This window comes from Modestobacter sp. SYSU DS0904 (assembly GCF_054051115.1).
The window spans coordinates 1-49,216 of the sequence record NZ_JBJHAQ010000031.1 but is presented as its reverse complement, the minus strand read 5'-3'; the positions used below and the strand labels follow the sequence as shown (position 1 = coordinate 49,216).

General features: G+C 75.0%; 41 protein-coding genes, 1 tRNA gene and 2 pseudogenes. 24 read left to right on the top strand and 20 right to left on the bottom strand.

What is annotated here, in order from left to right:
• Positions 1-255: 255 nt before the first annotated feature.
• A complete protein-coding gene (locus tag ACI79U_RS17055; RefSeq protein ID WP_457070140.1) occupies positions 256-1,287 on the top strand; it encodes an ABC transporter ATP-binding protein in 1,032 nt (343 codons plus the stop codon).
• 4 nt (positions 1,288-1,291) lie between these two features.
• Here the strand turns inward: ACI79U_RS17055 and ACI79U_RS17050 are convergent, their stop codons facing one another.
• Complete coding sequence (locus ACI79U_RS17050) at positions 1,292-2,905, bottom strand: phospholipase D family protein (RefSeq protein WP_457070138.1); 1,614 nt, start codon at positions 2,903-2,905, stop codon at positions 1,292-1,294.
• Positions 2,906-3,136: 231 nt separating this feature from the next.
• On the opposite strand from ACI79U_RS17050, the gene ACI79U_RS17045 reads away from it, so the two are divergent.
• Complete coding sequence (locus ACI79U_RS17045; RefSeq protein WP_457070136.1) at positions 3,137-4,528, top strand: hemolysin family protein; 1,392 nt, start codon at positions 3,137-3,139, stop codon at positions 4,526-4,528.
• Positions 4,525-5,580: a hemolysin family protein gene (locus tag ACI79U_RS17040; RefSeq protein ID WP_457070134.1), complete on the top strand. Its 1,056-nt coding sequence runs from the start codon at positions 4,525-4,527 to the stop codon at positions 5,578-5,580. Before ACI79U_RS17045 ends, ACI79U_RS17040 begins: the two co-directional genes overlap by 4 nt.
• A 75-nt stretch (positions 5,581-5,655) precedes the next feature.
• Here the strand turns inward: ACI79U_RS17040 and ACI79U_RS17035 are convergent, their stop codons facing one another.
• On the bottom strand, positions 5,656-7,326 hold the full coding sequence (locus tag ACI79U_RS17035; protein WP_457070132.1) for a helicase-related protein: 1,671 nt from the start codon (positions 7,324-7,326) through the stop codon (positions 5,656-5,658).
• 906 nt (positions 7,327-8,232) lie between these two features.
• On the opposite strand from ACI79U_RS17035, the gene ACI79U_RS17030 reads away from it, so the two are divergent.
• From ACI79U_RS17030 to ACI79U_RS16995, 8 genes are all read left to right on the top strand, one after another.
• Positions 8,233-8,586 carry a TraR/DksA family transcriptional regulator gene (locus tag ACI79U_RS17030; protein WP_457070130.1) on the top strand — a complete coding sequence of 118 codons (354 nt, stop codon included), beginning with the start codon at positions 8,233-8,235 and terminating at the stop codon, positions 8,584-8,586.
• A 33-nt stretch (positions 8,587-8,619) separates the two neighbouring features.
• Positions 8,620-9,060 carry an STAS domain-containing protein gene (locus ACI79U_RS17025; protein ID WP_457070128.1) on the top strand — a complete coding sequence of 147 codons (441 nt, stop codon included), beginning with the start codon at positions 8,620-8,622 and terminating at the stop codon, positions 9,058-9,060.
• A 98-nt stretch (positions 9,061-9,158) separates the two neighbouring features.
• Positions 9,159-10,382 (top strand): PucR family transcriptional regulator, encoded by a 1,224-nt coding sequence (locus ACI79U_RS17020; RefSeq protein WP_457070126.1) that lies wholly within the window; start codon positions 9,159-9,161, stop codon positions 10,380-10,382.
• Between the two features lie 123 nt (positions 10,383-10,505).
• A tRNA-Ser gene (locus tag ACI79U_RS17015) sits at positions 10,506-10,593 on the top strand.
• A gap of 536 nt (positions 10,594-11,129) precedes the next feature.
• Complete coding sequence (locus tag ACI79U_RS17010) at positions 11,130-11,999, top strand: hypothetical protein (RefSeq protein ID WP_457070124.1); 870 nt, start codon at positions 11,130-11,132, stop codon at positions 11,997-11,999.
• 65 nt (positions 12,000-12,064) lie between these two features.
• Positions 12,065-13,486, top strand: coding sequence for a TrkH family potassium uptake protein (locus ACI79U_RS17005; RefSeq protein ID WP_457070122.1), 1,422 nt, complete (start codon positions 12,065-12,067; stop codon positions 13,484-13,486).
• Positions 13,479-14,174 (top strand): potassium channel family protein, encoded by a 696-nt coding sequence (locus ACI79U_RS17000; protein ID WP_457070120.1) that lies wholly within the window; start codon positions 13,479-13,481, stop codon positions 14,172-14,174. The genes ACI79U_RS17005 and ACI79U_RS17000 overlap by 8 nt, the downstream gene beginning before the upstream one ends.
• Before the next feature lie 124 nt (positions 14,175-14,298).
• Entirely contained in the window at positions 14,299-15,282 is a 984-nt protein-coding gene (locus ACI79U_RS16995) for a GGDEF domain-containing protein (RefSeq protein WP_457070118.1), read from the top strand.
• Between the two features lie 10 nt (positions 15,283-15,292).
• On the opposite strand, the gene ACI79U_RS16990 is transcribed toward ACI79U_RS16995, so the two are convergent.
• Both ACI79U_RS16990 and ACI79U_RS16985 read right to left on the bottom strand, forming a co-directional pair.
• Positions 15,293-16,426 carry an NAD(P)/FAD-dependent oxidoreductase gene (locus ACI79U_RS16990; protein WP_457070116.1) on the bottom strand — a complete coding sequence of 378 codons (1,134 nt, stop codon included), beginning with the start codon at positions 16,424-16,426 and terminating at the stop codon, positions 15,293-15,295.
• A 12-nt stretch (positions 16,427-16,438) separates the two neighbouring features.
• Positions 16,439-17,011, bottom strand: coding sequence for an LOG family protein (locus tag ACI79U_RS16985; RefSeq protein ID WP_457070114.1), 573 nt, complete (start codon positions 17,009-17,011; stop codon positions 16,439-16,441).
• A gap of 203 nt (positions 17,012-17,214) precedes the next feature.
• Here ACI79U_RS16985 and ACI79U_RS16980 point away from each other — a divergent pair.
• The 3 genes and pseudogenes from ACI79U_RS16980 to ACI79U_RS16970 all read left to right on the top strand — a co-directional run.
• Positions 17,215-18,117, top strand: a pseudogene (locus ACI79U_RS16980) (PDR/VanB family oxidoreductase); the annotation flags it as partial.
• A 242-nt stretch (positions 18,118-18,359) separates the two neighbouring features.
• Entirely contained in the window at positions 18,360-19,988 is a 1,629-nt protein-coding gene (locus ACI79U_RS16975; protein ID WP_457070112.1) for a hypothetical protein, read from the top strand.
• Positions 19,988-20,575, top strand: coding sequence for a hypothetical protein (locus tag ACI79U_RS16970; RefSeq protein ID WP_457070110.1), 588 nt, complete (start codon positions 19,988-19,990; stop codon positions 20,573-20,575). Before ACI79U_RS16975 ends, ACI79U_RS16970 begins: the two co-directional genes overlap by 1 nt.
• Before the next feature lie 75 nt (positions 20,576-20,650).
• On the opposite strand, the gene ACI79U_RS16965 is transcribed toward ACI79U_RS16970, so the two are convergent.
• Both ACI79U_RS16965 and ACI79U_RS16960 read right to left on the bottom strand, forming a co-directional pair.
• Positions 20,651-20,947 carry a hypothetical protein gene (locus ACI79U_RS16965; RefSeq protein WP_457070108.1) on the bottom strand — a complete coding sequence of 99 codons (297 nt, stop codon included), beginning with the start codon at positions 20,945-20,947 and terminating at the stop codon, positions 20,651-20,653.
• A gap of 71 nt (positions 20,948-21,018) precedes the next feature.
• Positions 21,019-21,372, bottom strand: coding sequence for a VOC family protein (locus tag ACI79U_RS16960; RefSeq protein WP_457070106.1), 354 nt, complete (start codon positions 21,370-21,372; stop codon positions 21,019-21,021).
• Positions 21,373-21,487: 115 nt separating this feature from the next.
• On the opposite strand from ACI79U_RS16960, the gene ACI79U_RS16955 reads away from it, so the two are divergent.
• Entirely contained in the window at positions 21,488-21,952 is a 465-nt protein-coding gene (locus tag ACI79U_RS16955; RefSeq protein WP_457070104.1) for an NUDIX domain-containing protein, read from the top strand.
• A 44-nt stretch (positions 21,953-21,996) separates the two neighbouring features.
• Positions 21,997-22,680: a Pr6Pr family membrane protein gene (locus tag ACI79U_RS16950; RefSeq protein ID WP_457070102.1), complete on the top strand. Its 684-nt coding sequence runs from the start codon at positions 21,997-21,999 to the stop codon at positions 22,678-22,680.
• Here the strand turns inward: ACI79U_RS16950 and ACI79U_RS16945 are convergent.
• Positions 22,667-23,452 carry an endonuclease/exonuclease/phosphatase family protein gene (locus ACI79U_RS16945; RefSeq protein WP_457070100.1) on the bottom strand — a complete coding sequence of 262 codons (786 nt, stop codon included), beginning with the start codon at positions 23,450-23,452 and terminating at the stop codon, positions 22,667-22,669. The two genes, ACI79U_RS16950 and ACI79U_RS16945, sit on opposite strands and share 14 nt — an antisense overlap.
• A gap of 78 nt (positions 23,453-23,530) precedes the next feature.
• Here ACI79U_RS16945 and ACI79U_RS16940 point away from each other — a divergent pair, with 78 nt between their 5' ends.
• The 3 genes from ACI79U_RS16940 (at position 23,531) to ACI79U_RS16930 (ending at position 25,663) form a co-directional block, all read left to right on the top strand.
• A complete protein-coding gene (locus ACI79U_RS16940) occupies positions 23,531-24,421 on the top strand; it encodes a 1,4-dihydroxy-2-naphthoyl-CoA synthase (protein ID WP_457070098.1) in 891 nt (296 codons plus the stop codon).
• Positions 24,422-24,523: 102 nt separating this feature from the next.
• Complete coding sequence (locus tag ACI79U_RS16935) at positions 24,524-24,853, top strand: hypothetical protein (RefSeq protein ID WP_457070096.1); 330 nt, start codon at positions 24,524-24,526, stop codon at positions 24,851-24,853.
• Positions 24,854-25,039: 186 nt separating this feature from the next.
• The gene (locus ACI79U_RS16930) at positions 25,040-25,663 is read left to right on the top strand and encodes a TetR-like C-terminal domain-containing protein (RefSeq protein ID WP_457070094.1); all 624 of its coding nucleotides are present in this window, start codon (positions 25,040-25,042) and stop codon (positions 25,661-25,663) included.
• Positions 25,664-25,669: 6 nt separating this feature from the next.
• Here the strand turns inward: ACI79U_RS16930 and ACI79U_RS16925 are convergent, their stop codons facing one another.
• Entirely contained in the window at positions 25,670-26,353 is a 684-nt protein-coding gene (locus tag ACI79U_RS16925; protein WP_457070092.1) for a TetR/AcrR family transcriptional regulator, read from the bottom strand.
• Positions 26,354-26,398: 45 nt separating this feature from the next.
• Positions 26,399-26,923 carry a DUF5946 family protein gene (locus ACI79U_RS16920; protein ID WP_457070090.1) on the bottom strand — a complete coding sequence of 175 codons (525 nt, stop codon included), beginning with the start codon at positions 26,921-26,923 and terminating at the stop codon, positions 26,399-26,401.
• 78 nt (positions 26,924-27,001) lie between these two features.
• Here ACI79U_RS16920 and ACI79U_RS16915 point away from each other — a divergent pair, with 78 nt between their 5' ends.
• Positions 27,002-27,667 (top strand): HAD family hydrolase, encoded by a 666-nt coding sequence (locus ACI79U_RS16915; RefSeq protein WP_457070088.1) that lies wholly within the window; start codon positions 27,002-27,004, stop codon positions 27,665-27,667.
• Positions 27,668-27,734: 67 nt separating this feature from the next.
• Here the strand turns inward: ACI79U_RS16915 and ACI79U_RS16910 are convergent, their stop codons facing one another.
• The 3 genes from ACI79U_RS16910 to ACI79U_RS16900 form a co-directional block, all read right to left on the bottom strand.
• Complete coding sequence (locus ACI79U_RS16910; RefSeq protein ID WP_457070086.1) at positions 27,735-28,712, bottom strand: glucosyl-3-phosphoglycerate synthase; 978 nt, start codon at positions 28,710-28,712, stop codon at positions 27,735-27,737.
• Positions 28,713-28,936: 224 nt separating this feature from the next.
• Entirely contained in the window at positions 28,937-31,564 is a 2,628-nt protein-coding gene (locus tag ACI79U_RS16905) for a diguanylate cyclase domain-containing protein (protein WP_457070084.1), read from the bottom strand.
• Positions 31,561-34,176, bottom strand: a complete 2,616-nt coding sequence (locus ACI79U_RS16900; RefSeq protein ID WP_457070082.1) for a putative bifunctional diguanylate cyclase/phosphodiesterase — start codon at positions 34,174-34,176, stop codon at positions 31,561-31,563. The genes ACI79U_RS16905 and ACI79U_RS16900 overlap by 4 nt, the downstream gene beginning before the upstream one ends.
• A 93-nt stretch (positions 34,177-34,269) precedes the next feature.
• Here ACI79U_RS16900 and ACI79U_RS16895 point away from each other — a divergent pair, with 93 nt between their 5' ends.
• The 4 genes and pseudogenes from ACI79U_RS16895 to nrfD all read left to right on the top strand — a co-directional run bounded on the left by ACI79U_RS16895 (position 34,270) and on the right by nrfD (position 40,537).
• Positions 34,270-34,704, top strand: a complete 435-nt coding sequence (locus ACI79U_RS16895) for a DUF5313 family protein (RefSeq protein ID WP_457070080.1) — start codon at positions 34,270-34,272, stop codon at positions 34,702-34,704.
• A 235-nt stretch (positions 34,705-34,939) separates the two neighbouring features.
• Positions 34,940-38,266, top strand: a pseudogene (fdh, locus tag ACI79U_RS16890) (formate dehydrogenase).
• A 31-nt stretch (positions 38,267-38,297) separates the two neighbouring features.
• On the top strand, positions 38,298-39,434 hold the full coding sequence (locus ACI79U_RS16885) for a 4Fe-4S dicluster domain-containing protein (protein ID WP_457070078.1): 1,137 nt from the start codon (positions 38,298-38,300) through the stop codon (positions 39,432-39,434).
• Entirely contained in the window at positions 39,431-40,537 is a 1,107-nt protein-coding gene (gene nrfD / locus ACI79U_RS16880; RefSeq protein ID WP_457070076.1) for an NrfD/PsrC family molybdoenzyme membrane anchor subunit, read from the top strand. The genes ACI79U_RS16885 and nrfD overlap by 4 nt, the downstream gene beginning before the upstream one ends.
• Positions 40,538-40,674: 137 nt before the next feature.
• Here nrfD and ACI79U_RS16875 read toward each other — a convergent pair whose 3' ends face one another.
• From ACI79U_RS16875 to ACI79U_RS16840, 8 genes are all read right to left on the bottom strand, one after another.
• Positions 40,675-41,562, bottom strand: a complete 888-nt coding sequence (locus tag ACI79U_RS16875; protein ID WP_457070074.1) for a hypothetical protein — start codon at positions 41,560-41,562, stop codon at positions 40,675-40,677.
• A 1,032-nt stretch (positions 41,563-42,594) separates the two neighbouring features.
• A complete protein-coding gene (locus tag ACI79U_RS16870) occupies positions 42,595-43,443 on the bottom strand; it encodes a polysaccharide deacetylase family protein (protein ID WP_457070072.1) in 849 nt (282 codons plus the stop codon).
• Positions 43,440-44,969, bottom strand: coding sequence for a hypothetical protein (locus ACI79U_RS16865; RefSeq protein ID WP_457070070.1), 1,530 nt, complete (start codon positions 44,967-44,969; stop codon positions 43,440-43,442). Before ACI79U_RS16865 ends, ACI79U_RS16870 begins: the two co-directional genes overlap by 4 nt.
• Positions 44,966-45,154 (bottom strand): hypothetical protein, encoded by a 189-nt coding sequence (locus ACI79U_RS16860; RefSeq protein ID WP_457072814.1) that lies wholly within the window; start codon positions 45,152-45,154, stop codon positions 44,966-44,968. Before ACI79U_RS16860 ends, ACI79U_RS16865 begins: the two co-directional genes overlap by 4 nt.
• Positions 45,142-46,320 carry a glycosyltransferase gene (locus ACI79U_RS16855; protein WP_457070066.1) on the bottom strand — a complete coding sequence of 393 codons (1,179 nt, stop codon included), beginning with the start codon at positions 46,318-46,320 and terminating at the stop codon, positions 45,142-45,144. Before ACI79U_RS16855 ends, ACI79U_RS16860 begins: the two co-directional genes overlap by 13 nt.
• Before the next feature lie 331 nt (positions 46,321-46,651).
• Positions 46,652-47,644: a glycosyl hydrolase family 18 protein gene (locus tag ACI79U_RS16850; RefSeq protein ID WP_457070064.1), complete on the bottom strand. Its 993-nt coding sequence runs from the start codon at positions 47,642-47,644 to the stop codon at positions 46,652-46,654.
• 265 nt (positions 47,645-47,909) lie between these two features.
• Positions 47,910-48,413: a hypothetical protein gene (locus ACI79U_RS16845; RefSeq protein WP_457070062.1), complete on the bottom strand. Its 504-nt coding sequence runs from the start codon at positions 48,411-48,413 to the stop codon at positions 47,910-47,912.
• A gap of 337 nt (positions 48,414-48,750) precedes the next feature.
• On the bottom strand, positions 48,751-49,216 hold a 466-nt coding region (locus tag ACI79U_RS16840; protein ID WP_457072813.1), incomplete at its 5' end, for a hypothetical protein.

Below are 49,216 nucleotides of genomic sequence, written 5' to 3'. Positions count from 1 at the left end.
CGGCCGCTAGTCGTGCGTCACCGCCCCGCCCCCCCCCCCCCCCCCCCCCCGCCCCCCCCCCCCCCCCCCCCCCCCCCCCCCCCCCCCCCCCCCCCCCCCCCCCCCCCCCCCCCCCCCGGGAGACCCGAGCCAGCTTCGCCAAAGTGGCCACTTTGGTGCGGGAGACCCGGGCCAGCTTCGCCAAAGTGGCCACTTCGGCGAAGAGGAGCGGCTGCCGCACCGGGCGGCGACCTGGTGCACCGAGGGCGAGGCGCGATGAGCGACGACGACGTGCTGGTCTCCGCCCGCGACCTGCAGGTGCACTTCCCGATCCGCTCCGGGGTGCTGCGCCGGACCACCGGGGCGGTGCGCGCGGTCGACGGCATCGACCTGGAGATCCGCCGCGGCGAGACGCTGGGCCTGGTGGGGGAGTCCGGCTGCGGGAAGTCGACGCTGGGCAACGCGCTGCTGCGGCTGGTCGAGCCGACCGGCGGCACCGTCACCTTCGACGGCACCGACGTCACCGCGCTGAACGCCCGGGACCTGCGCCGGCTGCGGCGGCGGGCCGGAATGGTGTTCCAGGACCCCTTCGCCTCCCTCGACCCGCGGCGCACCGTGGCGCAGACGGTCGCCGAGCCGCTGGAGGTGCACGGCCTGCACGCCGGACGGCGGGAGCGCGCGGCCCGGGTGGGCGAGCTGCTGGAGCTGGTCGGGCTGGACCCGGCGGTGGCCGGCCGGTACCCGCACGAGTTCTCCGGCGGTCAGCGGCAGCGGGTGGGGATCGCCCGGGCGCTGGCCGGAGAGCCGGACTTCCTGGTCTGCGACGAGGCGATCGCCTCCCTCGACGTGAGCGTGCAGGCCCAGGTGCTCAACCTGCTGCGCGGGCTGCAGCGCCGGCTGGGCCTCACGCTGCTGTTCATCTCGCACGACCTGTCCGCCGTCCGGCACATCTCGGACCGGATCGCGGTCATGTACCTGGGGCGGATCGTGGAGGTCGGGCCGGCCGCGGCGGTGGGCAGCGAGCCGCAGATGCCGTACACGCAGGCGCTGCTGTCCGCGGTCCCGGTGCCGCACCCGTCGGTGGAGCGCACCCGGGAGCGGATCGTGCTGCACGGCGACGTCCCGTCCCCGGCGGCGGTGCCCAGCGGCTGCCGGTTCCGCACCCGCTGCCCGTACGTCTTCGAGCCCTGCGACGACGTCGACCCGGCCCTGCAGCCGGCCGGCGTGCCCGGTCAGCTCGCCGCCTGCCACCTGCACGGGGTCGTCGGCACCCCGGTGACCGAGGAGGCGGGCGCCGCGACGTCGTGACCCCTCACATGCTGCGGCGCAGCTTCAGCCGGGGCGGGCGGCCGTCGGGGTCGATGGCGTAGCGGTAGATGGGGGCGGCCAGCAGCCGCTTCCACAGGGCTGGGCGCTCGACGACGTGCGCGCGCAGCCGGCCGGGCGGGCGGGGCCCGCGGCGCCCGCCGGCGTGCCAGGCCTCCAGGGCGGCGGCGCTGCGGCGGACCACCGCGACGGCCTCGTCCGGGTCGAGCAGGTCGCCGTCGTCGCCGTCGGCCCGGTCCAGGTGCTCGCGCATCAGCCGCAGCCTGAGCTCACGGGCGAAGCGGCGGGCGCCGTCGCCGTGCCCGCCCGGGTCGGTCGGTTCGCGGGGGTCGCGGTCGGCGTCGAGGACCGCGGCGGTCAGCTCCGAGTCGTGCGTCCAGGACCGGCGGTTGAAGTTGTCGCTGCCGACGGTGGCCCACACGTCGTCGACGACGCAGACCTTGGCGTGCACGTACACCGGCATGCCCCGCGGGTTCTCCACGTCGAGGACCTGCACCCGGTCCCCACCGGCGGCCCGCACCATGTCCAGGGCCCGGGTGTGCCCGAGGGTCGCCGGCAGGATGCTGAGCGGGCTGTCCTTGTCCGGGTGCCGGGGGACGACGACGACCAGGTGCAGTCGCGGCCGCGCGCGCAGCGCCTCGGCGAACACCCGGGCGACGTCGGTCGACCACAGGTACTGGTCCTCCACGTAGACCAGGCGCTCGGCCCGGGACAGCGCCTTGGCGTAGCCGCGGGCGGTGCTGCGCTCGCCGTCCGGGGCGAACGGGTACCCGGGCCAGCGGTTGGGGTAGGTGCGCAGCAGCTGCACCGCGCACGACCCCTCGCCCGGCGCGGCCGGCCGGGCCTCGGGCAGCGAGGACGGCGCCCGGTCCTGCCCGCGGAGCAGGTCGGGCAGCACGTGCCAGGGCATCCGGGACAGCTCGGCGGGGTCCTGCCAGCGCTCCCGGAACACCGCCTCGACCTCCCGGACCACCGGCCCCCGGAGCTCGACCTGGACGTCGTGCCACGCCGGGGTGTCGCCGTAGGCCTCGGCGAAGGGCCGGCGCTGCGGGTCGCCCTCGTGCGCCCCGCCGTCCCGCCGGCTGTGCGCCACGTCGATGCCGCCGGCGAAGGCGACGTCCTCGGCCGGGCGGTCGCGGTGCCGCACGACGACGAACTTCTGGTGGTGGCTGCCCAGCGGCCGGACCCGCTGGTCGAGCAGCACCTCCCCGCCGGTCTCGTTGACGTCGCGGGACAGGTCCCGGTTCTGCTCGGCGGAGAACGCCATCGCCTCCAGGTGCGACCGCCAGATCAGCCCCTTGACCAGGGCGCCACGACGGACCGCGTCCGAGAGCGCCTTGCCCACCGTCGGGCCGTCGTCGGTGAGCAGCTCGTCGGTGTCCCCCCGCCAGCCGACCAGGTACACCAGGTCACCGCGACCCGCGCCCGCCAGCGCCTCGGCGAGGGCGGCGAGGTAGCTGCGGCCGTCGACGAGCGGCCGCACCACGTTGCCCTCGGTCCACGGCAGCAGGCGGGTGGCGTCGTTGCCGCGCTCGGCGGCGGTGAGGAACCAGGCGGCCGGCCCGGGTGGGGCCGGCTCGGGGGGCGTCTGTCGGGTCATCCAGGCGGCTCCGTAGGTCGGCGGTGCGTCCCCCGTCGGCAGTGCACCGCGGCGTGTGGAGGGCGGGTGCCCTCCGTCCTACCGTGGAACCAGCCGGTCCGCTCGGGCGTTGGGCCCGGGAGCAGTGCAGCCTGTGCATGTGCGCACCCGGACGACCGTCGATGGACAGGGGAACACAGTGGACACGCGCTGCCAGGCGGACTGGCGCGACGTACCCGGGGGCCATCGCCGGTGATCGAGTGGTTGCTGCTCCTGGCGGCCGTCCTGCTCGTCGCCGCGAACGCGGTCTTCGTCGCGGCCGAGTTCTCGCTCATCGCAGCCGACCGGGCCACGCTGGAGCGGGAGGCGGCGGCCGGCGACGGCCGGGCGGCCGGCGTCGTGAAGGCGATGCGGTCGCTGTCCACCCAGCTCTCCGGCGCGCAGCTGGGCATCACCGTGACCAGTCTCGTCGTCGGCTTCATCGCCGAGCCGTCCCTGGCCACGCTGCTGCGTGGCCCGCTGGGGCTCACCGGCCTCGGCGACGGCGCGGTCACGGCGATCTCCGTCGGCCTCGCGCTCGCGGTGGCGACCGGCGTGCAGATGGTCTTCGGCGAGCTGGTGCCGAAGAACTGGGCGATCGCCGAGCCCACCCGGGTCGGGAAGTTCGTGGCCGGGCCGCAGCGCGCCTTCACCGCGGCGGCCCGCCCGCTGATCGCCTTCCTCAACGGGTCGGCCAACCGGCTGCTGCACCTGATGGGCATCACCCCCACCGAGGAGCTCGCCTCGGCGCGCGCGCCGCAGGAGCTGGCCTCGCTGGTCGACCGGTCGCGGGCGGCCGGCACGCTGGACGCCGGCACGGCCGAGTTGATCGCCCGGTCCATCGAGTTCGGCGACCGGACCGCCGCCGACGTGATGACCCCGCGCCCCCGCGTCCGGTTCCTCCGCGCCGACCAGCCGGTCGCCGACCTGCTGGCGCTGGCCGCGGAGACCGGACACGCGCGGTTCCCCGTGGAGGGGGAGAGCGTCGACGACGTCATCGGGGTCGTGCACTTCAAGCACGCGATGGGCGTGCCGCCGGCGCAGCGGGCGACCCGCACGGTCGGTGAGGTGATGGTGCAGGTCCGCGCCGTGCCGGAGACGGTGGAACTCGACCCGCTGCTGGAGACGCTGCGGGGACCCGGGCTGCAGCTGGCGGTGGTGGTCGACGAGTACGGCGGCACCGCCGGCATCGTGACCCTGGAGGACCTGATCGAGGAGATCGTCGGCGAGATCGACGACGAGCAGGACGCGCCCGTGCACCGGCAGCGCCAGGCGCCGGACGGGTCGTGGGTGCTCTCCGGCCTGCTCCGCCCCGACGAGGCCGGGGACGCCGTGGGGCTGGAGCTGCCCGACGGGGAGGGGACCGAGACCCTCGGCGGCCTGCTCACCGAGCGGCTGGGCAAGCTGCCGCAGGTGGGGGACCGCATCGTCCTGCCGGCCCGGGACGTCACCCGCCCGGACGCCGACGGCGTCCCGGTCCCCACCGAGGTGGAGGTGTCGGTGACCCGGTTGGACGGGCACCGCGTCGACCGGGTCCGGCTCCGGCGCACCGGGGGCGCGACCGCGGCCTCGGCACAGCAGCCCGCGGAAGGGGCCGACCGATGAGCGACACCGTGGCCATCCTGCTGGCGGTGGCGCTGCTGGCCGGCAACGCCTTCTTCGTCGGCGCCGAGTTCGCGCTGGTCTCCGCCCGCCGCACCCAGATCGAGCCGCGGGTGGCCGAGGGGGCGCGCGGCGCCCGGACCACGCTGCGGGCCATCGAGAACGTCTCGCTGATGATGGCCGGGGCGCAGCTGGGCATCACGGTCTGCTCGCTGGGGCTGGGCGCCGTGGGCGAGCCCGCGGTGGCGCACCTGCTGGAGGGGCCGTTCGCCGCCGCCGGCGTGCCGGAGGCGCTGGTGCACCCGATCGCGTTCGCCCTCGCGCTGGCCGTCGTCGTCTTCCTGCACATGGTGCTGGGCGAGATGGTGCCGAAGAACATCTCCCTCGCCGGGCCGGAGCGGGCGGCGCTGCTGCTCGGCCCGCCGCTCTACTGGGTCGTCCGTGCGCTGCACCCGCTGATCTGGCTGCTCAACAAGGTGGCCAACCTGGTGCTGCGCGCGCTGAAGGTGACCCCGCAGGACGAGGTCAGCTCCACGTTCACGCGGGACCAGGTGACCGGCCTGATCGGGGAGTCGCACCGGGAGGGGCTGCTCGACGAGCGGGAGCACCAGCTGCTCACCGGGGCGCTGCAGTTCGACGAGCAGCGCACCGCCGACGTCGCCATCCCGACGGCGGACCTGGTCACGGTGCCGCCGGGGATCACCGTCGGCGAGCTCGAGCAGGTCTGCGCGACCACCGGCTACTCACGCTTCCCGGTGGTGGGCGACGACGGCGACCTGGTGGGCTACCTGCACCTGAAGGACTTCCTCGCCACCCCGGCCGCGGAGCGGGACGCCCCGGTCGACCCGGCGCGCATCCGGCGGCTGGCGGTCGCGACCACCGGGCAGGGCCTGCGCGAGGTGCTGGCGACGATGCAGCGTGAGGGCGCGCACCTCGCGGTGGTGCGCGACGGCGGCGGCCGGGCGGCCGGGGTCGTGGCGCTGGAGGACGTGCTGGAGGAGCTCGTCGGCGAGGTGCGCGACGCGGCCCAGACCGTGGCCGCCGGCCGCCGGTAGGCACCGGGCCCGTCGTCCGGCCCGCTGCCCAGGCCCTTCCTGCGGTGGCGCGGGAGGGCGTGGGCAGCGGGCGGGTCAGCCCCGGCCGGAGCGGGTGGGCCGGCGGCCCTGCCGGGAGCCCGAGCGCGAGCCGGGACGGCGGCCGTCGCGGCCCCCGTCGCGGGCGCGGCCACCGTCGGGTCCGCGGCCCGCGGGCCGCGAGCTGCACGGCCGGCAGGTGCTGAACCACGGGGCGATCGCCGTGCCGCACTCCGCGCACTTCCCGGAGCGGCCGATGGAGATGGCGTCGGGCAGCAGCTCGCTGATGCTCTCCGCGCACTCCTCCTCGACCCAGGCGGCGTCCTCGCTGCTCAGCCCGGCGACGTCGGGGAACTGGCGGAGCAGCGTCTGCGCGTCCCGGGCCGCGGCGGCGGCCTGCTCGAAGTCCTCCACCGACCCGCCGCGCGGCACGTCGGGCAGCACCGTCTCGGCGGCCACCGGCAGCCCGACGGACTGCCGCAGCGCCGCCCGGGCCAGGGTGAGCCAGCGGATCCGCCGGGGCGGGTTGTAGTCGATGGCCAGGTTGACCAGCCGCCACACCGTCTGCAGGTCGCCGGCGGCACCGAGCGGGCCGCGCAGCAGCGGCAGCAGGGCGTGCACCCGCAGGATGAGCGGGGTGACGTCGTCGGCGGTCATGCCGGTGTCGCGGGTGGCGCGGCGGGCCCAGGACATCCAGCGAGTGAGCGCCTCGGGCAGGTCGACGGCCTCGAAGGCGCCGAGGTCCTCCAGCTCCGGCCGCAGCCGGGGCGCCCGCTTGGGCAGGTCGCTCATCTCGTCGCCGCGGGCGACGGAGGCGCCCTTGGCGACCAGCGCGGGCACCGGCTTGAGCCCGGCGATCCCGGTGAGGACGCCGACGCTGCCGTGCCCGGTGAGCCCGTAGCGGCCCGCGCGGCCGGCGATCTGCGCGGCCTCCCAGCTGCGCAGCGGGCGCACCTCGATGCCGTCGTACTTGCTGGTCTCGGCGAACAGCACGGTCGTCGCCGGCACGTTGATGCCGTGGCCGATGACGTCGGTGGTGACCAGCACGTCGAACTCGCCGTCGGTGAACTTCTCGATCACCTCGCGGCGGGTGGCCGGGGGCAGCGCGCCGTAGAGGACGCCGACCTTGCCCGGCCGGTGCTGGTCGAGCTCGGCGGCGACGGCGTAGACCGTCTTGCGGGAGAAGGCGACCACCAGCGTCTGCGGGCGCACGGTGGCCGGCTTGACCGGGGCGTGCAGCACGTCGAGCCGGGACAGCCGCTTGTGGTTGACGACCTCGATCGACTGCGCGTCGGCGACGAGGGGCTTGAGCAGCAGGTAGGCCTCGGCGGCGGAGATCAGGTGCATCTCGCGGAACTCACCGGTCAGCAGCAGCCGGGCCCAGTGGTGGCCGCGGTCGGGGTCGGCGACCCAGTGCGACTCGTCGAGCACCAGCAGCTGGCCGCGCATCGGGGCCTTCTCGACGGTGCAGCAGACGATCGGCGCGAAGGGGTCGATCTCCTCCTCGCCGGTGGAGAGCCCGACGGTGCCCGCGGGCAGCTGGGCGGAGAGCTTGGCGTAGGCCTCGTGCGCCAGCTGGCGCAGCGGGGCGGCGTAGACGCCGGAGCCGTTGGCGGCCAGCGCCTGCAGCGACTCGTAGGTCTTGCCGGAGTTGGTGGGGCCCAGGTGGAACACGACCGACTCGGGTCGCACGGTGCGGCTGGGCAGCTCGGGGGCGGCGCCGTCCACCCAGATCTGCTGGGCGGTCTTCTCGTCGCGGGCGGCCTTGCGGTCGGCCTCGCGCGCGGCGGCCTCACGGCCGGAGGAGCGCTCGCGTCGGCGGGCGGGGGACTGCTCGGGGGCGGTGGCAGACAGGGGGTTGTCCTTCGGTGGGGGACGAGAGCCAGGGGGAGGTCGACGCGGTGTCGCGGACCTCAGCCTGGACAACAACGCGCGCCCTCCGGACATGCCCGGCGCAGGTCCGGGCCCTCCCTCCCGGCACTGCGCTCCGCGACGTGCCAGCGGAACAGCGAGGTGGGCACGGCGGCGGCGCCGCGTACCCGGCCGGGTCGAGGTGGAGGTGATCACCGACATGGTAGGCCGGAAGGGGTCGCTGCGGGGCCGACGGGCCGCGCGTCACCCGATCGGAGTGCCGGATGGCGGCGCGCGGGGCGCTGTCGCGGAGCCGCTCGTCGACCGTCCGGCGGCCCCGTGCCCGGGACGTGCTCGCGGCCGGGATGGCCTGCTCACACCGGCTCGCGCCCGGGTCGATTGCCGGTGGTCGGCAAGGTGGCGCTGTCCGGGTTGACCGGGCGCAGCCCTGTCGGGCGGCGGGATCGTCGGGCATGGTCGGGGCCAGGTCGACGTCGTGTCGGGGATCGGGGTGGACGGGGTGGACGTACGGGTCCTGCTCGCGTCCGACCTCGTCGCCGGGGCGGCCGCCGGTTCCCGCAGCACGTCGTCCGGGCTCTCGCCGGTGGGCGCCGGCGCGGCGCCCGTCCCGGGTGCCGGTCGCCTGCGGGGCGTCCACCTCGGGCGACCGGACCGAGACCGGGCGCCGCCAGGCGTGCGCTGACCTCACGGTCGTCCAGCTCACGTCCCCAGGCGCGTCCCCCTCTCGGTGGGCGCGCCTTCTGCTCGTCGGAGGAGATCACCATGTCCGTCCCCACCAAGACCACGTCCACCAACACCGAGTCCACCAGCACCGCTGCAGGCCCCGGGTCGAGCTGGGAGCCCTTCCGGGTGCTGCTCGAGGAGCAGCGCGCCGACGCGGTGCGGCAGCGCGAGCTGGTCCTGTCCGACATCGCCACCTCGGTGCCGGATCCGGTCGCCCTCGGCCGCGCCACCAGCCTGCTGGAGACCATCGAGGAGATCGACGCCGCACTGGCGCGGATCGAGGGGGGCACCTACGGCCGTTGCGCGCACTGCGGTACCGGGATCCCCGCCGAGCGCCTGGAGCTCCGGCCGTTCGCTGCCGCCTGCGTGGACTGCCAGTCGGCGGCGCGCTGACCGGTGCGGTCCCCCTCCGCCCCGGAGCCCCTCGTGCTGTCCACCCCAGCCGCCCCCGATCAGCTGCTGTCGGTCACGGCCGTCCCCGACGCCCGGCCCGGCCGGGTGGTGGTGGAGGTCGTGGGCGAGGTCGACGCCAGCACCGCCCCCGTGCTGGACGCCTGCCTGGCGTCGCAGGCCGGACGCCCCGGCGTCGCTGAGCTCGTCGTCGACCTGGGGCAGGTGACCTTCCTCGGCGCCGCCGGGGTGGCGGCGCTGGCCCGGGCGCACCGGGGCTGCCGCGCTCGGGGCGCGCGAATGGTCATCCGCACCGGCGGGCGCCGGTGCGTGCTGCGTCTGCTGGAGCTGACCGGGCTCGCCGCCCGGGTCGACGTCGCCCCGGCCCGGGTGGGCGCCCCGTCACGAGGCGCCGCCGGGGCCGGTGGCCGCACGATGCGGCGCCGGTACCCGGCCCGCCGGCGGGTGCGTCGCTGAGCCGACCGCCAGCGCCGGGGCACCCGCCGGGGGCGCCGGTGCCCGCCTCGGGCACCCTCGTCCTTGCCGATCGGCGGCAACGACGACCAGGAGGGCCCATGAGCCGCAGCCCGCACCCCACCGGGCGATCCGCCGGGAGCGCGGCCGCCGACGACTGGCTGACCGCGATCGGCGTCTCGGCCGCAGCCGAGGCGCACGCGCCGGCGGAACTGCTCGGGGAGTACCTGCCCCTGCTCGCCGACGCCGCCATCCACGGCCGGCGTCCCGGCCCCCGGGAGCTGGGCGCCGTCCGCGAGCTGGGCCGGCGGGCCGCGGCGCAGGGGGTCGGGGCGCGCCCCGCCGTCGACCTGTACCTGTCCGCGGCCTGGCGGCTGTGGCGTCAGCTGCCCCTCGTGGTGCGCTCCGCGGATGCGGAGGTGGTGCGCGGCGCTGCCGAGGCGGTGCTGCGCGCGCTCGCCGAGGCCACCGGGGTGCTGGTCGACGGGCACCAGTCCGAGCGGCGGGACATGATCCGCCGGGAGGAGACGCTGCGTGCGGAGTTCGTCGACGACCTGCTGCGCGGTGATGCCGACGTCTCGACCCTGGTGGAACGCGCCGCGCTGTTCGGCATCGACCTCGGCAAGCCGCACCACGTGGCGCTGATCGCCCCGCGGGGCACCGACGGCGACGTCGCCCGCGCCGCCACCGTGCTGGAGCGTGCCGTGGTCGACCGGTTCGGCGACCGCGAGGTGCTGGTCGCCGCCAAGGACGGCCGGGTGGTCGCGCTGGTGCCCGGTTCCCGGGCGTCCGCCGGCGCCGCGGCGCGCGGGCGGGACATCGGCGGGCTGCTGTGGGACGACCTGCAGCGGCTGCGGATCCCCGGACGCTGGCGGGTGGCCGCCGGCCGCGCCTTCCCCGGGGCCTACGGGGTGGCCCGGTCCTACGAGGAGTGCCGGGAGAGCCTGACCGTCGCCGACCGGCTCGAGTTGGACGACGACGTCGTCCACGCCGGTGACCTGCTGGTGTACCGGGTGCTCGGCCGGGACCAGGCCGCGATCGCCGACCTGGTCCGCGACGTGCTGGGTCCGCTGACGCAGGTCCGCGGCGGGCCGGCGGCGCTGCTGGAGACGCTGCGCGCCTACTTCGCCGCCGGCGAGGTCGCCACCGAGGCGGCCCGCCGGCTGCACGTCTCGGTCCGCACGGTCACCTACCGGCTGACCCGGGTGGCCCAGCTGACCGGGCACCACGTCAACCGCCCCGACCAGCGCTTCTCGCTGCAGGCGGCGGTGCTCGGCGCCCGCCTGCTGGAGTGGCCGGCGCGGCCGCTGCCGGCCGAGCCGTGACCCGCCCGCGACGGCGCAGGGCGCGGCCGGCGGTCGGGTCCGCGGCCACGGTGGCCCGCGTTGCTACCGTCGACACCGCCGACCCCCTGGCCCGTGAGCTCCACCGCGGACCGGGGTCTCGGAGGAGGGCTCGCCTAGTGGCCGATGGCGGCGGTCTTGAAAACCGCTAAGAGGTAACCCCTCTTCGTGGGTTCGAATCCCACGCCCTCCGCTCAGCCGCCCGTTCGCCGGGTCCGTCCACCCTGCCGGTCGCCCCGTCCGGCCCAGGTACGGAGGGCCCTGCGCCGGCCCGGTCACCCGGAGCGCCGTCCTCACTCGCGGAGCCGGACCGCGAGCCCCGAGTTCCTCGCGCCCTCCCGGCCGGCGCCCTCGTCCGCCACGCCGATCCGCCCGGGGGTGCCGGAGGTCATCGACCGCGCTGGGCGCTCACCGACCGGATTCCGGGCAAAAGCCCAGGTCGCCGGGGTCGTCGAGTCGACAGGTGGTCACCCGGCAGGACGGTCACCGGCCGCCGGGAGGGCTCAGGCAACGATCGGGTGACGGCGGTGGCGGGGGTCCGTCCTGGAGGTCCGCATCACACCCGGGAGGGACCTACGTTTCCGGCTGTCCGCGGTACTTCCCGCCGCGACGGACACCCGAGGAGAGTCGCGTGCCCATGCCCGCGTCATCACGTACCCGCCCCGCCACGGACGACGGCCAGCTGGCGTGCCCCGAGCTGCTCGCGCCCGTTCGGACGGGTGACGCGTGATGCTCTTCTGGCCGACCGTCTCGGGGCTCGGGTTCCTCCTCCTCGCCGGCCTGGTGATCGCCCTCGGTGTGCGCTCCACGGCGCGGTACGAGTTCGAGCGCAACCGGGTGCAGGGCGCCCGGCAGCAGGCGGCCGTCACGAGCACGGCCGTTCCGGGCACGACCGGTCCGGTCCCGGTGGCTCCCCACCGGGCAGGTCCCGGTGGGGTGGCCACCGAGCACGCCCGGGAGGGTGCCTCCGGCAGCGTCGCGACCATGCCGCAGTCCCGCCCGGCCGGCCGGTCCGCCGCCGGTGGGTCGGCGCCGGCCTGGTGGCTGGTGGCCCCGGACGACCACCGGGTGGTCGCCGGTCCCTTCTCCGACCGGGTCGACGCGGACTGGGCCGGCCTCACCGGGGCGGTGGATGCCTCGGCGCAGGCGGTGCACGGCGTCCGGCGCCCGGACGGCGGGGTGACGCAGCGGCAGACCCCGGACGAGCAGGCCTGGCTGACCGAGCTGGGTGATCAGCTCGACCGGCTGCCCGAGCACTGGGACGCGTGGCTCGACGACGACGACCCGACGGTCACGCTGGTGGTCGAGGTGGCCGCGGCGCTCGTCGAGGCCGGTCTCCCGGTGCACGACTGCGCGGGCAGCGGCACGGCCGGTGGGGTGTGCCTCACCCCGGAGCCCGCGTGCGCCGGCGTCCTGGTCAGCTGGCACCAGCACGACCGGATGAGCCGGGACCAGGTGCGCGGCGCCGGCCCGGTCACCGCGGTGCAGCAGACGATGAACGCCGCGGTCGCCGAGTGCCTGGAGCGGCTGGGCTTCCTGGTGGCGCCGATCGGCTCGTCGGGCTGCTCCGTGGTGACCGACGCCCGGACCTCCTGGTGAGGCGGGGCGGGGAGGCGCCCGCCGGCCGGGGCATCGCCCAGCTCGCCGTCGCCTAGGGTCTCGCCGTGCCCGCGTCGACGAGCCGCCCGACGCGGCGCCCCGGCCGTGCTGCCCGCCGTCGGCGGGCCGAGGGCGAACTGCCCACCCGCTGGCGCCGCTGGCCGCACCTGCGGCACCCCGCCCAGGTCGTCGTCGCCGCGTTCGCGCTGGCGGTCTCGGTCGGCACGCTGCTGCTCTGGCTGCCGATCGCCAGCGTGCCCGAGGGCAGCCCGTCGCTGCTGACGGCGCTGTTCACCGCCACCTCCTCGGTCTGCGTGACCGGGCTGGTCGTCGTCGACACCCCCACCTACTGGACCGGCTTCGGCGAGGCGGTGATCCTCGCGCTGATCCAGGTCGGCGGGTTCGGGATCATGACCCTCGCCTCGGTGCTCGGCCTGGTGCTCGCCCGCCGGCTCGGGCTCCGCGCCCGGCTCAACGCCGCGGCGGAGACCAAGAGCGTCGACGTCGGCGACATCCGCCGGGTGGTCGTCGGGGTGGCCACGATCAGCCTGCGGTTCGAGGCCGTCATCGCCCTGCTGCTGACGGCGCGGTTCGCCCTCGGCTACGACCAGAGCCTCCCCGAGGCGCTGTGGAACGGCGTCTTCCACGCGGTCTCGGCCTTCAACAACGCCGGCTTCGCGCTGTTCACCGCCAACCTCATCCCGTTCGCCACCGACCCGTGGATCTGCCTGCCGATCAACGTCGCGGTCATCGCCGGCGGGCTCGGCTTCCCGGTGCTCATGCAGCTGCGGCGGGACCTGCTGGTGCCGCGGAAGTGGGTGATGAACACCCGGCTGGTGCTGCTGGGCACCGGGGTGCTGCTCGCCGTCGGCACCGTCCTGCTCACCGCGCTGGAGTGGCGCAACCCGGCGACGCTCGGCCTGCTGTCGGTGCCCGGCAAGCTGCTGGCCGGGTTCACCACCGCGGTCATGCCGCGCACCGCGGGGTTCAACGTCGTCGACGTCGCCGCCATGGAGCCGGCCAGCTGGCTGGTCACCGACGTGCTGATGTTCATCGGCGGTGGGCCCGCCGGTACCGCCGGCGGGATCAAGGTGACCACGTTCTTCGTGCTGGTCTTCATCGTGCTCACCGAGATCCGCGGCGAGGGGGCGGTGAACGTGCTGGGCAAGCGGCTGCCCCGCTCGGTGCAGCGGCAGGCGATCACCGTGGTGCTGTTGTCGGTCATGGCGGTGGGGCTGCCGGTGCTGGCGCTGCTGGTCGCCACCCCCTTCACCCTCGACCGGGTGCTGTTCGAGGTGGTCTCGGCGTTCTCCACCGTGGGACTGTCCACCGGCATCACCGCCGACCTGCCCGGGTTCGGCCAGCTGCTGCTGGTGGCGCTGATGTTCATCGGCCGGCTCGGTCCGATCACCCTGGCCTCGGCGCTGGCGTTGCGGCAGCGCACCCAGGCCTACGAACTACCGAAGGAGCGACCCGTCATTGGCTGACTGGCTGCACCCCCGCCGCTCCGGCGGCCGGCGGTCCCCGTCCAACGCGGTCGTCGTCATCGGGCTGGGGCGGTTCGGCTCGGCCCTGGCGCTCGAGCTGATGGAGGCCGGCACCGAGGTGCTCGGCATCGACGCCGACCCCGACATCGTGCAGGAGCTCAACGGCCGGCTCACCCAGGTGGTGCGGGCCGACTCCACCAAGGAGGAGGCGCTGCGGCAGTTGTCCGTGCCCGACTTCGACCTGGCCGTCGTCGGCATCGGCACCGACGTCGAGGCGAGCATCCTCACCACCTCGCTGCTGCTCAGCTTCGGCATCGAGGACCTGTGGGCCAAGGCGCTCAGTGAGCCGCACGGCCGGATCCTCCGCCAGCTCGGCGTCCCGCACGTGGTCTACCCCGAGCACGACATGGGCCGCCGGGTCGCGCACCTGGTCCGCGGCATGGTGCTGGACTACATCCAGTTCGAGGACGACTTCGCCATGGTCAAGACCCGGCCGCCGGCGGACACCCTCGGCAAGCGGCTGGGGGACACCGGCGTGCGCACCCGGCACCAGGTCACGGTGGTGGCGGTCAAGCGCCCGGGCGAGGGCTTCACCTACGCCACCGCCGACACCGTGCTGGAGCCCGACGACGTGATCATCGTGGCCGGCCGGACGAAGCTCGCCGAGAAGTTCAGCCAGCGCGCCTGAGACCTCACCCCTTGGGGGCGGGCGGGGTGCGATCGGGACAGTCGATCTTCCTGGCTGTCGTTGACCAGGTGTGCACCCGCCGACGTCGATGAGAGCCCGTGACCCGCGGGCCGCAGCACGCACGGTGCTGCCGATCATCGCCGTCTGCGCCGTCGTCATGTCCGCCTTCACCACCTTCGGCCCCAACTCGGTCAGCGCCACCACCCGCGCCGCCTCCTGGGGCACGGTCGCGCTGCTGGTCGCCGTCGGGGTGGTGGTGCTGCTGGTGCCCGCCGAGTGGCTGGACCGCCACGGGGTCTTCGCCGGGCTCGGGCTGGTCGGCGTGGTGCTGGTGTGCGCGATGAACGTGATCACCCGCGACCCGTCGGCGGCCGGCCAGGCGTTCCTCTCCTTCCCGGTGCTCTGGGTCGCCGCGCACCTGCGCCGGGGCGCGGTCGCGGTGGTCACCGCCGCCGCCGTGCTGCTGGACGCCGCCGTCCTGCTGCTGCTCGTGCCGGCCGAGCCGGCGCTGACCGACCTGATCTTCTTCGGCAGCGTGCTGGTGACCATCTCGCTGATGCTGGTGCGCGCCGGCGACGTCCAGGAGCGCCTGGTCGCCGCGCTGCACCGGCAGGCGAGCACCGACTCGCTCACCGGTCTGGTGAACCGCCGGGTGCTCGACGCGGCGCTGGCCAGCGCCCTGGCCGCCCCGCTGCACCCGCACGGCACTGCCCTGGTGCTGGTCGACGTCGACTCGTTCAAGGCGATCAACGACCAGCACGGTCACCCGGTCGGCGACGACGCGCTGGTGCACGTGGCCGGGGTGCTGCGCGGCGTGGTCCGCGCCGGGGACGCCGTGCTCAGCCGGATGGGCGGGGACGAGCTGGCGGTGCTGCTGCCCGACTGCCCGCCCGACGTCGCCGCCCGCCGGGCCACCGAGGTGCTCGACGCCGTCCGCGCCTCCCCGGTGCGGCTGCCCGACGGCTCGCTGCTGGCGCTGTCGGTGAGCCTGGGCGTCGCGCACGCGCCGCTGCACGCGACCGGGCTGGAGGAGCTCTACGCGGCCGCCGACGCCGCGCTGTACGCCGCCAAGCGCGCCGGTCGTGGCCGGGTCGCCCTCGCCGTCTGACCCCCGGTGGTCACCGCCGCAGCGAGCGGGCGGTGGCGGCGAGGGTACGGGCGGTGAGCCGCCCGTCGGCCAGCCCGAGCGCGACGACGTCGTCGAACACCGCCCCGTCCGCGGCGGCGGCCCGGACGACGCCGTCCATCAGCCGGGGCCAGCGGGACAGCTGCGAGGCCACCCGGACCGAGCGCAGGTGCCCGCCCAGCCGCCGGGCCAGCATCGCCCGGTGCACCGCCCCGGCCCGGTCGCCGTGCGCGGCGGCGAGCCCGGCGAGCGCGCCGGAGAGCACCGCGTAGAAGATCCCCTCGCCGGTCAGCGGGTTGATCAGCGAGCGCGCGTCGCCGGCCAGCAGCACCCGGCCGTCGGGCGTGCGCGGGTGCCCGGTGGACAGCGGCAGCCGGTGCGCGCGCAGCTGCTCGGGCTCCACGCCCGGCAGCAGCCGGTGCAGCCCGGCGACCAGCTCGGTGCGGGTGACCCCGCCCGAGACGAGCTCCCCGTACCCGACGTTGGCCCGGCCGTCGCCGATCGGGAACGACCAGGCGTAGGCCGGCCAGCGCTGGTCGGTCGTGGTCACCACCTGCACGCCGGCCTGGCCGGGCGGCTCGGGGGCGTACCCGCGGATCGCCACCGCCAGCCGGTCGGCCCGGTTCGGCGGCACGCCCACCGCCCGCCGGACGACGGACTCCGCCCCGTCGGCGCCGACCACCACGGAGGCGCGGAAGCGCCCGTCGACGTCCACGTGCCCGCCCCGGTCGGTCACCGAGCGCACCGTGTGCCGGGCGAACCGCACCCCGCCGCCGAGCACCCCGCCGTCGAGTACCTGGGCCAGCAGCCGGCCGTCGAGCACCGCGCGCGGCACCACCACGGACGGGCGGCGGGTGGCCCGCTCCACGACGTCCCCGCCGGGCCCGGTGAGCCGCAGCCGCGGCACCCCGGGGAAGCCGTCGGTGAGCGCGGCGACGTCCAGGCCGAGGGTGGCGAGGACGTCCAGTACCTCCGGTGCCACCCCGTCGCCGCAGACCTTGTCCCGGGGAAAGTCGGCCCGGTCGACCACGAGCACGTCGGCGTCCGGCGCTGCCCGGCGGGCCGCCGCGGCGCAGGCGGCCCCGGCCGGCCCGCCGCCGACGACGAGGACGTCGACGTGCTCCACGTCAGGCACCGTTCAGGCGGCCGGGGTGGGCGTCCACTTGCGGGCCGGGTGCTCGTACTCGTCGACGAAGGCCAGCAGGCCGGCCGCGTCCTGCACGACCCCGAGCGCCTCGAGCCGGTTGGCCGCCAGGTAGCCGTCGTCGACCATCCGCCGCAGCTGGGCCAGTTGCGGCTGCCAGAACCCGTCGACGTCGAGGAACGCGGTCGGCTTGGCGTGCAGGCCGAGCATCCCCCAGGTCCAGGCCTCGAACAGCTCCTCGAGGGTCCCGGCGGCGCCGGGCAGCGCCACGAAGGCGTCGGCGAGGTCGGCCATCGCGGCCTTGCGCTCGTGCATGGTCTGCACGACCTCCAGCCGCGGCAGCCCCGGGTGGGCCAGCTCGTCGTCCACCAGGTGCTGGGGGATCACCCCGACCACCTCGCCGCCGGCGGCCAGCGCGGCGTCGGCGACGACCCCCATCAGCCCGACGTGCCCGCCGCCGTAGACGATGCCGACCCCCGCCTCGGCGAGGTCGGTGGCGAACGTCGCGGCGGCGCGCTGGTGGCTCTGCGGGCCGGCCTGGGAGCCGGTGAAGACGGCGATGCGCACGCCGACCACGGTAGGGGAGCGCCCCCGGCGCGGCCTGCGCGCCCGTCCCGTCGAGCTTCCGCAGCGTGGAAGCCGCACCCCGGACGGCGGTGACGGCGGTCACCCTCGACGGGTTCGACGACGACGTCACCGGAGGCACCTGCGTGCACACCACCCACGACGAGGTCGACCTGCGCCTGCGGGTCACCCGGCGCACCGTCGGCGCCGAGGGCGTCGCCGTCCTCGAGCTGCGCGACCCCTCCGGCGCCGACCTGCCCGCCTGGGCGCCGGGCGCGCACGTCGACCTCGCCCTGCCCGACGGTGCGGTGCGGCAGTACTCGCTGTGCAGCGACCCGGCAGACCGCTCCCGGTGGCAGATCGGCGTGCTGCGCGAGCCCGCCGGGCGCGGGGGCTCGGTGTACGTGCACGACCGGCTCGTCGAGGGCAGCGAGGTCGACGTCCGCGGGCCGCGCAACAACTTCCCGCTGGAGCCCGCGCCCCGGTACGTCTTCATCGCCGGCGGCATCGGGATCACCCCGATCATGCCGATGGCGGTCGCCGCCGAGCGGTCCGGCGCCGAGTGGGAGTTCCACTACGGCGGGCGCAGCCGCACGTCGATGGCCTTCCTGGACACGCTGCAGGCCGCCTGCGGCCCCCGGTTGACGCTGCACCCGCAGGACGAGGTGGGGCTGATCGACCTCGCGCGGATCCTGGCCGACCCGCGGCCGGGCACGCTGGTCTACTGCTGCGGGCCCGAGCCGCTGCTGAGGGCGGTCGAGGCGCAGTGCGCCGGCTGGCCGCCCGGCACGTTGCACGTGGAACGTTTCGCACCCAAGGAGCAGGGCGCGCCGGTGCGCAGCGACTCCTTCGAGGTCGAGCTGACCGCCTCCGGGCTCACGCTGACCGTCCCCCCGGACAGGTCGATCCTCGAGGTGGCCGAGGAGGCCGGGGTCCCCGTGCTCTCCTCCTGCCAGGAGGGCACCTGCGGCACGTGCGAGACCACGGTGCTGGCGGGGGAGGTCGACCACCGGGACTCGCTGCTCACCCCGGAGGAGCAGGCGGCGGGCGAGACGATGTTCATCTGCGTGTCCCGCGCGGCCTGCCCACGGCTGGTCCTCGACCTCTGAGCCGACCGCCGGACCGCCCGCCGGACCGACCGCCGTCCCCGCCGGAGCGCGGCGCGGCGCGCGTCGCCGTGCGTCCTGAGCTGTTCACCCGCTGTGGCACTCCGTGTCACCCGTTGGTGGCGGGTGCCCCGCAGAGTCCCCGCGACGGATGCGCCACGGACGATGCGGGAGTACGCGATGAGCCACGATCACGACCACGGACACGGTCACCACAGCACGACCACGACCACCACCACGGCGAGGTGACCGCGGTCGAGGGCACCTGGGTCGACCCGCAGGCCGGCGACCCGCTGTCGGTCTCGCGCCGCGCCTTCCTGGCCACCGCGGCCGCCGTCGCGGGGGCTGCCGCCGCCGTCGGTGGCGGGGTCGCCGGTGTCGGCCAGGGTGTGGCGCGCGCCGCGGACGCCGGCACGACGACCAACCCCTGGAACGGCCGGATGCAGTACCTCGCCGGCGACCACCACGTCCACACCAAGTACTCGCCCGACGCGCAGTACGACGTGCTGACCCAGGTCATCAAGGGCCGCCAGTACGGCCTGGACTGGATGGTCATCACCGACCACGGCGGCGTGGCGCACCAGAAGCTGTCGATCGACAAGATCACGCCGGAGATCGAGAAGGTCCGCAAGCAGTACGCGGGCACGATGATCTACCAGGGCCTGGAGTGGAACATCCCGGGCGCCGAGCACGCCACGGTCATGCTCCCCCCGGGCAACGCGACCGTCGACATCCTCAAGGCCTTCGAGGCCGGCTACGACGGCAGCGCGCTGGCGGCCAACGGCGTCACCGGGAACGTGGAGCCCTACGCGATCGAGGCGCTGAAGTACCTGGACAACCAGGTGCGCAACCGGCGCACCGAGATCGCGCTGATGTTCGCCAACCACCCGAGCCGGCAGGGCATCGACAGCCCGCACGAGATGCGCAACTGGCGGGACGCCGCCCCGCAGGTCGCCGTCGGCATGGAGGGCGCGCCCGGTCACCAGGCCGCCGGCATCCCGACGTCGCAGGGCGGGCCCGGCAGCGGCCGCGGCTACTACGACAACGCCGGCACCAACCCCACCCGCTTCATGGCGTACCCGCCGGAGTCCTACCGCACCTTCGGCGGCTTCGACTGGATGACCTCCACCGTCGGCGGCATGTGGGACTCGCTGCTGGCCGAGGGCAAGCCGTGGTGGGTCACCGCCACCTCGGACTCGCACCGGGTCTTCCGCGACACCCGCACCCAGGGGCCGCTGGACTTCAACGTCCACGGCACCAAGGGCGACCCGATCGACACCGGCCGGCCGATCACCCAGTACGGCGACTTCTGGCCCGGCCAGTACAGCAGCACCCTGGTGGCGGCCCAGTCCCGCTCCTACGTCGGCATCATGCAGGCGCTGCAGGCCGGCAAGGTCGTCGCGGTGCACGGCCGGATCATCGAGGGCCTGGACGTCCGGGTGCGCTCGGCGCAGCACGGTGACGCGCAGGGCGCCACGCTCGGTGGCCGCACCTGGGTCCGCCGCGGCGGCGACGTCACCGTGACGATCACCGTCAAGGTGGCCGGTGGCGCGAACGCCAACGGCGACGTGCCCAAGCTCGCCAAGGTCGACGTGATCAGCGGCCCGGTCACCGGCCCGGCCGGCGACCGCGACACCTTCACCGCGCCGGAGACCCGCGTGGTGAAGACCTTCGAGGTCGGTCGCAGGCGGGCGCAGTGGACCTTCGAGCACACGTTCACGAAGGTCGACCGCTCGTTCTACGTGCGCCTGCGCGGCAGCGACGGCAACCAGCTGGACGCCGACGGCAACCCGCCGATGGACGTCGTCGGCGACGCCAACCCGTGGGAGGACCTCTGGTTCTACGCGAACCCGGTCTTCGTCGACGCCATCTGATGAGCGGCCTCTGGTGGGGTGGTGCGTCCGCGGAGCGCGATCCCGCGGACGCCCACCTGCTGGCGGCCGTCGACCGGGCCCTGGCCGGGTCCGGGGCCGCGGCGGAGCTGGTCTGCACCCATGTGGACCGCTCCGCCGCGGACCCGCGGATCGGGGTGTCGATCCGGCTCTCCGGTCCGCCGGCCGACCCGGCGGGGGCGCGGGCGGCGCTCGCCCGCGAGCTCGGCGGGCCGGTGCTGGTGGAGGCCGCGGCGGACGGCGGCACCGACGAGTCCCCGGCCCGGACGGCGCTGGCCGAGGCGCCGTCCGCGGTGGCCGGGCGGGTGGTCCGCTGCCCCGGTGCCGACGCCGTCCGCGGGCGGGTGGCGGTGGCCGAGCTGGTGGCCACCACCCCGATCGAGGAGGTGACGGCGGTCGGCGCGACGATCGGCCCGGACGACGTCGTCGACGCCGGCCCGAACGGCTTCCTCCGGCCGCAGCTGACCGGTGGGCGGATGACGCTGCTGGTCGAGCGGGCCGCCGGCGGGGTGTTCACCCCGTTCGAGGTCGAGAACCCGCACGTCTGCTGCGCGGGCGGGGGTCACTGACCCCTTCCCCGCGAAGATGGCCATGTCCGCCACTCTCCGGAGGGGCGGACATGGCCATCTTCGCCCCCGAGGGGGTCAGACCACGGGGGTGGCGAAGCCGATCTCCATCGTGGCGATGCACGCCGGGAAGGTCTCGAACACCCGGGCCCGCTCGGGGGAGGCGTTGTACTCGGCCTCGACCCGGCGGAACTCCTCGGCGTCCCCGTCGTGCGCCACCGCCCAGGTGAAGGTCTCGTGCTCGTCGTCGGCGAGGGCGAACAGCAGCCGGAACCCGTACTGCTCCCGCACCGGGGTCAGGGTGGGGAACCAGGCCAGGAAGTCGGCCATCCGGCCGGGCTCGAGCTGGTAGCGGCGCAGCTGCACGGTCTCCATGCCGCCCATCCTGCGCCGGACCCGGCCCGGGCCCGGCGCAGGGGCGGTGTCAGGACGACGTCAGGACGACGTCAGGACGACGGCGGTGCGTAGAACTGCAGGTCGTTGCCCTCGGAGTCCTTGAACGGGGCGAGCCGGCCCCACGGGTGCTCGCTGATCCCGCCGCTGAACTCCACTCCCTTGTCCTGCAGCGCGGCCACCTCGGCGTCCAGGTCGCCGTCGGGCTGGAAGGTGATCACGGCGCCGCCGTGCGAGTGGGCCGTCCCCTCGCGGGCGTTGAGCCCGATCATCAGGCCGTTGGCGTCGAACTCGCTCCAGTCGTCGGTGGTCTTGCCCTCGCTCAGCCCGAGGGTGTCCCGGTAGAACGCCCGGGCCCGGTCCATGTCGTCGACCGGCACCCAGACGCTCGCCACTCCGCTGGCCATGACTCTCCTCAGCTCGATCAGGTCGTGCCCCGCCAGTTCCCCGGGCGACCGGGCGGCAACCCCCGCGTCGGCGCGGCAGACTGGCGGGCCGGACCACGACGACGAGAGGACGGCGGTGCGCTCCCCGACCGACGGCTGGACCACCTGCGCGCTCGGGCACCGGCACTGGGGGCTGGCCGGGGCCGCCGGCCTGCTGGTGCACCGGGACGGCGCCGACGGCGTCGAGGTGCTGCTGCAGCTGCGCGTCGGCTGGTCGCACCACGGCGGCACCTGGGGCACCCCCGGCGGCGCGCTGCACCCCGCCGAGTCCGCGGCCGACGGCGCGCTGCGGGAGGCGGGGGAGGAGCTGGGGCTGCGCCGGGCGGACCTGGTGCTCGGCGCGGAGTCGGTCGACGACCACGGCGGCTGGCGCTACACCACGGTGCTCGCCGCACCGGCCGGCCCGCTCGACGCCGCGGACCTGGTGCTCAGCGACGAGAGCGCGGGCGTCGGCTGGTTCCGCGTCGCGGCGCTGCCCGACGTGCTGCTGCACCCGGGCCTGGCCGCCTCGCTGCCGGTGCTCCTGCCGCTGCTCGGCTGAGCCGCCCGGCTGGAGTTCGGCGCCGTCCGGCCGACGTTGACCGGGTGACCCACGCCGCGCCCAGCTCCCGGACCCCGGCCGCCCGCGTCTGGTGGGGCGTCCTGGCCGTCCTGGTGGCCGCCTCGGTCGGCACCGAGTTGGTCCGCGCGCTGCTCGACAGCGGCAGCGACGCCGGGGTGCTCGCCCGGGTGGTCCGCTTCCTGGGCTGGTTCACCATCCAGTCCAACCTGCTGGTGCTGGCCGCCGCGCTGCCCCTGGTCCGCGACCCCGGGCAGGACGGCCGGATCTGGCGGGTGGTGCGGCTGGACGCGCTGCTCGGCATCTCGGTGACCGGCCTGGTGTTCGCCGCCGTCCTGGTCCCGACGACGCACCCGCAGGGCCTGGGCTGGTGGACCAACGCCGCCACGCACTACGTCGTCCCGGTGGTCGCCGTCGTCGGCTGGCTGGTGTTCGGTCCCCGCCCGCGGGTCAGCGGCGCCGCGATCGCCGCCGCGCTGGGCTGGCCGCTGGCCTGGATCGCCTACACGCTCTCGCACGGGGCGGTGACCGGCTGGTACCCCTACGGCTTCCTCGACGCGCAGGCGCTGGGCTACGGCACCGCGCTGCGCAACCTCGGCGTCGTCGTCGCGCTGGCGGTGGCGTTCCTGCTGGTGGTCGGCCTGCTGGACCGGCGGCTCCCGCCCACCGGCGCACCCCGGGTGCGGGCGCGGGTGGTCACCGCCGGGTGATCGTGGCGGTGACCAGCCGGTGGTCGCCGAAGACCAGCTGACGCACCTGCGGGTCGTCGGCCCGCGCGCCGGCGTCCCCGAGCAGGTGGTCGAACTGCACCCGGGGCGCCGGGGCCGGGTAGGTCGGCCCGGTGACCAGCCGCCGTCCGCCCCAGACCCGCGCCGGCAGCGGACCGACCAGGTTCAGGTCACCGGCCAGCACCACCGGGCCGGGCAGCGTGGCCGCCCAGCGGCGCAGCCGCACCAGCTGCCCCACCGCGGTGTGCGGGGCGAAGGACAGGTGGGTGCCGATCACCGTGCACCCGTCGAGCTCGGCGGCGACCGCCAGCCGCGGCTCGTCGGGGAACCACCACAGCCGGTTCCGCCCGGTGCGCGGGTCGGGGGCCTGCACCGGAAGCCGGGCCCGGCCGGCGCCCAGCGCCTGCACCGACCAGCGCCGCACCGGCAGCCGGCTGAACAGCGCGATGCCGTACTGCGGGCCGGCCGGGGGCTGCTGCGGCCCGCGCATCCCCGGGGCGGCCGGCCGCCAGCTGCGGAACGGGTCCGGCGTGCCGGCGACCGTCGCGGCGAACCGCCAGTCGACCGCCCCCAGGGCGGTGGCGACCTCGGTGGGCTGGTCGGTGTGCCGCGACCGGGGCTGGCCGACGTCGACCTCCTGCACGGCGAGCACGTCGACGTCGACGTCGGCGAGGGCTGCGCGCAGCGCCGCGGGGTCCAGCGACCGGCCCCGGGCGTCGCGGCCGGAGGCGAGGTTGAGCGTCCCGACCCGCACCGCGCGACCGTAGCCGGGCGGTGCCTCCGCCGCCCCTCGCACCCGGCCCGATGCCGCGTGCGGCGATAGGTTCGCCGGGTGACCGCACGCGAGGACGTCTCGGAGATCTTCGACCCCACGGCGTGGCAGGAGGTCCCCGGCTTCGAGGGCCTGACCGACCTCACCTACCACCGGGCGGTGGACGCCGGCGTCGTGCGGGTCGCCTTCGACCGCCCCGAGGTGCGCAACGCCTTCCGGCCGGAGACCGTCGACCAGCTGCTCGCCGTCCTCGAGCACGCGCGCCTGGCGCGGGACGTCGGCTGCGTGCTGCTCACCGGCAACGGCCCCAGCCCCAAGGACGGCGGCTGGGCGTTCTGCTCCGGCGGCGACCAGCGGGTGCGGGGCCGCTACGGCTACGAGGGGGAGGCCGGCACCCCGGGGCGGCTGCACATCCTGGAGGTGCAGCGGCTGATCCGGTTCATGCCCAAGGTGGTCGTGTGTGTGGTGCCCGGCTGGGCGGCCGGCGGCGGGCACAGCCTGCACGTCGTCGCCGACCTCACCCTGGCCAGCGCCGAGCACGCCCGGTTCAAGCAGACCGACGCCGACGTCGGCAGCTTCGACGGCGGCTTCGGCTCGGCCTACCTGGCCCGTCAGGTGGGGCAGAAGTTCGCCCGGGAGATCTTCTTCCTCGGCGAGGAGTACTCGGCGGCCGACGCGCACGGCATGGGCATGGTCAACCGGGTGGTGCCGCACGCCGAGCTGGAGGCCACCGCGCTGGACTGGGGCCGGCGGATCGTCGCCAAGAGCCCCACGGCGCAGCGGATGCTGAAGTACTCGTTCAACCTGATCGACGACGGGCTGGTCGGTCAGCAGCTGTTCGCCGGGGAGACCACCCGGCTGGCCTACATGGCCGAGGAGGCCGTGGAGGGGCGCGATGCGTTCCTGGACAAGCGCGACCCGGACTTCAGCCGGTTCCCCTGGCACGTATAGCGAAAGGACCCCCGTGCCCCCCACCACTCGCAAGCTCGCGGCGGGGCCCTGCACGGGGGCCTTCCAGTGACGGCCACGAACTCAACCCACGGAGGTAATGAAATGATCATCGAGGTGATCACCGGTGCCGACGAGGTGCCGGAGGTGAAGGTGGCCGACGTCGAGGACCTGGGGCGGCTGCGCCTCGCCCTGGGGGCGCTCAGCGACGCCGACGCAGACCGGGCGTTGCGCGCGGCCGGCCTGGGGCGGCTGGAGGACGGCACCGGCTTCCTGGACGTCGCCGCGCTGCGCGTTGCCGCTGGGCGGGAGGCGCGGTCCCTCGACTGGGTGCCTCGGTTCGACCAGATGGTCGCCGCGGCGGCGGACGCCGGCTGGACCGCCGACGACGGCGCCAGCCTGCGCGCGCACGTCGAGCCGGCCGCCTCCGCCTGACCGAACGGGCAGGTCAACGCCTCGCGCGGCCGGACCGGGTCGCGCGAGGTGCGGCCGTCCGGGCTGGAACCGACCGGCGCCGACCCAGCCCGGTCGGCTCCGGCCGGTCTCGAATCGGAACCTGTGATTCAGTTTGTGTGCGCGAGGTTGTTGTGGTCACTCCACTTTCTTGGGCACGATTGCACGGTGACGACCACCGACGCGCCTCTCCGCCCTGCCGGCACCCGTCCGCCGGGCCGTCCGCTGTCCACGGAGCTCTCCGAGCAACTGGTCGCGGTCGCGGTCGACATCCTGGCCGACGAGGGCTGGGGACGGCTCAACAGCGACCGCGTCGCCGCCCGCGCGCGCGCCGGGAAGGCCGGCATCTACCGTCGCTGGCCCACCATGGCCGCGCTCGCCCGGCACGCGCTGACCACCGGCACGCTGGTGCAGCTGCCGGACGACGCCGGTTCGCTGCGCGCCGACCTCTGCGCGCTGCTCGCCCCCTGGACCCGCCCGCTGGAGCGGATGGAGCGCGCCGCGGCGAGCCTCGTCGGCCCCGCCCGGCACGACGCGGACCTGCGCGCCGGCCTGGAGGAGTCGCTGGTGCGGCCGCTGGCCGCCGTCGTCCGGGAGATCGCCGCCCGGGAGGCCGCCCGGGGCCACGAGCTGCCGCACGAGCGGATCGCGCTGCTCGGGTCGGTGCTCCAGGCGCTGTGGTGGCAGCGCTACAGCGCGTTCGGCAGCGAGCCGCTGCCGATGCCCGAGGTCGAGGCGCTGGTCACCGACGTGCTGCTGCCGATCGTCGAGCCGGGGGGCACGACGGCCTGAGGCCGGTCAGGCCCCGGTCGCGCCGCCGGCCAGCCGCTCGGTCAGCGCGCGGAGGCACTCCTGCAGGGCGTCGAGCGTGGTCTCGGTGTGGCCCCGGACCCGGGCCTGCTGCGCCTCGTCGGCCGGCTCGGCCAGCACCAGCCGGCGGTGCTCGAGCACCAGCACCCGCCCGGCGACCATGAACAGCGCCCCGGTCAGCTCGCTGAGGAACTGCCTGGTCACCGGGTCCACCGGGGCCCCGTCGGCGGCGCTGGCCGCGAGCAGCTCACCGGCCACCCGCTGCCAGGCCTGCTCGACCAGGGAGCGCTCGCGCGCCTGCAGGCTCGGGCTGTGCGCCAGCGCCTCCAGGTAGCTGCGGTTCTCCGGCCGGGCCTCCAGCTCCAGCAGGGCGGTGAGGTCGGCCTGCAGGTAGTCGCGCAGCGCCGCCGTCGGGTCCTGCCCGTCCGGCCGCGCCGCCACCGACGCGGCGGTCCGCTCCACCCACGGCGTCCGGCCGTCGAAGAAGAGGTCCTCCTTCGTCGGGAAGTGGTTGAACACCGTCTGGACGGCGACGTCCGCGGCCGCGGCGACGTCGGCGATGGTCACCCCGTCGAAGCCGCGCTCGGCGAACAGCCGCTGCGCGACGCTGCGGATCTCGGCCCGGGTCTGCGCCTTGCGCAGCTCCCGCCGGCCCCCCGTGGCGTCGCTCACGGCACTCAATCTAGGTGTCCGCCACCGGTGGACGTGGCAGCGGTCTCACTCCCGGGGTCGCGCGCCCCCGGCAGCCGCCCGCAGCCGGTCGTGCGCCGGCGCCCAGTCCGCCCACACCGCCGTCGCCCAGGACCGCACCAGCGCGGGCAGGTCGACGACGTCGAGGTCGGCGGCGAGGTCGGCGACCGTCGTCGTCCAGCGGGCCGGCGGCGTGAGCCCGACCGGCGCGTCGGCGGTGCCCTCGTCGGCGGCCGGGACGCGGCCGCGCTCCAGCGCCAGGCCCAGCCGCACCGGGGCGGTCGCGGGCTCGCCGGGCAGCAGGTGCTGGGCGTCGTAGGCGTCGCCGGCCAGGCGCAGCAGCCCGGCGGCCCGGCCGTCCTGCGCTGCCTCGTCGCGCAGCCCGCGGACGGTCACCGCGAACAGCGCCGCGCACCCGGCCGAGGCGCCCGGGTGCCGGGCGGTCAACCCGGGGACGACGGCGAGCACCGCACCGCACCCCGGGCAGGTCGCCGTCTCGGTCGGGGGCCCGGACTGCTCGCGGACGAGGGCGCGGGGATCGACGGTGCTCACGCCGACCGATCGTGCCGCACCGGGGCGCCGTCCGGGTCGCGTGGGTGAGTCGACGCGCGACTGGGCAGGGTCGAGGGCATGGCTGAACCCACCATCGCTGTCCTGGACGTCGACGGCACCCTCGTCGACTCGAACTACCAGCACGCCCTCGCCTGGTACCGGGCCCTGCGCTCGCTGGGCGAGACCTACCCGGTGTGGCGGCTGCACCGGCTCATCGGGATGGGCGGGGACAAGCTCGTCGCCGCCATCGGTGGGGACGAGGTCGAGGCGCGGATCGGCGACCAGGCCCGGGACCGCTGGGTCGAGGAGGTCGACCTGATGGTCGGGGAGATGCAGCCGCTGCCCGGCGCCCGCGACCTGCTGCTGGCGATCAGGGAGCGCGGCCACCGGCTGGTGCTGGCCAGCTCCGGCAAGCCCAAGCACGTCGACGCCTTCCTGGACCTGCTCGACGCCCGGGACCTCGCCGAGGACTGGACCACCAGCGGCGACGTCGAGGCGTCCAAGCCCGCGCCGGACCTGCTGCAGGTGGCGCTGCAGAAGATCGGCGCCGAGCCCGACGCGTCGGCGGTGATGATCGGCGACTCGGTGTGGGACGTCGAGGCGGCGAAGAAGGCCGGGATGCCGGCGATCGTCGTCCGCTCCGGTGGTTTCGGGGACGACGAGCTGCTCGACGCCGGCGCGGTCGGGATCTACGACACCCCCGGCGACCTCACCGCGGCCCTCGACGACACCCCGCTCGCCTAGCTCCCCCGGCCCCGCTGCAGGGGCCCGCCGCGAGCGTGCGAGCGGTGGGGGGCAGCGGGGTCCTTCCTCAGCCGACGACGCCGACGCGGGGCGCGGTGTACTCCGGCACCGCGCACAGCGGCGGGCGCTCGTCGGTCGCGACGGTCGTGCTGCTCGGCACGAACCGCTGCCCGTTGTGCTGGAACTGGGTCAGCAGGCCACCCGGCTCCAGCTGGCCGCGCTCGGCGCGGGCCAGCAGCGTGGAGACGATCTGGCCGGCCATCCGGCCCAGCGCCGCGTCGGTCTGGTGCGAGTGCTGGCGGGTGCCGAGGTCGACCTGGGCGAGCCCGTTGAGGCCGCAGACCTGGAGCAGGTCGACCAGCAGCCCCACCTCGACGCCGTAGCCGGAGACGAACGGCACCCGCTCCAGCGCGGCGCGGCGGCCGGCGTACTCCCCGCCCAGCGGCTGGACGAAGCCGGCCAGCTCGGGCCACAGCGCGTTGAGCAGCGGCCGGGCGGTCAGCTCGGTGACCCGGCCCCCGCCGGCCGGGCGGTGCTCGCCGTCGACGGTGAGCGGCCGGGTGTAGCAGCCCTTGACGTAGTCGACCCGCGGGTCGGTCAGCAGCGGGATGAGCAGCCCGGGTACGTAGTGGCTGACGTCGCCGAGCAGGTCGGAGTCCATGAAGACGACGAGGTCGCCGGAGGTGGCGGCCACGCCCTTCCACAGCGCCTCGCCCTTGCCGCGGCGGCTGCCGTGCGCGGGCAGCACGTCGGCGGCGGCGACGACCTCGGCGCCGGCGGCGCGGGCCACCTCGGCGGTCGCGTCGGTGGAGTCGGAGTCGATGACCAGCAGCTCGTCGACCAGCGGGATGCCGTGCACCCAGCGATCCACGAGATCTCGCACCAGCGTGCCCACGGTGGCTTCCTCGTCCCGGGCGGGCAGGACGACACTCACGCGGTGCCCGCCGCGGCGCTTGGCCAGCAGGAGGGCGTCGACGTCGATCTCGGCCAGCGAGGTGGCCGACGTGGTGCGGTTCTCGAACCAGGCGCGGGCGTCAGGTCGCATCAGCCCACTGTCGGGCACGGCCCCACCCCCCTGCACGTCGGCGGGGCGTCGTTCACGTGAACTTCACGCACCCCTCGGATCAGCGTGACGGGCGCCGTCGTCGGCGGCAACAAACGGACGTCCGTCCGCCCCACCACCCACCCTCTTTTCGCCAAAGTGGCCACTTTGGCGACTCGCGAGAAGTGGGCGTGCTCAGGGCGGGGTGGCGGCCGGGTCCGGCGCGCTCACCCCACCTCGGCGCGATCGCGCTGCTCGGGCAGCACGGCGGCCTGCAGCGCGGCCGAGGGGTGGCGCAGCAGCGACCCGACCTGCGGGTGGGTGAGCCCGGCGGGCAAGACCGATCCGGCGACGGCGACCAGGCCCTGCCGGCGGATGGCGTGCAGCGTCTCCACCGAGGAGATCTCCGCGGCGATGGTGCGCACGCCGAGGGACAGCGCGCTGGAGTGGATCGCGGCGAGCACCTGCAGCGCCTGGCCGGTGTCGCCGCGGCCGGCGAGGTCGCGGACGTCGACGACGACGACGTCCAGCGGCACCCGGCTGAGCTGCGACCACAGGGTGGAGCCCATGCCGTAGCCGGTGAGGGCCAGCTGCACCCCGGCGTCGTGCACGGTGTGCAGCGCGGGCACCAGCGTGGCCGCGGAGGTCTGCAGCACCTCCTCGGAGAAGCAGAGGGTGAGCAGCCGCGGCGGCAGGCCGGCCGCGGCGAGCGCGGCGGTGACCTCTCCGGGCAGCTCGTCGGCGTGCACCAGCCCGGCGGGCAGGTCGACGCCGACCCGCAGCTCGCGGTCCAGCGCGGCGGCGTCGGCGCAGGTCCGGTTCAGCAGCCACTGCTGGAGCGCCGCGGTCTGCCCCTGGCGCTCGGCGGCGGCCCACAGCTCGGGGGCCGGCAGGGTGCCGAGCTCGGCGTGCACCCACACCGGGGAGGCGTGCAGGCCGGCGATCCCGCCGGTCTCGCCGTCCGCGACGACGTCGAAGCGCAGCTGCACCTCGCCGGCGGCGAGCGCCGCGGCGACGTCGCTGCCGGCCGCGGCCTGGGCGACGCGGTCGGTGCGGTGCACCCGCCAGCAGCCCTTGCCGGCCTGCTTGGCGGCGCGCAGTGCGGTGTCGGCCTCGCGGAAGGCGAGCTGGCCGCCGCCGGGGCGCACCGGGGACACCCCGACGCTGGCGCCGACGACGAAGGTCTGCTCGCCGATCCGGTAGGGGTGGGCGAGGACGTCGACGACGCGTTGCGCGGCCTCGGCGGCCGGGTCCTCGGCGCCGGCGACCAGCACGGCGAACTCGTCGCCGCCGAGCCGGGCGACCAGGTCGTCGGCGCGCAGCAGGCTGTTCAGCCGCCGGGCCACCTCGACCAGCAGCAGGTCGCCGGTCTCGTGGCCGGCGGTGTCGTTGACCGCCTTGAACCCGTCGAGGTCGAGCACCAGCAGGCAGCGGTCGCCCGCGTCGGTGGTCAGCCGGGCCATCTCCTGGAAGAGCATCGCCCGGTTGGGCAGCCGGGTGAGGTGGTCGGTGAACGCCATCCGCTCCAGCTCGCGCTCGCGCCGTCGGCGGGTGGTGACGTCGCGCAGGTGCAGCACCCGCCGGCCGCTGCCGGGCCGCTCGTGGTGGGTGACCTCCAGCTCGCGCGGTTCACCGCCGGCCGGCAGCAGCCGCAGGTGCATCGCCGGGGTCAGCTCGCCGACGACGGCGGTGAGCTCCCGTGCCACGCGGGCCCGGTCCTCCTCGTGCAGCAGGTCCAGCAGCGGCGGGTGCGGGGTGGCGCCGGACAGCCCCAGCAGGGTGCGGGCCGCCGGGGAGGTGAACTCCAGGCGCAGGTCCGCGCCGACGATCGCGACGCCGTCGGAGCTGGCCTCGACCAGGCCGCGGAAGTCCTCCTCGCTGCGCAGCAGGTCCTGCGCCATCCGGCCGCTCTCCCGGAAGCGCAACGCCGTGCGCGCCAGCAGCAGCAGGATCAGCGCGGCGGTGCAGGAGATCTCCCCGGCGCCGATGGGCAGGTCCAGGACGACGGCGAGCAGCAGGGTCACCGGGGCGCCGACCAGGGCGAGGACGACGATCGCCATCCCGGCGGCGTTCACCCGGGGCACCGGCTCCCCGCTCGCGGCGCCGGTGGGTGCGGGGCCGGTCGGGGCCAGGGCGATTGCCCGCACGCCGGTGGCCAGGCCGAGCAGGACGGCGACGTCGGAGACGGCGACCAGCACCTCGACGGGTGCCAGGATGTGCGCCGCGACCAGCGCCGAGCCGAGCCCGAGCAGCGCGGTCATCACGATGATCCCCGTCGCCGACCGGTGCACCGCCTCGGCGGAGACCGTGCACAGCGCGCCCACCGCGCCGATGGCGACGGCGGGGTAGAGGCCGTAGGCGAGCACCACCGGCTGCAGCTCCGGGGCGATCGCACCGGGGGCCAGCGCGGGGGAGAGCACCAGCAGGTCGGCGACGACGACCAGGGCGACGGTGACCATGACCCCGTCGATCACCAGGATCGGCCACCGCGTGCCGCGCACCCGGCCGCCGATCAGCGCTGCGCTGACCAGCGGGCCGAACGCGGCCAGGAGCATGAACGCATCGGCCGGCCGCAGGCCGTCCGCGGAGCCACCGTTCCCCGCCGCCGCCAGCACGCTGGCGACGGAGTAGAGCAGCGCGCTGGCGCCGAGCACCTGCCAGGGCAGCCGGTCCCGGCGGTGCATCGCCCGGGTCAGGCGGACGCACTGCCAGGCCGCCCAGCCCCCGAAGGCGGCGATCACCACGTCGTCCCACTGCGGCAGGGCACCGGCCGGGCTGAACGGGAGCGCGACGGCGAGCGCGGCCAGCGTCAGCAGCACGGGCAGCCGCAGCCGTGGCCCGTGGTGGTCGTTCACCCCGTCACCGCGGGCAGGCCGCCGATCAGTGCCTCGGGAGGCATCGGGCGGGCCAGCAGGTAGCCCTGGATGAAGCGGTGGCCCATGTCGCGCAGCAGCTGGAGCTCGGCCGCCGTCTCCACGCCCTCGACCACCACGGCCAGGCCCAGGCTGGTGCCCAGGTGCAGCACCGAGGCGCACAGCGCCCGGCGCTGGGGGTCGTGCTCGACGTCGGCGAGGAACTGCCGGTCCATCTTGAGCACGTCGATCGGCAGGCCGACCAGGTAGGCCAGCGACGACCAGCCGGTGCCGAAGTCGTCGACCGCGATCCGCACGCCGAGGCGGCGCAGCAGCTCCAGGTCGGCGACGACGTGGCCGTCGTCCAGCAGCACCGACTCGGTGATCTCGAGGACCAGCCGCGACGCGGGCAGCCCGCTCTCCTCCAGCGCCGCCAGCACGTCGTCCACCAGCTCGCCGGTGCGCAGGTGCCGGGCGGAGACGTTGACGGCGACCGCGAGGTCGTCGTGCGGCAGGCCGGCGACGGTCGCGGTGGCCTGGTGCAGCACCCAGCGGCCCAGCTCGGTGATCAGCGCCGACTCCTCGGCCAGCGGCACGAACTCCGCGGGGGAGACCTCGCCGTAGACCGGGTGCCGCCAGCGCAGCAGCGCCTCGACCGACGTCGCCCGGTGCAGCGCCAGGTCGACGACCGGCTGGTAGACCAGGTGCAGCTGGTCGCCGGCGAGCGCCTGGGCCAGGTCGGCGCGCAGCGCGTCCTCGCGGTCCTGGGTCATCCGCAGCGCGTCGGAGTGCCGGTGCACCCGGCCCGGGCCGGCCGCGCGGGCACTCCGCAGCGCCAGGTCGGCCCGGCGCAGCGCCTCGCCGGCGTCGGTGTCGGTGCCGGTCGGCAGCCAGGTGACGCCGGCGGTGGCGGTGAGCCGCACGGTGCCGCTGCCGGTGGGCACCGGCTCGACGGCGGTCACCAGCCGGCCGGCCACCGTCTCGGCGTCGGCGATCGTGCCCTGGACCAGCACGGCGAACTCGTCCACGCCGGCGCGGGCCAGCCAGTCGTCGCCCCGCAGGGCGCGGCTGAACCGGGTGGTCAGCTCGCGAAGCACGGTCTGGTCGCCGCCAGGGGGCAGCCCGTCGACGCCGAGGACCACCAGGGCGGCGGCTCCCGTCGAGGTGTCCCGGAGCGTGGCGGTCAGCCGTTGGGTGAGCGCGGAGCGGTTCGGCAGGCCGGTGGCCGGGTCGGTGGTGCTGAGGGCGCTGAGGTCGGTGTCGGCCGGGCGCGGGGCGGTCGCACTGACGTCCCGGCAGTACAGCACCAGGGCGCCGACGTCGGGGTCGCCGCGCAGGTCGCGCACCTGGGCCCGGATCAGCCGCCAGCGACCGTCCACGTGCTGGATGCGGGCGGTGCGGGTCTTGGTCTCCGCGCCCTTGGGCTGCGGAGCGCCCAGCGCGGCGATCAGCCCGGGGGCGTCGTCGGGGTGGACGGCGTCGGCGACGGCCAGGCCGATGGTGCGCTGCGGGTCGAGCCCGAGCAGGTCGGTGATGGCGGGGGAGACCCACCGCACCCGCAGCTCGTCGTCGAGGATCACGATCGGGTCGGCGCTGCCCCGCACCAGGGTGCGGAAGTAGGCCTCGGAGCGGGTGAGCTCGGCGGTGAGCCGCTGCTGCGCCCGCCAGGACACCACCTGGTGGCTGGTCAGCACGGCCAGTCCGGCGAGGCCGAGCGCGCTGCCGGTGATCGTCAGCGAGCCGGTGATCGGCACGCTGACCAGCAGCAGGCCACCGCCGACCATCGCCGTGACGTGCGGCAGCAGGGCGCCCAGCGCCGAGCTGCTGCGCGGGTCGTCGCCGCCGTCGTCCGGCCCGGGCCGGTCGGTGTGGACGGCGATGCCGACCAGGCAGAGCCCGAGCACGCTGAGCGAGCAGGCCAGGTACTGCACCGGCCCGGGGCCCGACGTGACCGAGGAGAACCCGGCGGCCACGGAGGCGCAGCACTGGGCGCCGAACACCAGCAGGCCCACCCGCCGGGCGGCCGGCGGGCTGGCCGCCACCAGCAGCAGCGAGCAGCCGGTGCCGATGGCGATGGCGAACAGCAGCCCGAACATGGCGATCGTCGCGGGCCGGGACAGCAGGCCGGTGTCGGCGATGGTCAGCCGGTAGATGGTGTGCACGGTCAGCAGGTCGGCGATGACGAAGAGCACCAGCGAGGTGAGCAGCTGCGGGCGGCGGGCCCGCAGCCCGCGCAGGTCGATCAGCCGGGTGATCGCCACCACCACCAGCAGCTGACCGGGGATGCTGCCCAGCGCCGTCTGCCCCCAGGGCACCAGCACCCCGGCCAGCGCCGCGCCGCCACCGCCCAGCCCCACCGAGAGCGCGTACCAGCGCCAGGCGGCCGGGTGGGCGCTGCGCGCGGCCGCACGGACGAGCAGCACGGTGGCCCCGATGATGACCGCGAAGTTGAGCGTGACCGGGGCCATCGGGCCGAGGGCGGGGCCGGCTGCCCCCGTCGCCAGGGCGACGGCGAGGGCCAGCAGCAGCGCACGGCCCATCCGCGGCGCGGTCGTCGCGCGCCGTCCCGGGCGGGCGAGGGCCCGCACCGGGGCGGCGAGCACTCCTGAGGTCACCCCCCGGTGTTCGGGACGGCGGGGGCACTGCTCCACCGCTGGCGCCGGCGGCTCACCCCTCGGGGGGAGTGGTACGAACGAGGGGTGCAGCCCGTGGACGCTCCGGACGGCGGCCCGGTGGTGCGCCCCGGGCCGCTGCGGTGGCTGGGCTACGCCTTCGGGGGCCGGCTGCCCGCCCGGCACAGCTCCTGGGTGCTGCACGACACCACCACCCGCACCTGGGCGTGGCGGCACGTCCTGCGGTCGCTGGTGCAGCTCGCCGTCCCGGTCACCCTGGTGCTCCTGCTGGTGCCCGGCCCGTTCTGGATCCGCGGGATGGCCGCCCTCGGTGGGGTGGCGATGGGGCTGATCTTCTCGCTGGCCTACATGACCGAGACCACCGAGCACCGGCTGGTGCGGGCCGGCTACCCGGCGGGCACGGCGGCGGCGGCGCACGACCGGGCGACCCGGCAGCGGCTGGCGGCGGAGTCGGTGCGCAAGCGCGAGGCCGCGGCCCGCCGGGCGGCCCGCTACCGCGGCGAGAGCTGACCGCCCCGCGCCGTCGTCCCCCGGTGCCGGTGCCGGGGCCATCTGCCGCTGCTGTGGCGAGGGTCGAGCCAGCTGACCCGGGGGTGAGCCGTGCCACAGCACGGTTCACCGTCCGGTGGGGCGGCTCAACCCCTCCGCGGCCCGTGGTCCGCAGTCACCGTCCGGTGTCGACCCGACTCGCCAGGACGGGGAGCCGGACGCGCGAGGTCCGCAAACAGGTGGCAAGCTTCGACGGGTGAAGACGTGGCTGGATGCATGGCCGGTGTTCCGGCAGCTGACAGGTCCTGATCCGCTGGGGCGTGGCAAGGCCGCGCGCAGCAAGGCGACCGAAGAGGTGGTCAGCCGAACGGCCACCGCCGACCGGGTGGTGCAGTCGGTCTGCCCGTACTGCGCCGTCGGCTGCGGGCAGCGGATCTTCGTGAAGGACGAGCAGGTCGTCCAGATCGAGGGCGACCCCGACTCGCCGATCAGCCGCGGCCGGCTCTGCCCCAAGGGCAGCGCCAGCAAGCAGCTGGTCACCAGCCCGAGCCGGGTCACGTCGGTCAAGTACCGCCGTCCGCACGGGACGGAGTGGGAGGACCTCGACCTCGACACGGCGATGGACATGATCGCCGATCGCGTTCTGGACGCCCGCCGCAAGGGCTGGCAGGACGAGGTGGACGGCCACCCCGTCAACCGCACGCTGGGGATAGCGAGCCTCGGAGGGGCGACCCTCGACAACGAGGAGAACTACCTCATGAAGAAGCTCTACAGCGCCATGGGCGCGATCCAGATCGAGAACCAGGCCCGCATATAGCACTCCGCGACGGTCCCCGGTCTGGGGACCTCGTTCGGTCGTGGCGGCGCCACGAACTTCCAGCAGGACCTGGTGAACTCCGATTGCATCGTGATCGAGGGTTCGAACATGGCCGAGTGCCACCCGGTCGGCTTCCAGTGGGTCATGGAGGCCAAGGCGCGGGGCGCGAAGGTCATCCACATCGACCCGCGGTTCACCCGCACCAGCGCGCTGGCCGACCTGCACGTCCCGCTGCGCGCGGGCACCGACATCGCGTTCCTCGGTGGGCTGATCAAGTACGTCCTGGACAACGACCTGGACTTCCGCGAGTACGTGGTCGCGTACACGAACGCGGCGGCGATCCTGCGTGAGGACTTCCAGGACACCGAGGACCTCGACGGCCTGTTCTCCGGGTTCGACCCGGAGACCGGTCAGTACGACGAGACCACCTGGCAGTACGAGGGCGTCAACGTGCCCGCCTCGGCCGGTCAGCGCTCGCCGAGCCAGCCCGGCGGGTCCGCCTTCCGGGACGGCGAGGAGAGCGACCGGCCCGACGACGCAGCCGACGACGGCGAGGACGACGAGACCGAGGGCGTCAAGGAGGCCGACCAGCAGCAGGGCGCGCAGGGCTCGGCCGACATCCACGGCCGGCCCAAGCGCGACGAGACGCTGCAGCATCCCCGCTGCGTCTTCCAGGTGCTCAAGCGGCACTACGCCCGGTACACCCCGGAGATGGTCGCCGACATCTGCGGCATCGAGCCCGAGGTGTTCCTCAAGGTGGCCGAGTGGGTCACCGCGAACAGCAACCGCGAGCGGACGACGGCGTGGGTCTACTCGGTGGGCTGGACGCACCACACCGTGGGCGTGCAGTACATCCGGACGGCGTCGGTGCTGCAGGCGCTGCTGGGCAACATGGGCCGCCCGGGTGGCGGGATCCTGGCGCTGCGCGGGCACGCGAGCATCCAGGGCTCCACCGACATCCCGACGCTGTTCAACATCCTGCCCGGCTACATCCCGATGCCCCACGCCCAGCAGCACACCGACCTGGACAGCTTCTGCTCCTCCAGCGACGACCGCATCGGTTTCTGGGGCAACATGCGCTCGTACTCGACGAGCCTGCTCAAGTCCTGGTGGGGCGACGCGGCGACGGCGGAGAACGACTTCGCGTTCAACTACCTGCCCCGGCTCACCGGTGACCACGGCACGTACACCACGGTCGCCGACATGGTCCAGGGCAAGGTGCCCGGCTACTTCCTGGTGGGCGAGAACCCGGCGGTGGGCAGCGCCAACGGGCGCATGCAGCGCTTCGGGCTGGCCAACCTGGAGTGGCTGGTCGTCCGCGACCTGCAGATGATCGAGTCGGCGACGTTCTGGAAGACGGCCCCGGAGATCGAAACCGGGGAGCTGGTCACCGAGGACATCGCCACCGAGGTCTTCTTCATGCCCGCGGCCACGCACGTGGAGAAGGAAGGCACCTTCACCCAGACGCAGCGGCTGCTGCAGTGGCGGCACAAGGCGGTCGAGCCGCCGGGCGAGTGCCGCAGCGACCTGTGGTTCTACTTCCACCTGGGCCGCAGGATCCGGGAGAAGCTGGCCGGGTCCACCGACCCGCGGGACCGTCCGCTGCTGGACCTCACCTGGGACTACCCGACGCACGGGGAGCACGACGAGCCCAGCGCCGACGCCGTCCTGCGGGAGATCAACGGCTGGGGTCCGGACGGCGAGATGCTCTCGACCTACCTGGACATGAAGGACGACGGGTCGACCACCGGCGGCTGCTGGATCTACACCGGCGTCTACGCCGACGGGGTCAACCAGGCCGCCCGGCGCAAGCCCGGCCGGGAGCAGGACTGGGTGGCCGCCGAGTGGGGCTGGGCCTGGCCGTCGAACCGCCGGGTGCTCTACAACCGCGCCTCGGCCGACCCGGACGGCAAGCCGTGGAGCGAGCGCAAGGCCTACGTCTGGTGGGACGAGGAGGCCGGGAAGTGGACCGGTCACGACGTCCCCGACTTCGAGGCGACCAAGCGGCCGGACTACGTGCCGCCGGAGGGCGCGACCGCGCAGGCCGGCCTGGGCGGCGGCGACCCGTTCGTCATGCAGGCCGACGGGAAGGCCTGGCTGTACGTGCCGGCGGGGCTGGCCGACGGTCCGATGCCGGCGCACTACGAGCCGGCCGAGTCGCCGGTGGAGAACGCGCTGTACGGCCAGCAGGCCAACCCGGGCCGGGAGGAGATCCAGGCCGCGTACAACCGGGGCAACCCGCCGCGCAGCACGGTCTACCCCTACGCGATGACCACCTACCGGCTGACCGAGCACCACACGGCCGGTGGGATGAGCCGCACGCTGCCCTACCTGTCGGAGCTGCAGCCGGAGTTCTTCGTCGAGGTCAGCCCGCAGCTGGCCGAGGAGCGCGGGCTGGAGAACGGCGGCTGGGCGACGCTGATCAGCGCCCGGACGGCGATCGAGGCACGGGTGCTGGTGACCGAGCGGATCCGGCCGATGAAGCTCAAGGGCGGCCAGGTCGTCGAGCAGATCGGCATCCCCTACCACTGGGGTGAGCAGGGGCTGTCCACCGGCGACTCGGGCAACGACCTGTTCGGCGTGGTCATGGACCCCAACGTGCACATCCAGGAGACCAAGGTCGCCACCTGCGACATCCAGCCCGGGCGGCGTCCGCGTGGCGAGGCGCTGGTGCAGTACGTGGAGGACTACCGGATCCGGGCGGGCGTGCAGTCGGGCCTGATCCCCAGCGGTGGCCGGGTACCGATCGAGGAGGGGACGAGCTGATGCGGCGCGACCCGATGGAGGAGGAGCGCTCGTGACGACCGTCAGCTCGGCGAGCCCGGCGCTCACCGGCAACGACCCGGCCAACCGGCTCTACGGCCCGCTGCCCGACGTGAGCGGGGAGGCCGGGTACGCCGACGACCACCCGGCGCGGGTGGGCTTCTTCACCGACACCTCGGTCTGCATCGGCTGCAAGGCCTGCGAGGTCGCCTGCAAGGAGTGGAACACGCTCCCGATGGACGACGCGGACGGCAACCGCGACGCCATGGCCCTGACCGGGATGTCCTACGACAACACCGGGATGCTGGGGGCCAACTCCTGGCGGCACGTGGCGTTCGTCGAGCAGAGCCGGGCCGTCGACCTGCCGATGCCGGGCATCGGACTGCCGGGGGCCGGTGGCGAGGCCGCGGGTGCACCCGCGGCCGGCTGCGGGAGCGGTGGTGGGGGCTGCGGGAGCGGCGCCGCCCCGGGTGACGCGCACGCGACGTCGCACGGCGGCAACGCCGACGGCGGGCTGACCGCGCAGTCCAGCGTGCTCAACGCCGAGGCGCTCAGCGAGTACGACCCGCAGACCGGCCACTCGGCCGACCGTGAGATCCGCTGGCTGATGTCGTCGGACGTGTGCAAGCACTGCACGCACGCCGGCTGCCTGGACGTCTGCCCGACCGGGGCGCTGTTCCGCACCGAGTTCGGCACCGTGGTCGTGCAGGGCGACATCTGCAACGGCTGCGGCTACTGCGTGCCGGCCTGCCCCTACGGGGTCATCGACCAGCGCAAGGACGACGGCCGGGTCTTCAAGTGCACGATGTGCTACGACCGGCTGACCGACGGGCTGCAGCCGGCCTGCGCCACCGCGTGCCCCACCCAGTCGATCCAGTTCGGCGACCTGGACGAGCTCCAGGCCCGCGCCGACGCGCGGCTGGCCACGCTCAAGGAGCAGGGCGTGCAGACCGCCCGGCTCTACGGGCGCGACGAGGACGACGGCGTCGGTGGCGCGGGGGCGTTCTTCCTGCTGCTCGACGAGCCGGAGGTCTACGGCCTGCCGCCGGACCCGATCGTCACCACCCGCGACCTGCCGTCGATGTGGAAGCACGCCGTCGGCGGCGCGGCCATGGTGGTCGGTTTCGCGCTGTCCGCCGTGCTGGGCTCACGTAAGGGGCTGCGCCGATGACCGAGGGACTGGTGACGCCGGGCGCCGGCTGGCGGCGGGCCGACGGCCCGCCGGCGCAGGCGCGGGAGAAGAAGCGGCGCAAGGGCGGCCGTCGTGGCGGTGGCCGCGACGGCGACCCGACCGTCGACGAGGCCGAGTTCACCTCGTACTACGGCCGGCCGATCATCAAGCCGCCGGTGTGGAAGACCCCGGACGTGCCGCTGTACCTGTTCCTGGGTGGCGCGGCCGGTTCCTCCGCGGTGCTCGGCGCGATCGCCGACGTGACCGGTCGCCCGGCGCTGACCCGGGCCGCGCACTACACGGCCGGTGGCGGGGCGCTGGCCTCGGTCGTCTGGCTGATCCACGACCTGGGCCGGCCGGCGCGGTTCCTGCACATGCTGCGGGTGATCAAGCCGACGTCCCCGCTGTCGGTGGGCTCCTACATCCTGGCGCCGTTCAGCGCGCTCACCGCGGCGACCGCGGGGATCCAGCTGCTGGAGGCCTTCCCCGGGCTGCAGAAGTTCGGGCTGCGGCGGATCGCCGGCTGGTTCCCCGGGCTGCGGAAGGTCGTCGGCTCCACCTCCGCCGTCTTCGGTGGCCCGATGACCACCTACACGGCGGTGCTGCTGGCCAACACCGCGGTGCCGTCGTGGCACGAGCCGTACAAGGAGCTGCCGTTCGTGTTCGCCGGCTCCGGGATGGCCGCCGGCGGCGGCATCTGCATGGCGTTCACCCCGGTCGCCGAGGCGGGGCCGGCCCGGAAGATGGCGGTCGCCGGCGCGGCGGTCGAGCTGGCCGCGATGCACAAGGTCGAGCACGACCACGGCATCGTCGGTGAGCCCTACCAGCAGGGCAAGGCCGGGAAGATGATGAAGGCCGCGAAGGCGTGCACCGCCAGCGGCGCCGGGCTGACCGTGGTGGCCGGCCGTACCCGGGCCGGGGCCGCGGTCTCCGGTGCGCTGCTGGCCGCCGGCTCGCTGCTCACCCGGTTCGGCGTCTTCGAGGCCGGCATGGCCAGCGCGCGCGACCCGAAGTACACGGTCGTCCCGCAGCGGGCCCGGATGGCTGCGCGCGAAGCCGCCGCCGACGCCGACCAGCACGTGGCGAAGTCCGTCGTCCGCTAGGTCCCTCGTCCGGCTAGGAACCGTGCCACCCGGACTGCCCCGTACCGCCGCTGGTGGTGCGGGGCAGTTCGTCGTTCCGGGCGCCCGCAGACCCAGAGGTCGCCGTGCCCCGGCCGCTGGGCGCGCCGTCGCAGCGGCTACGGCCCGGCGGGAGACGAGGGGGACGCGGTAGGTGCGGACGGCGTCGGGGGGACGACGTCGTCGGCCGGGGCCGACGGGTCCGGCTCGGTCGGCGTCGGCCTCGGCGTCGGCCCGGTCGGCTCCGGCTGGGTCGGCTCGGCCGGCTCGGTCGGCTCGGCCGGCTGGGTCGGCTCGGTCGGGCTGGGGGTCGGGTCCGGAGCCGGCTCCGAGGGGTCGACCGGGTCGGTCGGGCTGGGGTCGGCCGGGTCCGTCGGGCCCGGTGTCGGGGTGGGCTCGCCCGGGTCGGTCGGGTCGGCCGGGTCCGTGGGGTCGACCGGGTCGGTCGGGGTGGGGTCGGCCGGGTCGGTCGGGCTGGGAGTCGGGGTGGGCTCGGCCGGGTCGGTCGGGTCGGCCGGGTCCGTGGGGTCGGCCGGGTCCGTGGGGGTGGGCGTCGGCGCGGGGATGGGGGTGCCCTCGTCGGCGGGGGAGTCGCCCGCCGGTGGCTGGTCACCGGGCACGGGGGCCGGCGGCACCGTCGCCGGGCTGTCGGGCGCCCCGGCCGAGGTCGCCGGCGACACACCCGTCCGGCGCGAGCCGCTGGTGGTCGGGTCGGATTGGATGTCCGTGCCGCGCTTCGTCGTCCGGTCGGGGGCGTCCACCGGGGCGCGGGCGGCCAGGGCCGCCTCCCACTCGGGGACGGAGATGGGGGTGGCCAGGCCGGACACCGCGGCGCCCTGGTTGAGGGCCTCGAGGGTGGCCGGCACCTTGTCGGGGTGCGCGGCGAGCTCGGCGGCGAGGGGGTCGCTGAACCCGAGGCTGCTGCCGGACCGGGCCAGGACCGGCGCGAGCGCGATGGCGGAGAGCGCGGTGAGGGCGAGCAGTCGCTGCGCGCCGCGGCCGGGCACAGCCCGGCGGGGGGAGGCGCCGCGGGTCCACGCCGACCTGATCCGGCCGGTGCGTGGGACCGACGACGGACCGGCGCTGAGGGGACGGACCGACCGCACCGGCTGGTGGTGTCGGGACGAGACCGACACCGAGACGGTGGCGCGACGGCGTCGGGCGCGAGCGGCGAGTGGCGCCCGCAGCGACCGGTGCGTGCACCCAGCCGCCGACACGGCGGTCTCCCACGTGCCGGTGGTCGCCGGGCGTGGCCGAGCGGGGGGCGCGCCCTCGGGGCGGCCGGCCGGCGGGCGGGACGCAGGCCGGCAGTGCACTGCCCGGGCCCGTGGCCGCGAGACCCGGTCGGACGCCGGCGGGATCAGCTCATGGTCGGCGTCCCGGGGCATCCGCCGGATGACGGCGCACAGCACCGAGGCCGCGACCAGCCCGGCCACGGGCCACGCAACCAGCAGCCACCACCACGCCACAGAGTCCCTCGTCTCGGCCCGCTGCCGCGTCCCTCATCAGCAAGGTTCGCCCGGCCGGGCGCTCCCGTCAATGGTAGGGCGCGATCAGGCCGTCAGACTCCCGGTGCAGGGCCCGATCCGGGCGTCCTGGTGCGGGCCGCGGGCCAGGTCAGGCGGCCAGGCCCCCGGGTGCGGGCGCGGGCTCTTCAGCCGGGCTCGGAGCCGGGCGCGGAGCCGGGACGGGGGGCGCGCTCGGAGCCGGTGCGGCCCCGGGCGGCGTCGTCCACTCGATGTCGTCGATCCGCCGCAACGTGTGGCCGACGAACGGCCCCACCAGGCAGATCGCACCGGCCCATCCGATGATCAGCCACGCCCACCACGTCATCTCGCACCCCCGTGCTCGTAGGGGACGCAGCCTGGCGGCGGGTACGGGCCTCGGGCAACGGTTCCGGCACGGATTCCTCCGGAAGGGTGAGGAGCTCGAGTCGTCCGGTCCCGCACGCCGGGCTGGCGGCGTCGGAGTCGAGCCGCCAGTTCTGTGGTCGGTGGCGTCGGCGCACCAGCGTCGGAGGAAGCCCCGACCAGGGCGGGTCACTCGGGCATGTTCTGCGGTGCCCGCTCCAGTGCGCCACCCGTGGCATCCGGTGGGATGGCGGTCGTCGAGCACAGCTTCCGGTCGTTCATCACGTCGACGATCGGCTGCAGCGCCTCGATGGCGGTGGGGGTCGACCGGGACCGTCCGTCGTGCATCGTGATGATCGCCCCGTCCGTCATCCCCCGGGTCACGTTGGCCACGATCGCCGCCGTGGGCAGGCCCTCGGTGTCGTGCGAGTCGACGATGTTCTGCTCCTCGTCGAGACCGAAGGACATCACCAGGCGCAGTCGGAGCTCTCGGGCCACGTCGTCCGCCGTGCTGTCGATCGAGCCGTACGGCGGCCGGTAGTACTGCGGAGCAGGAGCTCCGTAGGAGACCAGCAGCTCGTTGGTCCGCTCGAACTGCGCACGGACCTGCTCCGGGCCCCACGGAGCGATCCGCTCGCCGTCGGGGAGCACGCCGGTGACCAGGTCCGGGTGGTCGAACGTGTGGTTGCCGATCACGTGGCCGTCCGCCAGGGCGCGGCGCACCAGGTGCTGGCGCCCGAGGACGTTCGAGCCGGTCCAGAAGAAGACCGCCTGCAGGCGGAGCGCGGCGAGCCGGTCCAGCACGGCGCTGCTGTACTGGCGGGGGCCGTCGTCGAACGTGAACGTGACGTGGCCGCCGGAGCAGTCGTTGGCCACCGGGCGCCATCCGGCGTCCGGGCCGGACTCCGCGGTCGCGGAGGCGGTGTCGACCGGCACGTCGGTGGCGACGCGGTAGCCGGCCAGGGCGAGAGCCAGCGCCGTCGCCAGGGTCAGCGAGGCGAGCCGGAACCACCGGCGTCGGGAGCGTCGATCGCTCATCGGGCCGCCCCGACCTGCTGGTAGACCGACCACATGGCCGTGCTGGCGTGCTCGTCGACCGGGATGCTCGCGACCAGCCGGTAGTCGGCGGAGTTGTCCCGCAGCGCCTGGAGCAGCACGGCCTGCCGGGCGTCCTCCACCGGCGACCCGGTGCTGGCCGAGTTCAGGACGACGGTCTGGTAGCGCAGGTCCTCGATCGCCACCCGGACGGCGTCGTCGCCCTGGGCGTACAGGGCGTAGGTGTTCTCCCAGTGCACACCGGGCAGGTCGCGGGTGTGGTAGGCGAGGGGGTCCACGGCGGTGCCGCTGGCGAAGTAGCGGCCAGGGGTGGCGTCCTGGGCGATGGTCCCGGCCACGGGGGCGACGTCCGGCCAGGTCGCGTAGACGGAGCCCGAGCGGGAGACGCCGAACAGCAGGGCCACACCGAGGATCAGGAAGACCGGTCCCAGCTTCCAGGTGCGGCGCGACAGGGCCGCGAGGGCGACCCCCGCCAGCGGGGCGAGGAACAGGGCGGACCAGGCCAGGTTCCGGTCGAAGGACACCGACTCGCCCACCCGCAGCTGCGTCAGGGGCACGATCAGCCCGCCGCAGAGCAGCACCACCGCCAGCAGGGCAGCGGCCGCGCCCTGCCGGCGCAGCACCGCGACACCCGCCGCCGCCACCACGAGCAGCACCCCCACGTCGAGGGCCAGCCAGCCGAACAGCTCGCTCCGCGGGCGGGGACCGAGCGCCTGCAGGTACCACGTGGTCGAGAGCACGCCCCCGCGGATGCCGTCCGCCCAGAGCAGCCACGCCGCTCCCCACATCGACACCGCCGCGGCGGCGGCCATGCCGCTGCGGCGGAGACCGTGCCGCCGGGACCGGGCCATGAGGAGGACGGCGAGCAGCACCACCGGGACGAACACCACGGTGCGGTACTCGACGACCGGTGCCAGCCCCAGGAGTGCGCCGGTAACCAGGGCGGCCCCTGGGCCGGGTCGGGTGACGCCGCACCACAGCGCCGCGGCCAGCAGCGCCAGCACCAGCGCGTCGCCGGTGGCCAGCCCGGCGACGACGGCCACCGGGCCCGAGATCGCGAAGCTGGCCGCGGTCAGGTAGCCGGCCCGGCGCGACGTGTGGTGGGTGACCGCCGCGGCCAGGAACACGGCCGCGGCCACGGCGCAGGCGAGGCTGAAGCCGCGGACCAGGGACAGCCCGCCGACGCTGTCCAGCGCCGCGGCCAGGACGGGGTAACCGAACGGCACCCCGGGGAACGAGTGGCCGTAGCTGCCCACGCCGTCCTGGGTCAGCCAGTGCACGATCTGGTCGTGGCCGGCGTTCAGCGCGAGCGCCTCGTCGGTGGACGCGCCGTTGCGCAGCCGCAGGGTCGAGGCGGCGAGGGTCGCGGCGGCCAGCACCAGGGGCAGCCGACCGGCCCAGCGGTGCACGCGCCCACCCGGCCACCGCTCGGGAAGGCTGGCGGCGAGCGCGGTCTGCCAGTGGGGAGGCCGGTAGGAGTTCGGGGCAGCTGCTGCCGGGGCGCTCACCGGCGGTGACCGTCGCGCGGGGGCAGCGTCTCGTCACGCTCGTGCCGGGGCAGGATGCGGCGCACGGCGATCACCAGGATCACCAGCGTCAGCGCCGTCATCGTGGCCGTGCCCGCCATGAACCCGTTGTGCGTGACCTCTTCCAGCAGCGCCCAGAAGTCGCCGTCGTCCATCAGGTGACCCATTCCTTGTCCGCACCGCGCAGGGCCTTGGACAGTGCCTTCCAGTAGACGAATGACTGCACGAGGTCGTACAGCCACATCGGGAGGATCGAGGCGGCATAGAGCCGGGCACGCCAGCCTGCCGACCAGGTGGCCACGAGCTGGTCGAGCATGAAGACCGGGATCATGGCCAGCCACACCAGGTGCAGCGACAATTCCTCGAAGGCCAGCGCGTAGGACCAGATGGCGACCATCAGCACCGGCACGATCGTGCGGAAGTAGGTCCAGAGCTGGATGGCCCAGGCCTTGCGGGTGTGGTCGACGAAGCCGTAGGCCATGAGCGTCTCGAGGGTGCCCCGCTGCCACCGCAGCCGCTGGGTCATCCAGTCGCCCCACGTCGGCATGATGTCGGTGACCAGCAGGCAGTCGGGGGCGCACCGGGGGTCGTAGCCGACCCGCTTCAGGGCGACGGTCAGCTCGTAGTCCTCGGTCAGCGAGGCCTCGTGGTAGACCTGCCCCCGCCGGCCGGGGATGACCGGGGACCCGCGCAGATCGGCGACCGCGCGCAGGGACTCGACGGTGAAGACGGCAGCGGCCCCGGCCAGCACATGGATGCGGCCGGCCCGGCGGTGCACGGTGCGCAACCCCTGGGTGTACTCGATCCGCTGCATCAGCCCCACGCGCGAGGGGTGCTCGGCGGCCACGTAGGAGCCGCTGACGCCCCCGCGGCGGGGGTGCACCTCGAAGTACCGCTGCGCGCGCTCGACGAAGTCGGGATGCAGCTGGCTGTCGGCGTCCATCATCAGCACCAGGTCGTCGGGCTGGAGCGTGGGCAGCACCAGCGCCAGTCCCTGGTTGAGCGCACCGGCCTTCTTGGCCGTGTTGTCCCGCGTCTCCAGGACGTCCACGCCCATGGCCCGGGCGATGGCCACGGTGCCGTCGGTGCAGTTGTCGGCGGCGACGAGGATCCGGTCCGGGGGCTGGGTCTGCCGGCGGAGGCTGTCGATCGTCTGCGCGATCCCCAGCTCCTCGTTGTGCGCCGGGACGATCGCGGTGACCCGGGGCCCTCCCGGCCGTGACGCAGGAGCGGTCTCCGGCAGCGTGTGGGCGTCGTCCTCCCGGGGGAGGACCGTGACCACGTTGGGCTCGGCGAGCACCGTTCCCGTGGTGTGCATCTCTGTCGTCGTCACGTCACGACCGCGACGATCTCCGGACGCCCGACAACGAACACGCGTCCATTCCCGATCCTCCCCGTTTCTCCGGTTGCCCGGCACCGGGCAGCGCTCGTCCACCCGAGGGTGGGGGGCTGACCTGCGATGCTGCGCGGCGTCCGCCGAGCTGGCGGGAGGGAGATTAGGGCAGTTTCGGCTGCCGGAAAACCAAAAACCGGCCTTCCGCGAAAATACTACTCACCGTTTCTGAGCGGTTTCTTTCGGTGAAGATCACCATGCGTTCCCGACCAATTGCACCGTGCTGATGAATGGCTCCCGAGAACACCCATTCGGGTGACCATTGCAACTCTCACGGGTTCATCTCCCGCCCGAAGGCCCGGGCGAAGGGATATCCGGACCGGGCCTCGACGGTCATGTCCCAGACGTAGGCGCCGCGGATCTCCAGGCCGGCATCGGTGAGCGAACGGTAGGCGGCCAGGTACTCCTCGACGGGCATCTGACCGGGATCACCGAGGGCCGAGCCGGCGTACGTCGTGCCGATCGCGAACCGGGACGGCGGCAGGCCGAGGTCGCGCATCCGCCGCGCCGCGGCCACGATGTCGCTGATCCGCTCCTCCGGTGTCTGCGGGTGGTCGTAGAACTGCGGCCCGTAGAGGTCGCAGACCGCGCCACGGTAGGTGGCGCCGTCGACGGTGGCGCTCCCGGTGGCCACCGCGAACCGCTCGTAGAGCTCCACGCCCGGCTCCACCGAGGCGGTGACGGCGAAGTCCGCACCGCGCGCGGCCTTGAGGCTGGCGCTGGCCGACACGAGGCTCGCCAGGTCGGTGGCCGCTCCGCCGTGCTCCAGGTCCCAGTCGACCCCGTCGCAGCCGTAGACGTCGCAGATCGCGGTGATGCTGTCCACCGCCTCCTTGACCTGTTGGGCGGTGCGCAGGGCGATGCCCCCGTCGAGCTGTCCGCCGACGGAGAGCAGGACCTTGGCCCCCCGCGCCTGGACGGCGGCGATGTCGGCGCGCAACTGGTCCCGGGTCACGCCGCTGCCCTGGTCGGGCGTGAAGGTCAGCAGGCCGGTGCCGGGCTGGGCGCTGGTGGCGAACGCCAGCAGGAAGACGGTGACCTCGTGGCTGGCGGTGGTGAGCCGGGGGGAACTGTCCGTGCGCCAGTAGACCGCGACGACGGACTCGGGGAGCGGTGGCTCGGGTGCGACTCCTGCCGGGGACGAACGCTGGCCGGCCGGGGGGTCGGGTGCCGACCGGATGACGACGAGCAGGCACGTCACGAGGGCCGTCAGCAGCAGACCGGCCAGCCACGGGATCACCGGGCCCGTGCGGCCATCACGCACCACGCCTCCTGGGTTCCGTGGGCCAGCACGCGAGACGGTGCGACGACCCGGCGGCAGGGAGGTGGCCCAGCCGGACCGACCCGCTCCCGAGCGGAGGCTAGCTGCTCATCCACGTCGGCAGGGCTGATGCGACTGCTCGGCCGCTGCGGTCCGGGAACGTGAACTGCCCCGCGCCGCCGGGACTCGGCGACACGGGGCAGTGTCCGTGGGGGCGCGGCGACGATGCCGATCCTGGGTTCGCCGCGCCACTGCGGCGGTGGTCGGGTCAGCGGCGGGTGCCGCTGTAGCGGATCACCTTGCCGGCGCCCATGGTGCGGGCGGCGGTGAGGCAGAGGGTGGCGCGGCGGTGCACCTCGCCGGCGGAGGTCTCCGGGCTCAGCCCGGCGATGCCGGCGGCCGCCGTGAGACCGGGGATGCCCTCCTCGGCGACGCTGTCGACCAGCCGGTGGGCGGCGATCTCCGCGTCGGGGGAGAGGCCGTTCAGCAGGAAGGCGAACTCGGCCGGGCCGGAGCGGGCCAGCCAGTCGTCGCCGCGGACGGAGCGGGAGAACATCGCCGCGACCTGGTCGAGCTGGCTGCCCGGCATGGGCCAGCCGTTGTCGCGGCGGAGCAGTCCGATGAGGACCAGGGTGGCGGGGGTGCGGTCGGTGCCGGTGGCGCGCTCGGTGATGCGGTCGAAGAGCACCGCGCGGGTCGGGAGCAGGGAGACGGCGTCGGCTGTGTCGAGGCGTGGGCCATCGAGGACAGCCGGGTTGAGGGCGATCGGCATACCGCAGTGGTCGTCCCGGGGCCGGGACGAGTTGAGTTGTGCGGCACCGACTCTCATCCCTGGTGGTGAGACGGCCCGGTCGATGCGTTTCCCGGGAGCCGGGGTCGCGGCGCACCGACGCCGGTCACGTGCTGACGGGGAACGGTCACGCAGTGACGACCGAGTGGGTGACGTCACGACGGATCGGGTGACACAGCGTGGCGGCGTCCACCGATCAGGCGATACCCGATGGGCCGGTGCCCGCGTTGAGTGACCACCGACCCGGGGCCGGGCTGCCTCCCCCCTTACCCGGCTCCGGGTCCGCACATCCTGTTCTCCCGCTGGACCCGTCCGCGGGTCAGTGGCAGACCGGGACCACCATGTCGGTGTTGTTGACCGTCGGCCGGCCGGGGTGGTCGCCGTTCATGAACGAGTTGGCCGGTGACCAGCGCCCGGCCCACTCGCCGGAGTCGATGAGGTACCAGAAGCCGTCGGGCTCGACGCTGGGGACGCTCGGCGCGTGGAAGCGGCAACGCACCTGCACGGTGGTGTCGGGCGGGATGGGCTGGGCGTTGTCCTGCATCGTCACCGGGTCGGCAGAGGTCTTGGCGCCCAGGCTGCCGGTGGTCTCCGGCCAGATCGCGCCGTCGCCGCGGATGGGCAGCGGCTCGTCGCGGAAGAGCAGGATGCCTCCGGTGAGCACCGCCACGACGAGCACCGCCACGACGAGCACCGCCACGACGAGCACCGCCACGACGAGCACCGCCACGACGAGCACCGCCACGACGAGCACCGCCACGACGAGCACCGCCACGACGAGCACC

Coding starts and splice junctions, on each gene's coding strand:
- ACI79U_RS17055 (WP_457070140.1), top strand. CDS start 256: ATGAGCGACGACGACGTGCTGGTCTCCGCCCGCGACCTGCAGGTGCAC.
- ACI79U_RS17050 (WP_457070138.1), bottom strand. CDS start 2,905: ATGACCCGACAGACGCCCCCCGAGCCGGCCCCACCCGGGCCGGCCGCC.
- ACI79U_RS17040 (WP_457070134.1), top strand. CDS start 4,525: ATGAGCGACACCGTGGCCATCCTGCTGGCGGTGGCGCTGCTGGCCGGC.
- ACI79U_RS17030 (WP_457070130.1), top strand. CDS start 8,233: ATGTCCGTCCCCACCAAGACCACGTCCACCAACACCGAGTCCACCAGC.
- ACI79U_RS17020 (WP_457070126.1), top strand. CDS start 9,159: ATGAGCCGCAGCCCGCACCCCACCGGGCGATCCGCCGGGAGCGCGGCC.
- ACI79U_RS17010 (WP_457070124.1), top strand. CDS start 11,130: ATGCTCTTCTGGCCGACCGTCTCGGGGCTCGGGTTCCTCCTCCTCGCC.
- ACI79U_RS16970 (WP_457070110.1), top strand. CDS start 19,988: ATGAGCGGCCTCTGGTGGGGTGGTGCGTCCGCGGAGCGCGATCCCGCG.
- ACI79U_RS16965 (WP_457070108.1), bottom strand. CDS start 20,947: ATGGAGACCGTGCAGCTGCGCCGCTACCAGCTCGAGCCCGGCCGGATG.
- ACI79U_RS16960 (WP_457070106.1), bottom strand. CDS start 21,372: ATGGCCAGCGGAGTGGCGAGCGTCTGGGTGCCGGTCGACGACATGGAC.
- ACI79U_RS16935 (WP_457070096.1), top strand. CDS start 24,524: ATGATCATCGAGGTGATCACCGGTGCCGACGAGGTGCCGGAGGTGAAG.
- ACI79U_RS16915 (WP_457070088.1), top strand. CDS start 27,002: ATGGCTGAACCCACCATCGCTGTCCTGGACGTCGACGGCACCCTCGTC.
- ACI79U_RS16910 (WP_457070086.1), bottom strand. CDS start 28,712: ATGCGACCTGACGCCCGCGCCTGGTTCGAGAACCGCACCACGTCGGCC.
- nrfD (WP_457070076.1), top strand. CDS start 39,431: ATGACCGAGGGACTGGTGACGCCGGGCGCCGGCTGGCGGCGGGCCGAC.
- ACI79U_RS16870 (WP_457070072.1), bottom strand. CDS start 43,443: ATGAGCGATCGACGCTCCCGACGCCGGTGGTTCCGGCTCGCCTCGCTG.
- ACI79U_RS16860 (WP_457072814.1), bottom strand. CDS start 45,154: ATGGGTCACCTGATGGACGACGGCGACTTCTGGGCGCTGCTGGAAGAG.
- ACI79U_RS16845 (WP_457070062.1), bottom strand. CDS start 48,413: ATGCCGATCGCCCTCAACCCGGCTGTCCTCGATGGCCCACGCCTCGAC.